Annotated in this window: 48 protein-coding genes and 1 other RNA gene (1 of these 49 running past the window's edge); 31 read left to right on the top strand and 18 right to left on the bottom strand. The window is 42.3% G+C overall.

The genetic code is table 11. From position 1 onward, the window contains the following. On the bottom strand, positions 1-1,241 hold the 5' portion of the coding sequence (locus tag I3257_RS00565; protein WP_238048484.1) for a TonB-dependent receptor. The gene continues 706 nt to the left of window position 1, outside the view; the window shows 1,241 of its 1,947 coding nt (coding positions 1-1,241); the start codon lies at positions 1,239-1,241; its stop codon lies beyond the left edge, outside the window. Positions 1,242-1,662: 421 nt separating this feature from the next. Here I3257_RS00565 and I3257_RS00560 point away from each other — a divergent pair, with 421 nt between their 5' ends. Further along, the gene (locus tag I3257_RS00560) at positions 1,663-3,654 is read left to right on the top strand and encodes a mechanosensitive ion channel domain-containing protein (RefSeq protein WP_238048483.1); all 1,992 of its coding nucleotides are present in this window, start codon (positions 1,663-1,665) and stop codon (positions 3,652-3,654) included. A 160-nt stretch (positions 3,655-3,814) separates the two neighbouring features. On the opposite strand, the gene I3257_RS00555 is transcribed toward I3257_RS00560, so the two are convergent. The 5 genes from I3257_RS00555 to I3257_RS00535 form a co-directional block, all read right to left on the bottom strand. Then, entirely contained in the window at positions 3,815-4,447 is a 633-nt protein-coding gene (locus I3257_RS00555) for a DNA-3-methyladenine glycosylase 2 family protein (protein WP_238048482.1), read from the bottom strand. Between the two features lie 151 nt (positions 4,448-4,598). Next, the gene (locus I3257_RS00550; RefSeq protein ID WP_055124887.1) at positions 4,599-5,330 is read right to left on the bottom strand and encodes a Smr/MutS family protein; all 732 of its coding nucleotides are present in this window, start codon (positions 5,328-5,330) and stop codon (positions 4,599-4,601) included. A 68-nt stretch (positions 5,331-5,398) separates the two neighbouring features. Then, positions 5,399-6,277, bottom strand: a complete 879-nt coding sequence (gene trpC, locus I3257_RS00545; RefSeq protein ID WP_238048481.1) for an indole-3-glycerol phosphate synthase TrpC — start codon at positions 6,275-6,277, stop codon at positions 5,399-5,401. A 70-nt stretch (positions 6,278-6,347) separates the two neighbouring features. After that, positions 6,348-7,469, bottom strand: coding sequence for an anthranilate phosphoribosyltransferase (trpD, locus tag I3257_RS00540; RefSeq protein ID WP_238048480.1), 1,122 nt, complete (start codon positions 7,467-7,469; stop codon positions 6,348-6,350). A gap of 108 nt (positions 7,470-7,577) precedes the next feature. After that, positions 7,578-8,201 (bottom strand): aminodeoxychorismate/anthranilate synthase component II, encoded by a 624-nt coding sequence (locus I3257_RS00535; RefSeq protein WP_087815751.1) that lies wholly within the window; start codon positions 8,199-8,201, stop codon positions 7,578-7,580. A gap of 706 nt (positions 8,202-8,907) precedes the next feature. On the opposite strand from I3257_RS00535, the gene glnA reads away from it, so the two are divergent. Both glnA and I3257_RS00525 read left to right on the top strand, forming a co-directional pair. Beyond that, a complete protein-coding gene (gene glnA, locus I3257_RS00530; RefSeq protein WP_055124883.1) occupies positions 8,908-10,317 on the top strand; it encodes a type I glutamate--ammonia ligase in 1,410 nt (469 codons plus the stop codon). 192 nt (positions 10,318-10,509) lie between these two features. Further along, on the top strand, positions 10,510-11,307 hold the full coding sequence (locus tag I3257_RS00525; protein WP_238048479.1) for a DUF4124 domain-containing protein: 798 nt from the start codon (positions 10,510-10,512) through the stop codon (positions 11,305-11,307). 160 nt (positions 11,308-11,467) lie between these two features. Here the strand turns inward: I3257_RS00525 and I3257_RS00520 are convergent, their stop codons facing one another. Then, a complete protein-coding gene (locus tag I3257_RS00520; protein WP_238048478.1) occupies positions 11,468-12,184 on the bottom strand; it encodes an SIMPL domain-containing protein in 717 nt (238 codons plus the stop codon). 264 nt (positions 12,185-12,448) lie between these two features. On the opposite strand from I3257_RS00520, the gene ffs reads away from it, so the two are divergent. The 12 genes from ffs to msrB all read left to right on the top strand — a co-directional run bounded on the left by ffs (position 12,449) and on the right by msrB (position 28,629). Next, positions 12,449-12,545, top strand: an RNA gene (gene ffs, locus I3257_RS00515) — signal recognition particle sRNA small type. Positions 12,546-12,741: 196 nt separating this feature from the next. Next, positions 12,742-13,338 carry a LemA family protein gene (locus I3257_RS00510; protein ID WP_083475715.1) on the top strand — a complete coding sequence of 199 codons (597 nt, stop codon included), beginning with the start codon at positions 12,742-12,744 and terminating at the stop codon, positions 13,336-13,338. Between the two features lie 58 nt (positions 13,339-13,396). Beyond that, on the top strand, positions 13,397-16,474 hold the full coding sequence (locus I3257_RS00505; RefSeq protein WP_238048477.1) for a M48 family metalloprotease: 3,078 nt from the start codon (positions 13,397-13,399) through the stop codon (positions 16,472-16,474). 135 nt (positions 16,475-16,609) lie between these two features. Next, positions 16,610-17,515, top strand: a complete 906-nt coding sequence (locus I3257_RS00500; RefSeq protein ID WP_238048476.1) for a hypothetical protein — start codon at positions 16,610-16,612, stop codon at positions 17,513-17,515. 107 nt (positions 17,516-17,622) lie between these two features. Next, entirely contained in the window at positions 17,623-18,732 is a 1,110-nt protein-coding gene (gene serC, locus I3257_RS00495) for a 3-phosphoserine/phosphohydroxythreonine transaminase (protein WP_238048475.1), read from the top strand. A gap of 249 nt (positions 18,733-18,981) precedes the next feature. After that, positions 18,982-20,814, top strand: a complete 1,833-nt coding sequence (locus I3257_RS00490; protein WP_238048474.1) for an extracellular solute-binding protein — start codon at positions 18,982-18,984, stop codon at positions 20,812-20,814. Between the two features lie 105 nt (positions 20,815-20,919). Beyond that, positions 20,920-21,699, top strand: a complete 780-nt coding sequence (gloB, locus tag I3257_RS00485) for a hydroxyacylglutathione hydrolase (RefSeq protein ID WP_238048473.1) — start codon at positions 20,920-20,922, stop codon at positions 21,697-21,699. 90 nt (positions 21,700-21,789) lie between these two features. After that, complete coding sequence (gene yejB / locus I3257_RS00480; protein ID WP_201501202.1) at positions 21,790-22,857, top strand: microcin C ABC transporter permease YejB; 1,068 nt, start codon at positions 21,790-21,792, stop codon at positions 22,855-22,857. 50 nt (positions 22,858-22,907) lie between these two features. Further along, positions 22,908-23,939, top strand: a complete 1,032-nt coding sequence (locus I3257_RS00475) for an ABC transporter permease (protein WP_201501610.1) — start codon at positions 22,908-22,910, stop codon at positions 23,937-23,939. 7 nt (positions 23,940-23,946) lie between these two features. After that, a complete protein-coding gene (locus I3257_RS00470) occupies positions 23,947-25,629 on the top strand; it encodes a dipeptide ABC transporter ATP-binding protein (RefSeq protein WP_238048521.1) in 1,683 nt (560 codons plus the stop codon). Positions 25,630-25,851: 222 nt separating this feature from the next. Then, complete coding sequence (locus I3257_RS00465) at positions 25,852-27,156, top strand: iron-containing alcohol dehydrogenase (protein ID WP_238048472.1); 1,305 nt, start codon at positions 25,852-25,854, stop codon at positions 27,154-27,156. 267 nt (positions 27,157-27,423) lie between these two features. Further along, positions 27,424-28,629 (top strand): peptide-methionine (R)-S-oxide reductase MsrB, encoded by a 1,206-nt coding sequence (gene msrB, locus I3257_RS00460; RefSeq protein WP_238048471.1) that lies wholly within the window; start codon positions 27,424-27,426, stop codon positions 28,627-28,629. A 129-nt stretch (positions 28,630-28,758) separates the two neighbouring features. Here msrB and folE read toward each other — a convergent pair whose 3' ends face one another. Then, positions 28,759-29,355 carry a GTP cyclohydrolase I FolE gene (folE, locus tag I3257_RS00455; RefSeq protein WP_227681719.1) on the bottom strand — a complete coding sequence of 199 codons (597 nt, stop codon included), beginning with the start codon at positions 29,353-29,355 and terminating at the stop codon, positions 28,759-28,761. Between the two features lie 353 nt (positions 29,356-29,708). Between folE and I3257_RS00450 the strand changes: the two genes are divergently transcribed. Both I3257_RS00450 and I3257_RS00445 read left to right on the top strand, forming a co-directional pair. After that, entirely contained in the window at positions 29,709-30,515 is an 807-nt protein-coding gene (locus I3257_RS00450) for an enoyl-ACP reductase (RefSeq protein ID WP_238048470.1), read from the top strand. A 110-nt stretch (positions 30,516-30,625) separates the two neighbouring features. Next, positions 30,626-31,321, top strand: a complete 696-nt coding sequence (locus tag I3257_RS00445) for a YoaK family protein (protein ID WP_238048469.1) — start codon at positions 30,626-30,628, stop codon at positions 31,319-31,321. Between the two features lie 48 nt (positions 31,322-31,369). Here I3257_RS00445 and I3257_RS00440 read toward each other — a convergent pair whose 3' ends face one another. Beyond that, positions 31,370-31,528 (bottom strand): hypothetical protein, encoded by a 159-nt coding sequence (locus tag I3257_RS00440; protein WP_167541670.1) that lies wholly within the window; start codon positions 31,526-31,528, stop codon positions 31,370-31,372. A gap of 531 nt (positions 31,529-32,059) precedes the next feature. Here I3257_RS00440 and I3257_RS00435 point away from each other — a divergent pair. Together I3257_RS00435 and I3257_RS00430 are read left to right on the top strand one after the other, a co-directional pair. Beyond that, positions 32,060-33,481 (top strand): DASS family sodium-coupled anion symporter, encoded by a 1,422-nt coding sequence (locus I3257_RS00435; protein WP_060491069.1) that lies wholly within the window; start codon positions 32,060-32,062, stop codon positions 33,479-33,481. Between the two features lie 141 nt (positions 33,482-33,622). Further along, positions 33,623-34,426 carry a metallophosphoesterase family protein gene (locus I3257_RS00430; protein ID WP_238048468.1) on the top strand — a complete coding sequence of 268 codons (804 nt, stop codon included), beginning with the start codon at positions 33,623-33,625 and terminating at the stop codon, positions 34,424-34,426. 40 nt (positions 34,427-34,466) lie between these two features. Here the strand turns inward: I3257_RS00430 and I3257_RS00425 are convergent, their stop codons facing one another. Next, on the bottom strand, positions 34,467-34,970 hold the full coding sequence (locus tag I3257_RS00425; protein WP_238048467.1) for a hypothetical protein: 504 nt from the start codon (positions 34,968-34,970) through the stop codon (positions 34,467-34,469). Between the two features lie 75 nt (positions 34,971-35,045). Here I3257_RS00425 and I3257_RS00420 point away from each other — a divergent pair, with 75 nt between their 5' ends. The 5 genes from I3257_RS00420 (at position 35,046) to I3257_RS00400 (ending at position 41,461) form a co-directional block, all read left to right on the top strand. Then, positions 35,046-35,639: a DUF1543 domain-containing protein gene (locus tag I3257_RS00420; RefSeq protein ID WP_238048466.1), complete on the top strand. Its 594-nt coding sequence runs from the start codon at positions 35,046-35,048 to the stop codon at positions 35,637-35,639. 48 nt (positions 35,640-35,687) lie between these two features. Further along, complete coding sequence (locus I3257_RS00415) at positions 35,688-36,005, top strand: hypothetical protein (RefSeq protein WP_238048465.1); 318 nt, start codon at positions 35,688-35,690, stop codon at positions 36,003-36,005. 139 nt (positions 36,006-36,144) lie between these two features. Continuing rightward, on the top strand, positions 36,145-36,516 hold the full coding sequence (locus tag I3257_RS00410) for a hypothetical protein (protein ID WP_238048464.1): 372 nt from the start codon (positions 36,145-36,147) through the stop codon (positions 36,514-36,516). Positions 36,517-36,729: 213 nt separating this feature from the next. Then, positions 36,730-40,917: an ATP-dependent RNA helicase HrpA gene (gene hrpA / locus I3257_RS00405; RefSeq protein WP_238048520.1), complete on the top strand. Its 4,188-nt coding sequence runs from the start codon at positions 36,730-36,732 to the stop codon at positions 40,915-40,917. A 175-nt stretch (positions 40,918-41,092) separates the two neighbouring features. Next, positions 41,093-41,461 (top strand): hypothetical protein, encoded by a 369-nt coding sequence (locus tag I3257_RS00400; RefSeq protein ID WP_238048463.1) that lies wholly within the window; start codon positions 41,093-41,095, stop codon positions 41,459-41,461. Positions 41,462-41,673: 212 nt separating this feature from the next. On the opposite strand, the gene I3257_RS00395 is transcribed toward I3257_RS00400, so the two are convergent. After that, positions 41,674-42,003, bottom strand: a complete 330-nt coding sequence (locus tag I3257_RS00395) for a hypothetical protein (protein WP_201581360.1) — start codon at positions 42,001-42,003, stop codon at positions 41,674-41,676. Between the two features lie 277 nt (positions 42,004-42,280). After that, entirely contained in the window at positions 42,281-43,138 is an 858-nt protein-coding gene (locus I3257_RS00390) for an AraC family transcriptional regulator (RefSeq protein ID WP_238048462.1), read from the bottom strand. A 185-nt stretch (positions 43,139-43,323) separates the two neighbouring features. Here I3257_RS00390 and I3257_RS00385 point away from each other — a divergent pair, with 185 nt between their 5' ends. Further along, a complete protein-coding gene (locus tag I3257_RS00385) occupies positions 43,324-43,737 on the top strand; it encodes an organic hydroperoxide resistance protein (protein ID WP_238048519.1) in 414 nt (137 codons plus the stop codon). Positions 43,738-44,023: 286 nt separating this feature from the next. On the opposite strand, the gene I3257_RS00380 is transcribed toward I3257_RS00385, so the two are convergent. Further along, positions 44,024-44,395, bottom strand: coding sequence for an MliC family protein (locus tag I3257_RS00380; RefSeq protein ID WP_238048461.1), 372 nt, complete (start codon positions 44,393-44,395; stop codon positions 44,024-44,026). Between the two features lie 169 nt (positions 44,396-44,564). Further along, positions 44,565-45,485 carry a DMT family transporter gene (locus tag I3257_RS00375; RefSeq protein WP_238048460.1) on the bottom strand — a complete coding sequence of 307 codons (921 nt, stop codon included), beginning with the start codon at positions 45,483-45,485 and terminating at the stop codon, positions 44,565-44,567. Between the two features lie 334 nt (positions 45,486-45,819). On the opposite strand from I3257_RS00375, the gene I3257_RS00370 reads away from it, so the two are divergent. Further along, positions 45,820-46,503 (top strand): YetF domain-containing protein, encoded by a 684-nt coding sequence (locus I3257_RS00370; RefSeq protein WP_238048459.1) that lies wholly within the window; start codon positions 45,820-45,822, stop codon positions 46,501-46,503. Between the two features lie 136 nt (positions 46,504-46,639). Here I3257_RS00370 and creD read toward each other — a convergent pair whose 3' ends face one another. The 4 genes from creD to pnuC form a co-directional block, all read right to left on the bottom strand. Beyond that, positions 46,640-48,232 carry a cell envelope integrity protein CreD gene (creD, locus tag I3257_RS00365; RefSeq protein WP_238048458.1) on the bottom strand — a complete coding sequence of 531 codons (1,593 nt, stop codon included), beginning with the start codon at positions 48,230-48,232 and terminating at the stop codon, positions 46,640-46,642. Between the two features lie 161 nt (positions 48,233-48,393). After that, entirely contained in the window at positions 48,394-48,918 is a 525-nt protein-coding gene (locus tag I3257_RS00360; RefSeq protein WP_238048457.1) for a TIGR00645 family protein, read from the bottom strand. Between the two features lie 67 nt (positions 48,919-48,985). Further along, the gene (locus tag I3257_RS00355) at positions 48,986-49,567 is read right to left on the bottom strand and encodes an ATP-binding protein (protein WP_238048456.1); all 582 of its coding nucleotides are present in this window, start codon (positions 49,565-49,567) and stop codon (positions 48,986-48,988) included. Further along, complete coding sequence (gene pnuC / locus I3257_RS00350; protein WP_238048455.1) at positions 49,518-50,279, bottom strand: nicotinamide riboside transporter PnuC; 762 nt, start codon at positions 50,277-50,279, stop codon at positions 49,518-49,520. The genes I3257_RS00355 and pnuC overlap by 50 nt, the downstream gene beginning before the upstream one ends. Before the next feature lie 297 nt (positions 50,280-50,576). On the opposite strand from pnuC, the gene I3257_RS00345 reads away from it, so the two are divergent. The 5 genes from I3257_RS00345 to dnaX all read left to right on the top strand — a co-directional run. After that, on the top strand, positions 50,577-51,722 hold the full coding sequence (locus tag I3257_RS00345; RefSeq protein WP_238048454.1) for a beta-ketoacyl-ACP synthase III: 1,146 nt from the start codon (positions 50,577-50,579) through the stop codon (positions 51,720-51,722). Between the two features lie 254 nt (positions 51,723-51,976). Beyond that, positions 51,977-53,068 (top strand): peptide chain release factor 1, encoded by a 1,092-nt coding sequence (gene prfA, locus I3257_RS00340; protein ID WP_060491084.1) that lies wholly within the window; start codon positions 51,977-51,979, stop codon positions 53,066-53,068. Between the two features lie 201 nt (positions 53,069-53,269). Beyond that, positions 53,270-54,802, top strand: a complete 1,533-nt coding sequence (lysS, locus tag I3257_RS00335) for a lysine--tRNA ligase (protein WP_238048453.1) — start codon at positions 53,270-53,272, stop codon at positions 54,800-54,802. 114 nt (positions 54,803-54,916) lie between these two features. Next, positions 54,917-56,179: a hypothetical protein gene (locus I3257_RS00330; protein ID WP_238048452.1), complete on the top strand. Its 1,263-nt coding sequence runs from the start codon at positions 54,917-54,919 to the stop codon at positions 56,177-56,179. 69 nt (positions 56,180-56,248) lie between these two features. Then, the coding region (gene dnaX / locus I3257_RS00325; protein WP_238048451.1) for a DNA polymerase III subunit gamma/tau at positions 56,249-57,671 on the top strand (1,423 nt) is incomplete at its 3' end.

Below are 57,671 nucleotides of genomic sequence, written 5' to 3'. Positions count from 1 at the left end.
CCAAGACCAAATGTAGTTTCGTGACCAAATTGTGAGTTATCGTCGAAACGAACATTGGCTTGAAAATCGTAAGCATCCTCATTTACTTGATAACCAGCAAAGCCACTCTTAATATCGCGGTCATTTATTTTATAGCTGTCTTTACCGCCGGCACTAGGAGTGTTATCTGTAAGGTCTACTTCCTGCTGCAACCATTCGGCACCTGCTTGAAATTGTCCTACAGGTAATTCATAAGTGCTTATCAAATTCGCCTGTTTCTGTTTGGTTTCAAAGGCATCGCCCACTTTGTTATCAATCTTATCCAAGCCCTGACCTGCTGATAGTCGTACTGTCAGCTTATCGTTTTCGTACTGTGAAAATGCTGATACGGCACCATTCTCTTGATCAATCTCTGCATTGGGACCTGGTCCAAAACTAAAGTTATCAAACTCTGTCGTTGACTTAGAGAAAAGTCCAGTTGCGCCAACGCTTATATTTTGAGTAATAGGCATACTAGCATTTAAGGCAAAGTTATTGCTCTCAAAGCCATCATCATCTTTATCATTGCCTGTTCGGTTGTCAAGCGCGCTGATACCTTTGGTTTGATTCCGACTAGCGGAAAGACTCAGTTTTGAGCCTTGAGCATTTGCAAACTGCGCTGTTGCACCATAAATATATTGGTCATGTGAGCCAACACCTGCGGTCACAGAAAAATTAGTTTGATCGACGTCACTGCCTTTAGTAAATATTTGAATGACGCCGCCCATAGCATCTGAACCATAAATGCTAGAGCCTGAAGCACCGTATAAAATTTCAATACGATCAATTTGATCGGTCGGTAATAAGGCTAAAGCGGGCTGACCTGTGGACATTGAGCCATAACGAACACCATCTATTAGCACTAATACACGCTTACTATCATAGCCGCGAAGATAGAAATTACTGCTTTGACCCATACCACCATCTTGTTTAATGCTAAATCCTGGCTGCCGTCTAAGTACTTCTAAAACCGTCTGACCTTGAAAGCGTTTTAAATCTTCTTTATCTACAACCCGAGTTTGCGCAATTACATTGCTGGTTTTAGTGGGGGTACGGGTTGCTGTTACAATGATTTCATCAAGCTCAACTTGTGGTAGCTCGCTATCGTTAATAGTAGCAACGTCAGGTGTCACTGCCATTGCTGTGTTAACCGCAAGTAAACCTAGTGCGCTTAAGATACTCAAACGAAGGTAGGTACGTGAAGATGAACGTGATAAAGACATAGTCAATTCCAAAATAATCATATTAAAAAATGCAGGGAAAAAAGTAACCATATTGACGTTAATATGGCTAAAAATTACAAAAAACAGTGGACAAGCAAAACTGCGTTCATTATCTACAAAATAGAACGCTTTATAAACCACTTTAACCTAATGTTTATTCACGGTAAGCTGAGTAGTTTTCATGATAGATTGCGGTTTATTCATTTAATGATTATCACTCTTATTCATAGTAGACATTGAGAAGGAGTGTCGTGAAAGGTAATAAAAAATTAGAAGTCATAAGCAAAGGCGAGAGTAAATAATTCACATAGATGAGCATAAAAACGTGTAATCAAAAGCACTGCTGTTATAAATAATTGCTATTATAGGGAAGCACTCATTTGTTCTTCGTTGTACCATTCATAATGCTAAGAGGTTTGTTTTGTCTACTAAGTATCGCCTGATTCCTATAATTCCCAGTCCCGAGTTGTCTTCACCATACTCAATCATCAAAATGCCACTAATGGCAATTTTGTTTTTGCTTGTGATGCTGTTGAGTGCGTTGTTGCCCAATAATGCATTTGCTGCTGAAGCCAGCGCATTGGGGATGGGTGGCAGTACCAGTGAGGAGTCGGCGAGTACGCCGATACCAGATTCATTCGGACGCGATACTCCGCGCCATACCGTACAGGGCTTCATCAGTGCGTTAGGTGAAAATGACTATCTGCTGGCGAGTAATTATTTAAACTTATCAAAGTCTGACAATCCAACCACAATCGTTCGTCAATTCAAGCAAGCGCTGGATGCAGGTGGGCGTTTTCAGCCTGATTTGCAGATTAATAATACGCCTGAGGGCAACCTAACTGATCAGCTACCGCCAAGCCAAGAAAACGTCGGTGCGATTAATGTGGGTGAAAAAAGTGTTCCACTGATACTTGAAAGAGTGGTGTCTAAGCAAGGAGAGCAGTACTGGCAGTTTTCTACGGATACGCTTAGCTCAGTACCAGAAGTCATAGAAAATACCGAACCAACGTTAGTGTCTCGCTATACTTTTGATTCATTAGAAGGCAAAAAGCTGTTTGGCTATCAAGTGGCGGATTTAGCCGCAGCGTTAATGATGACTGTCGGCAGCTTTGTATTTACTTATATCATGGTATGGCTGCTGTACCATCTATTACGAATCGTCTATCCTCGTGTGCGCGGCGTACCATTGCCATTACCTGATAAGGTCGTATTGCCACTGGCAGTGGTCATTATGGCGCTGATACTGTCAGAAGTGATGGTATATGCAGGCGTGTCGGTGACGCTACGTGAACCGATCAATCGTTTTACCGAGATTGCATCTTGGCTTGCATTAACTTGGTTGCTGTTACGAGTCATCGATGCCATATTCACTCGTGCGGTAAATTTAAGTTATAAGAAAAATTATACTGAACGTGTCTCTATCTTGGGGCTGCTACGCAAAGTGGTCAAAGCGTTGCTGCTGATCTTTGCCGTGATTGTTATCTTCGGTAATTTGGGTTTTGATTTGACCACTGGTATTGCCGCCTTGGGTGTGGGTGGTTTGGCATTAGCACTGGGTGCGCAAAAAACCATCGAAAACCTTGTTGGTAGTGTCGTGGTCGTGGCGGATTCGCCCGTACGTATTGGTGATTATTGTAAGTTTGGCACTTATGAAGGCACAGTCATTGATATTGGTATTCGCTCATCACGTGTGCGCACCTTGACGCGCACTGTTGTGACTGTACCAAATGGTGATTTCTCATCGATGCAGATTGAAAACTTTACGTCCCGCGATATGTTTCGCTTCTTCCATCAGTTATATATTAAACGCACTGCTGATATTGATGTGGTCTTTAAGATGGTCAAAGACTTGGATGAGTTTATAGATGAGCATTATTTGACCAACCAAGAATGGAATCAGGTCAATATTTTAGAGCTACGTCAAGACTGCTATATCATTCAATTACAGGCGTATGTTAATGCTAATGGCGTGACTGAGTTCTATGACAAACAGAACGTTTTGTTTGTTGATTTACTGAACCAAGTGGCGAAATATGATGTCGAGCATGCTTTGCCAACGCAGCAGCTTATTGTCAATCAAACTGAGCTTGAGCATCACATAGAAAACGAAATTGAAGATAAGAATAAGGAAGGTAACGTCGCGGAAACGACAAAAGACATGTCAAACGATGACCATGCTGATGATGCTAGCGACAATAAGGATAACAGCAACGATGATAAGCAGGCCGTGGACTTGAGTAAAGATAATGTCAAGACAGATGAAGAAGGCAGTCAGCGAACCTCTAAATCAGTCGAGAGTAAAAAAGACAATGCGTTAAAGGCATTGAGAAATAAAAGCCGTATGATAAAGAAAATCAAGTTCAAGTACGCAAAAAGAAAATCTGGCTTTTCTATATGGAATCAGCCATAAAATTATGGATTAAAAAATGTATAAGATAAGCACTTGAGGTAAGTATCAAGCGTTTATCTTATACGATCCACAAAAATTAGAACAGCAAAGAAAACGAGTGCTAGACTAAGCTTAAGCTAAGCGAGTTTGATAAGGTGAATCATCACTTGAGTATTTGGTATTATAAAGGAACAGCGGTTTGATTACGTAATAAGCCGTAGTATGACCATAGCAATAGACTGGCAGCGCTGCGATGTGGCGACCAATCTTGTGTTAGATTCTTTAACTGTTTTGGCGTTGGGCGTTCCGTTAAGCCTAATAACGCCATCGCCGCTACTTTAATTGCTAGATCATCGACCGCAAGTACGTCTGCACGTTTCAGTGAGAATAATAAATACATTTCAGCCGTCCAGATGCCAATACCAGTAACGGCCGTCAGCACTTCTATTGCTTCTTCATCAGGCATAATTTCTAACGCAGCAAAGTCTATATCATGATCGACTAATGAGCGAATATAACGGGTTTTTTGTTTAGATAACCCTTGCGCTCTTAAGTCCTCATCTGTTGCTTTGATAATTGCCTGTGGATTCGTTAAGGCGGCATCAAGTAGTCTTTGCCAAATACTGGCTGCTGCTGCCACAGACAGCTGTTGACCAACCATTGCTCGCATCAACTGCTCAAACCCACCGACATTATGCCGTAGACTGGGAATACCAACTTGTTCATAGATAGGCAAAAATCTTGGCTCGATAACAATCAAAGCCATGATATGTTCATGTAGCTGTTGTGTGTTCTCAATGGTCTGTATGCTCATAAATGCTTATCCTGATTTATGCAAATATCGCTATCGCTAGATGTTAAATGTAGGGGCTATAGTCGATAAAGATTAAATAATGATTTTATGATCATAACAAAAAGGACTGCCAATAAGCAGTCCTTTTGATTCTTCATACTAACCCTAAAAACTATTCACCATCAGCTTTAGATTTTTTGAGCAGTACCAATACTGCACCGTTACCACCATCTTTTGGCGGTGCAGAGCAAAATGCCAATACTTCTGGTAATTGACGTAGCCAACCGTTGACGCAGGTTTTTAAAATGGCCTCAGAGCCTTTACCATGGACGATTTTTACCATGGTCTCATTTTTCTGTTTTGCTTGGCTTAGGAGTTGAGTCATTGCCACGCGCGCTTCTTCGATAGTACAACCATGAATATCTACGGCGTCATACCAACGTAGTTTGCCTTTTTTAAGCTGATCAAAGATTTTATTCTGCAAAGTCGGCTGTTTGTAAGATAAATAGGCTTCAGCAGCGACAGGGTTGAGTAGTGCTTGCATATCTGACAAGCCAGCTCCCAAATCACTCGCTTCACTACCTTGCGCGGCAGCACGTTTAGACAAGGTGGTCGCATCAGGTTTGCCCGCTTTGCTCGCATTGGCAGGTGAGCGTACGTTTTTGTCTTCAAGCTGATTTACGCCATGCATTGCTTGCATAAACAGTACTTTGTCATCGTCAATATGCTCGCTAGCCATTTGCTTGACAGTCTTGTTTACTTGCTTTTGCGTGGGCAATGATACAGGCTCAGTAGGCTTTTGATTTTCATCTTCAGGCGAATTGGTATCACGACCTTTGCTAAGTTGGCCTTTTAGCTCTTTGAGCTGGTCTTGCATTTCTTTTGAAAATAGAGAGTTTGACATAGAATTTAACGTATCGTTGGTTGATGAATGATGGATTGATTTAAACTGTTTAGTAGACTTAAGCCACTTTACCCGTCTGCTGCGACGCCCGCAAGTAAGGATTGTAACGCTTGTCCAGGATGATCAGTCTTCATGAACTGTTCACCGATTAAAAAGTGCTGAATATTGTGCTTCAACATCAAATGAATATCAGAGCTATTATGAATGCCACTTTCGGTGACGATAAGCGGTTTAAGCGTGCTGTCCATATCAGCCGCCAGTGCGTCGATTAAAATATTTTTTAGATCTAGCGTGGTTTGTAAGTCGACATCGAAAGTATTCAAATCACGATTATTAATACCGTAAATATTATGCGCTGAGCGCGGTAGCTGTAGTGCACGTTCAAGTTCGGCTTTAGTATGGACTTCTATCAATACATCCATACCCAATTCGATACTTAGCGCATGCAGCTCTTGTACTTGGGTGTCGTCAAGGCAGGCCATAATGAGTAAAATACAGTCAGCTCCCATCAGATAAGATTGATAGATCTGGTACACATCTATCATAAAATCTTTACGCAGTATCGGTAGGCTTACCGCATTAGCTGCTTGAATAAGATAGCTATCATCACCTTGGAAATAATCGCGATCAGTCAATACAGACAGACAGCTGGCGCCCGCTTGCTCGTACTGCTTGGCAAATAGGGCAGGCGCGAAGTTGTGATTGATAACGCCCTTAGAAGGAGAGGCTTTTTTAATCTCAGCGATGATACCAATACCATGCTCTTTAGTGCTAGCCGCTCGCAGCGCCGCCGCGAAGCCACGACGTGGTTTGTTATCCGCCGCGACTTGCGCTTGTAAATCTTCAAGAGATAATGCCTCGCGTGCGGCATTTATTTCTTCCACTTTAGTGGCGACAATGCGTTGCAATACGGAAGGAACATCTGTCTTGGTTTCTGTATGAGTCATGCTGGTATCCGAATATCGTTAAATGTAAATAGACAAAATAGCTAGAGTGCGCAGTAATGGTGCTTAGCCGTTAAGCAGGAGTCACCAGTTGCTGCGTGTATGTGGCGAGAGACTCAAGCTTGAGTAGAGCATCACCATTCTGAATGACTTTTTGTGCCCGGCTCACACCATTAGCATAGTTGCTGGCAAGTCCTGCGGTATATATGGCCGCCCCTGCATTTAGTGCAATCATATCACGTGCTTTAAGTACAGCACGGTCTTGAGAGTTTTCTCCTGATAGAGCCGCGCGAATCAGCTCAAGACTTTGCGCTGGAGAATCTACATCGAGACCGATAAGGGTTTGTGACTCAATACCTGCATCTTCTGGCATCATCTCATAAACAGATATCTCACCGTCTTTTAATTCAGCGACAGTGGTTGAGGTAGCGAGACTGATTTCATCCAAACCGTCTTTTGCGCCCACAACCATGACATGACGTGCGCCTAAGTTCTTCATGACTTTAGCGATAGGCTCGCACAGCTGAGCGGTAAAGACACCGATTACCAGATTGGGTGTGCCAGCAGGGTTGGTTAATGGCCCTAAAATATTAAAGATGGTACGCGCTTTGAGCTCGCGGCGTACTGGATTGGCATAACGCATCGCACTGTGATGATTGGGCGCAAACAAAAAGCCGATACCTTGGTTTTCGATACATTCTTTAGATTGCTCAGGGGTAAGCGCCAGACTGATACCTGCTTGCTCAAGCAAGTCTGAGCTGCCAGAGTTGGTAGAGACGCCGCGGTTACCATGTTTGGCCACTTGCGCACCAGCGGCGGCGGCAACCAATGCTGATGCAGTAGAAACATTAAATAAATTGGCACCATCACCGCCAGTTCCGACGATATCGACTAAGTAATCACAGTCCCGTGGTTCGATATTGGCTGCTAACGCACGCATCGCACTGGCAGAGGCAGTAATCTCATCGATGGACTCACCTTTCATACGTAGACCAGTCAAAATAGCCCCCATCATGGCGTCGCTACATCTGCCTTGCATGATAATCAGCATCACCTGATACATCTCATCAAAGGTTAAGTCAATGTGCTGAAAAATTCGCCCCAAAGCCGTCGTCAGCAGCGTATGTGTCTCTTCATCAGACAGTTGAGCAATGTTAGTTGGGGTAGGGTTTTTATTTGTTTTTGTTGTACTCATTATGATCTCTCTTAATATTTTTATACGTTAATTTTAAATTATCAATAGAATAGGTTTTATTTTAATTTTGTTATTAACGGCTTTTTTAGGACATGCTTTAATAAACTGTTAGCCGACTTGTGGTAGTTCATCTGAGATTAGTGATGACAAATGATGCGTTTGCAAAAAATTGTTGAGCAGCTGATAGCCTGCTTCGCTTAAGATAGACTCAGGATGGAATTGTACCCCTTCTATCGCAAACGTTTTATGACGGATACCCATGATTTCTTCAATACTGCCATCACTGTTTTGTGTCCATGCAGTCAGCTCAAGACAATCGGGCAGGCTGGTTTTATCAATGACAAGCGAATGATAGCGCGTGACTTGTACGGGATTAGGCAAGCCTACAAAGACACCTTGGTTAGTATGATAGACGGCGGATAAGCGACCGTGCATGACTTCGCCAGCCTTGACCACTTGTCCACCAAATGCCTGTCCAATTGCCTGATGTCCTAGGCAAATACCTAGTATCGGTATCACGCCCTGAAAAGTCTTGATAGCTTCTAGAGAGATACCAGCCTGATCAGGATCGCAGGGACCGGGGCCAATGACGATCGCATCTGGCGCAAGGGTTCTAATATTTTCAATAGTGGTTTGATCGTTACGCCAGACGGTGATGTCCTGCTGTAATTCACCGAAGTACTGTACAATATTGTATGTAAAGCTGTCGTAATTATCGATCATCAGAATCATTAGCGTTCTACTTATTGGGTTCTACTTATGGAGATGGTTATATAACGCCGTTATCTTACCACTATTTTGTAGACTATCAAATGTAGGGTGTAGGCGACCCAAATAAGTGGTGAATAACAATCTATTTTGCTTATTGGATGACATTCGTTAACATCTCAAACGCACTAAAAAAGTACATAATTTTTTATTTATACATTCAATATGCACTAATTTAGTGCAGTCATGCGTTATTAATGACTCTGGATAAATAATTTGTATGACACCACTGACGATAAATCTACGGCTGCAATAGTTTCAAAGATATTATAAGTTGCTGTAATTGTTATTAATAACTATCCTTTTATCCTCTATATTTTCAGGGTTATAAAAAACTGGCATAGCCTTTGCATTATTACTGTTATGATTATCTTTGGTGATAAAGTGGTTCAATAATTATTATTAACAAGTGCCTGAAGAGTTCAGCATAATGAGGGATATGTTGTTAGAATAATATCGAACCAAAACACTGGCGGGTCTTATTAAGCGCATAACTCAGATGACTATCTTGACTAATAATATTGACAGTGCTGAGAATAAGCATAATATTAAACAGGATATTTAGCTCTAAACGCAGCGCTGACTGTTATCAAACCAGAGATTTTTAACCAACAGATTGTACTTATAATTTCAAATCGCAATAACCTAATCAACACAACGGAGACTATTTATGTCGAACAAACTACTAGATCTTATCCAATCCTCTAATGCTAAATGGGTTGATTTTCGCTTCACTGATACACGTGGTAAAGAGCAACATATCAGCTTCCCAGCGCATAGCGTTGACGAAGAAGTGATGGAAGATGGCAAGATGTTTGATGGCTCATCTATCGCTGGTTGGAAAGGTATCGAAGCGTCAGATATGATCTTGCGTCCTGATCCAGAGACGGCTTTTCTTGACCCGTTCTTTGATTCACTTACCGTAGTTGTTACTTGCGATATTATCGAGCCATCAACGCTACAAGGTTATGATCGTGACCCACGTTCTATTGCGCGCCGCGCCGAAGAGTACTTAAAGTCAACGGGCATTGGTGATACTGCTTATTTTGGTCCTGAGCCTGAGTTTTTTATATTTGATGATGTGAAATGGTCAATTGATATGTCTGGCGTTAGTCACAAGATCACGGCCGAAGAAGCGGCATGGTCGACTAACAATGACTATGAGTGGGGCAACATGGGACATCGTCCACGTGTTAAAGGCGCTTACTTCCCAGTACCACCAATCGATAGCTCGCAAGACATGCGCTCTGTTATGTGTGAGCGTTTAGAAGAAATCATCGGTGAAGGCTGTGTCGAAGTTCATCACCATGAAGTTGCGCCTTGCCAGTCAGAAATTGGTGTCGCTTTTAATACGTTAGTCAAAAAAGCCGATGAAGTACAGCAGCTAAAGTATGTTGTGCATAATGTTGCGCATCAGTTTGGCAAAACGGCTACCTTTATGCCAAAACCAATCGTTGGTGACAATGGTTCAGGCATGCACGTGCATATGTCAATCTCCAAAGATGGTGTTAATACTTTCTCAGGTGATGAGTATGCTGGTTTGTCTGAATCTGCACTGTATTTCATCGGTGGTATTATCAAGCATGCGCGTGCGTTGAATGCGATTACCAACCCATCGACTAATAGCTATAAGCGCCTAGTACCGCATTATGAAGCGCCTATCAAACTTGCGTACTCAGCGTCTAACCGCTCAGCGTCTATCCGTATTCCACATGTTAGCAGCCCAAAAGCGGTACGTGTTGAAGCACGTTTTCCTGATCCAGCGGCCAACCCATACTTAACGTTTGCAGCGTTACTAATGGCAGGTCTTGATGGTATTCAAAATAAAATACATCCAGGTGAAGCGGCTGACAAAAACTTGTATGACTTACCACCAGAAGAAGAAGCACTCATCCCAACTGTTGCGGAGAGCTTAGAAGTTGCATTACAAGCCTTGCGTGATGATCATGAGTTCTTATTAAAAGGTGATGTATTCACTGAAGACATGTTAGAGGCGTTCATTGCCTTGAAAGAAGAAGAAGTGCAACGTGTCAATGTAACCGTGCATCCCGTTGAGTTTGACTTATACTACAGCTGCTAATTAATCGCTAAAGCACTCAGTTATTTTGAGTCATAAAAACCAGCTAAGTTATTCTTAGCTGGTTTTTTTACGTCTCAATAATAATTTGCTAAATCAACGGATCTGTCCTCTTTGAAATTATTACTGATTTAACACCCAAAGTATCGCATAATAGATATTCATAATATTAGGTACTCATTAGGTTGACTGACTATGACTTCATTATCAAAACCGGTTTTTTCAAACAGTAAGTTAGGGTTAGTACTGATTGTTGCTACGATGATTGGTATGGCAACTCTCTACGCCCCTTTGGCAGATGCTGCGCCTATTTATAAAGTTATTGACGAAAAAACAGGTCAAGTCACCTTTACCGACCGCCCGCAAAATTATGAGCAGCAGGCAGGTAAAAAAATCAGCCAGACGGGTGTCACGATGAAAGAAAGTCGCGTCAGCTCAAGTAACAGTGATGACATGAGTAGTCAACCTCCTTCTAGTAATGTTAATACGACTACGCAAAATACGGCTGCTAAAAATAGCCCTGTCGCCAAACCAGCCGTCACTTATCAGCTTGCTATTACTGAACCAAGCGCAGAGCGTGCATATCGTCGTCCAGCACAAAGCATTGATATCAATGTGCAAGTGAAGCCGAACTTACAAGCAGGTGATAGTGTCAGTATTTATTTGGATGGTAATGAAGTCGCGCAAGGTCTTAGCGCCTCGATTGCAACGGTAGATGTTTTACCAGGATCGCACAAGATAAAAGCCGTGTTAAAAAATGAGAAAGGTCAAACACTCAAACAAGTAGAGCGTACGGTGTATGTGATTCAAAACAATACAACATTGCAAAATAATAAGAAAATCGCGCAACAGCTTTTAGCTTATCAGAATCTACCTTGGTATCAAAAAGTACTGTTAAAAATGCGTCAAGAGGGCAAACAACCGAATATGCAATCATTTACTAAGCCTATCGTAGACAAACCTATGACGCTTGAGCAACCGGTGATAAATTAACTTGTAGGCAATGTGTCAATCATGGATAAGTATAAGAACCCATACAAAGTAGAGTAACTTTATAAGTTAATTTCTTCTGTATAAACATAAAGGCAAGCGCTGATTGCAGCGCTTGCCTTTATGTTTATCAGGATATTTATTAATTCTATGTATTTACAGCTTATTTAGTCAATTCAATCGTACCATTAGCAGTCACTGAGATAGTGCTATTGCCAGATTCAAAACTTTGGCTAGGTACTGATTCGTCTGCTGCGCCTGCTTTCATACTCATAGCACTATACATCGGACGTGGGTAGTTGCTACCTGTATTTAGATTCACATTGACGACACGATAGCCACGAGCATCCCAAGCGCGTGTTAGGTTTTTAGCTTGTTGCTGAAAAGCACGAGACGCATTGGTCATCAGCTTTTGCTCAAGCGCATCCTTTTTGGTATCTGAGACACCAAAGTTCAGATTGTCCATCACCAACGTTTCTTGTAGGTCAGCGATGAGTTGGCTGGTGGCTGCAAAGTCGGTACTTTTTAAATCGATGTTTGCTTGTCCTGTCCAGCCAATGATTTTGTCATTTTTATCATAGCGAGGGTAGGTGCGCTGTTGTCCGGTGCTTACGGTGACCGTTGGATAGCGCTTAGCAATTTTCATGGCATTATTAATTGAGGTGTTGAGCGTTGTCGCTAGAGTTTTAGAATCCATTGCCTGCGCTTTTTTATATAAGCTGGCTCGTACTTCATCATTCTGGATTTCTTCTTTTACTTCTGTCTGAAAAGTAAGCTGATCGTAGCCTGTTGGTTCTGCATGTGCGCTACCCATCATGGCTGTGAGTAGAAATGCAGTACCAGTCGTTAGAGCGGCTTTATTAAGTAAAGTGGTTTTCACAATGATCTCCTGAGTGAGTTATATCAATAGTATTTAGGTTAGCCATACATAGGTAAGACTCGCCTTTATATGAGAAGCTGTCCATTTTAGTTATTAGTTGATACCGAGTATGCTCAGCTTCCTCAACTAAAATAGCAAAATTTAACAGGCTCGCTGTGAGAATTTTGTCACCTAAGTTACAGGGCGTTTTGAGGTAAAAGAAAGAGTTTTACGATAGGGGTTGTAATATTTAAAAATTCTTGTATAATTTGCAACTGGTGGCTCCATTGGTAGCCTCGCAACATTGTTCTATGAACCCCGCCAGGACCGGAAGGTAGCAACGGTAATAGTCACAGTGTGTGCCGAGGATTTGCTTTTGGAGTCGCTTTTTTTTGTCTAAAATTTGATAACTATTTTAATATTTAATTAGAAATGCTCATTTGATCTATTAAGCCCTTTATTGTAAAGGGCTTTTTTTTGACCTTTTTTTGTCCGATTTTGACCTTTGATTGATTAAGATGGGTTAAAATACAATGTATTAACTTTTATTAACATTCTGGACACTTTAGGGTTTTCTTATGAAGATGTTTGTTTGGTTGTTCATTGCCTTCGTGCTACTAGTGATTGTGTTTGGCGTATCTATATTTAATAAGTTGGTACGCGCTCGCAACCAAGCGAAAAATGGTTTTGCTCAAATAGATGTGCAACTGAAGCGCCGTCATGATTTGATTCCAAATTTAGTCGAAACTGCTAAACGCTATCTGACGCATGAAGAAGAGACGCTGACCCGTGTGATTAGTGCACGTAATCACGCGCAAAGCTTGCAAGACTCCAATACACATCAGCCAGACTCGCTTGAGCATATGGCGCTATTTGCCAAAGCTGAGAGTATGCTGTCTAAAGCGTTAGGGCAGTTTTCAGCGGTTGTGGAAGCTTACCCTGAGCTAAAGGCGGACAGCATGATTAAAGAGTTGATGGATGAGCTGACCAATACTGAGAACCGCATTGGCTTCGCCCGTCAGCACTATAATGACAGCGTGATGTTCTACAACAATGACCGCGAGGTATTTCCCAACAATCTTATTAGTACGACTTTTGGCTTTCGTCCGTTAAGCCCGCTAGTTTTTGAAGACAGAAAGGTGATCGCTCAAGCACCTGTCGTCAATATGGGCTGATATTGAATTATATTCATATGTTCAGATGCGTTTAGCTATTTTTAAGTCAGGCATATAGATGGATTTTTTTGGTGAACAGCGCACCCGTACCCAGCGAAGTCTGTTGCTCTATGGGCTATTTTTTCTCATTGTCTTTGCCCATCTGGCAGTAGCGCTGGGTATCATGGCGCTGCTACTAACGATATTTACTGGTGGCATTTATCATTGGGTGTTGATACTGGTTGCTATCTGGACAATCGGTAGCTTTGTGATCGGTAGTTTTTTAGAGTACAGACGTTTAGAAGCGGGTGGTCGCGCTATTGCTCAGCGTGTGGGCGGGGTTCGGCTGTTTATCGACCACAGCCAAAATGCGTGGGAGCATAGTCAAGGGGTTGCCCATCAGCATGAGCCTATACCAAAGGTTCGTTTCAGCGCCCACCATATCGCCGTGCGTGATGAGCGAGACTTCCCGCCTGTCTACCGTCGTTACTACGAGATTGCCCAGCAGCTAGCCATTGCTTCGGGTGTACGTATGCCGATTCTCTATGTACTGCCTGATGAGCAAGGTATTAACGGCTTTGTCGCTGGTCGTCATAGTCAAGATATGGTGTTGGTCGTCACTCAAGGCGCGCTTGATAAGCTGTCCGATGAGGGGCTGTATGGGCTAATAGGGCATGAATATGGTCATATATTGCATGGTGATGCCACTTTTAACTTACAGCTCATGGTCGTGCTGGCAGGCTTGCAATTACTCTATGACTGGAGTGATTCTATTAATAATTTTGGCGCTGGTAATCAACGCAATCATCAGAATAGCCATCACAATTATTTTGATGATGCGGTCAATCGACGCAATCTCTTGTCACAAAGAGCCGTCGATAGCCATGCGCGTAGCACTGAATCTCAAACAGCAAGCTTTACCACCCATAGTGAATGGGTAAGCTATTGGCAAAGTCAATCACAAAGCCAGCAGTCGTCAGCTAAGAGCCAGTCACGATGGCTACAAAATAATAATAAGTTCGATAGTCAAGCACCGCGCAATATTTGGACGTTGTTGATACATGGATTGAGTTTTTCGAGTATGGCCAGTGCGCAACTGATTAAACACAGCTTTAATCGCCAGCGTGAATTGCTTGCTGATGCCACCAGTGTGCAGCTGACACGCTCACCTGCCATTATGGCAACACTGAAAGCCATTCATCAAGATTCGCTTGGTTCGCGCTTAACCAGTATCGCCGATATCAATGGCCTTAGTCACTTCTTCTTTGCCAGTAGTGGTGCTGATTTGGGTGACGTCTCTTGGTTTGCCACCCATCCTAGCTTGGCTGAGCGAATGAGTGCCATTAATGCCCACGCTTATCATGATTTTGCGGTAAAAGTAGCTAAAGAAAAGCGCATAAATCAACAGAAAATAAAAGAGATATATGAGCAGCGGCGATTAGGGGATTGGGGCGTCATAAAAGCAAATAGCCTAAGCAAAAATAAACAAGAAAAAAATAGCCAATCATCAATATTTGAAACCCAATCAGCGTTAGATAACAATAAAAGCAATAACAATAAAAGCCTTACTAATAACAGCAATGATGTTATAGACAAAGAAATTACTGCTTTTCCTGCAAATGAAATAAAGAATGAGTTGGACGAAGATAAGGGGCTAGAGTTTGTTATCGAGAAAGATGTCGTTGTTGCAGGACGTTTACAGGTTCAAGCGCAAAATACCGGTATTCATCAGTTGCTCAAGCCATGGCAAGCAAAACCTGATAGCGATTTGCCATCGGATACATTGATTGGTATCGACGATAGACAAAAAGTTTCACTGCCGCAGTATATACTCAATCACAGTTATCACCCGCTTGGGGCGCAAGCTTTGATTGAAGCAGTTATGTTGTGCCATCAAGGTCGTATATTATCAACGACTGAGAGTTATGACTTGAGTGATATCTGGCTTGGACTTGCTAACGATAAAACGTCTGCTGCTGAAATCGATAATAACGCTAGCGCTAATATTAGCAGCCACCCCCAATTTTTAGCGCATACGATAGATCATAAATTATTAGCGGCAGTGGCACATCTTGATAGGCGTTTAGACAACGCATTGATTGCATTGGCAATAAAGCAACTGAGTCAGCATGACCTGTCAGAAACTGCTATCAATGAATTACACTTCAGATATGAAGCGAGTCATAGCAATCAAGATCATCAACATTATGTGCAGCAAAAAAAGTGTCGTACAATGCTGATGCGCTATCAACAGGGTATCATTGAGCTATTTGAACACTATCTAACGGCAGATTTAAGTCAACATTTGACTGATAACATAGCCAGTGAAGATGGTGCTATGGATAAAACTAAGCCAGTATCAACGCACTCAGGAAAAATCGACTCTCGGTTGCCATCGATTTTATCATTATGGCAAGCGCTACAGTTGCAGCAACTATTACCGATATTGTCTACTGTATTAAACGAGACACACGTGCATGCTCAGCCTCAGCTATTATGGTTATGGCAGCAAGCATTGCAAGCATTGCAAGCGGGTAGAGATGATATTTATGACCAGTTTGACCCTTCAGGACAGGTGTTTGATGGTCTCGATGTTGCAGCGAGAACCATGCTTGTTTTATTGGCTTATCGCCTATCAAAAGATGTCAAGGGTCAAGTCGTATCAGCACTAGATAACTCAGTACACGTTTCAGCACCTATTTTAGCACTCGGCTATAATAATGACAGTGTTGCTCACTATATCGTGGATTTGCGGCGTCATGCACGTTTGATTGATATTGACTTAGCCGCCGTTAGTGACGCAAATTTGCAATGGCTACTATTGACTGTGCAAAATATAAATAGTATCCAATTATTGGCAGTGATAGAAACGGTGCCTATTTTTATAGCGCCTGCCAGTCAGTCGCCTGCATCAGAAGCCAAACGTAATGATAATTATAGACAGAGGCAACAGGGCGGCGATCAAATAGATTATAATACTCATAGACAAGACGTCAACGCAGGCAATGACAGTCATTCTTATGCTTATCATACTTACCGGCAATGGCTGAGCACATTGCATACGGTGATGTTACACGATACGATAGTCAGTCAAGATGAGTATGATTGCTTGTCCATGTTAGCCAATCATTGGTTAGGCGTTCGGCAGCTTTTTTGAGCAATTTAGTTGATGGTACTTAAGTAATTGTTTTGCTGGCAAGAAACGATATGTTCTTGACCTTTTCTTAATAGCATTTCTTTTGATAGTAAAAGCTTGTAAATTCATTTTAGATAAGTAGGATAGTAAATAAGCATGAGTGATATCCAAGACCCGCTATTGCAGCATCGTATGCAGCAGCGCCAGATTTTAGCGATGATGGGTATCACTCAGTGGGTGCAGCCAAGCTCTGAGACCATAAATATCGCAGATATTTCTGCGCCTACTCTGCCTGATCCGGCTACCACTCACTCGACTATCGTTAATACCAGCACGGCCTCTACTTTTGCTGCTGCTGCGATCACTGAACAGCCAACTATTGAATCTCCCAATGGTGATAATGTAAGCGTTAGGATGTCGCATTCAGCATCTGCTGATTCGCTATCAGGTATAGTGGATGATGAGTCTACTAATCACTATTATGATGATGCTAATGAGATAGGTTTACACCATTCTGACCAGCAAAGCCCTGTTACTTATAGTTTTGACTCGACTACTCCTGACATCTCTAAGCCCGCCGTTACTTCCCTTGTAAATACTGTCGTTCAGCAAACTTCTATTGCTGATATAAATGACGCTTCGAGCTTTGGAAATGGCAGTTTTAAAGAAGAGGGCTTTCAAGAGGAAAGCTTTACAAAGGTAGCACCCTTTGATTTACAAGGTGGTCGCTATGGCGATTGTGTGATTTTGGTGGACATCCAAGCACTTAATCATGACAGCCAAAAACTGTGGCAAAATATCACCCAAGCCTTATCCATCAGTTGTGAGACGACATCGTTCCCTATTTGTGAAGGTATGGATACGGCTGAGCTTGCTAATGCCAGCCTTGCTGGATATGTCTTTAAAATTGGTCGCAGCGAAGAGATAAAAATTGCCGCATTGACAGTGTTGCCTGACGGTCTTGAACATCCTAGCGTGACTACTGTGCCCACACTCGATGAGATGCTTGCTGATAGTAGCCTTAAACGTCAGCTTTGGGAGCAGTTATCGAGTCACAGTTAAAGGCTTACCACTTACTATGATAGAGATTAAAAAATAACGATAAAATTCACCTTCAACATTCAACCTTTAATAACCACGATGACTTCATCATATTTAGGATATTGATTATGACCACTAAAGCCGCTCCTAACCGCGTACCCAATTTTTCAGCGGGACCTGCTACTATACCAACGGCCGTATTATCACGCGCTCAAGAAGAGTTGCTTGATTGGCAGGGACGCGGCATGTCGGTCATGGAAGTGAGTCACCGTAGTAAAGAATACATCGCGATTACCGAAAAAGCCGAAGCCAAATTGCGCTCGTTGATGGAGATTCCAGATAACTATAAAGTGCTGTTTTTACAAGGTGGCGCTAGCTTACAGTTTTCAGCGATTCCATTAAACTTGCTAAATAGTGGGCGCGCAGACTATCTAACGACGGGTGCATGGTCTGGTAAAGCGGTCAAAGAAGCACAGCGCTATGAAAAGCTTGGTCTTGGTGAAGTGAATCAGGTCGCAACGGGTAAAGACAGTAGCTTTACTGACGTACCAGCCCAAAGCGAATGGAACCTGAGCGAAGATGCCGCCTATTTCCATTACTGCGCTAACGAAACCATTCATGGTTTGCAAATATTTGAGCCGCCACAAGTCGATGCACCAATTGTCGTCGATATGTCTTCTTGTATTTTGTCACAGCCCATTGATGTCTCTAAATTTGGCATGATTTACGCAGGTGCGCAAAAAAATATCGGGCCAGCAGGTCTGATTATCGTGATTATCCGTGAAGACCTATTGGGTCAAGCGAGTGAATGGTGCCCACTGCTGATGAACTATGAGCACCAAGCTGAAAAAGAATCCATGTCAAACACACCAGCGACGTATTCTTGGTATTTAGCAGGACTAGTGTTTGATTGGTTAGAGGAGCAGGGCGGCGTTGCTGCTATTGGCAAAATCAACCAACAAAAAGCTGATTTACTCTATAAAACGATTGATGGTAGCAGCTTTTATAGCAATCCAGTTGATCCCAAATATCGCTCTATCATGAATGTGCCTTTTACCTTAGCCGACAGCAGCCTTGATAAAGTATTCTTAGAAGAGTCGGAAGCGGCAGGCTTGATGAATCTAAAAGGTCACCGCGATGTGGGCGGTATGCGTGCCAGCATTTACAATGCAGTGTCATTAGATTGGGTGCAGCAGTTGGTTGACTTTATGATTGCGTTTGAGAAAAAACACGCATAAATTAGCATGGATTTTAAAACAAAAGACGCAGCTTATAAAAGTTGCGTCTTTTTTTATACGCGTTAGTATTCTTTTAAGATAAATGATGCATCATGTAGCAACTCTAACGCTGCAAATCATTAGGTTAAAAAACCTAAGTTTGTTATGATAAAATTCTGCAGCACTCACTCTTTTTAATTATATGGTAGCACTTAAGTAAAATTTCATCATATTCATTGGGCTCGCACAAGGGTTTGTTATAACTTTATTATGATAAAAAATACCATGCTAAAAGCCGTCTTACTTGCCATGACTGTAAGCTGGATACCTGCCAGTATCGCGGTGCCAATCACTACTACTGCGCTTGGTCATAATAGTACCACTGAGTATATTGACGTGCCCTTTATGCCTTATGCCAACCCAAAGGCACCGACAGGCGGTACATTATCACTTGAGGCGCGTGGTACTTTTAACGCGGCCAATAAATGGATGACCACAGGTGTGGCGATGGTTGGCACCGATTATCTCTATGACACCTTGATGACTGGCTCATTAAATGAAGCCTTTACCATGTATCCGCAGCTGGCAACCAAAGTAACTTATGATCCCGACGATACTAGTTGGATTATTTACCATATTAATCCTGCTGCGCGCTTTTGGGATGGCAAGCCGGTCACCAGCAGTGACGTCAAAGCGACTTATGATGCACTGTTAAATAAAGGTCCGATGTATATTCGCAGCTATTTGGGTGATATTAAAAATATTGAAATTATTAATAAGCAACAAGTAAAATTCATCTTTAACTCTGATGACAATAAAGAGATTTTATTAACCGTCGGACAGTTTCCTATTTTTGCTAAGTCCTCTATCGATACGGATTTTGAAAAAATAACGTTGACGCCATTGATGGGCAGTGGACCTTATAAGTTAGGACGTGTCGATGCAGGGCGCTCGGTCAGCTATGTACGTGATCCCAATTATTGGGGTCGTGATTTGATGGTCAATCGCGGTCGTTATAACTTTGATATGATTAAGTTTGTTTATTATCAAAGCGATGAGATTGCCTTTGAAGGTTTTAAGTCTGGTCAATATCGTTTTCGCCCTGAGAATAAAGCGTCGAACTGGGCAACGGGTTATAACTTTCCTGCAGTCAAGGCAGGTCTTATCAATAAAGAAACCATAAGCAGCGAAAACCCAGTACCAATGCAAGGTCTGGTCATGAATATGCGACGTCCCATCTTTCAAGATATTCGCGTTCGCCAAGCACTGAGCAAGGCTTATGACTTTGAGTGGATGAATAAGACCTTGTTTCATGGGCAGTATGAACGTTTGCAAAGTTTCTTTCATGGCTCCGAGCTTGCTGCAACAGGGATGCCATCTGCTGAAGAGATGCAGGTGCTTACGCCTTTATTATCTAAGCTTGAACCGCTGCAACGTCAAGCCGTATTAATGGAGTGGCAATTGCCGACCAGTGACGGTAGTGGCTTTAACCGTAAAGAGTTACTAGAAGCGCGGCAGCTGTTGCTAGATGCTGGATTTTATTATAACGATATGAAGCTATATCAGCCCAATGGACAACTTGCTCAGATTGAGATATTGATGACAGGCGATACCATGGGTCGGGTGCTGCTGCCATATATTCGAAATTTAAAGCGCTTAGGATTTGATGCCACGTTACGTCAAGTCGACGGACCACAATATTATGAGCGGGTACGCCGTTTTGACTACGACATGATAGTTGATAAATTTGCTCAGAGTTTATCACCTGGTGCGGAACAAGTTGGTTTTTGGGGTAGCTCAGCGGCCGATCAATCGGGTAATAGAAATACTATCGGCATCAAAAACCCAGAGATTGACGCGGTGATAGAGCAGCTTGGCAATGCTAAAACTCGCGACGATACTGTATTATATACTCAGGTGCTCGATCGTCTACTACGTGCTGGTCATTATTTAGTGCCTTTATACGGCAAATCAGCGACCAATGTCGCCTATTGGGATCAATATCGTCATACTGAAAAACTGCCCTCTAATGCCATCGGTATTGACTACTGGTGGACGGATAAAGAAGCAGAAGCACGTGTTAACCAATACTTGAAGCAATAATTTAGAACAATAAGGGAAATAACGCTTCATCTTAAAATTTTATTTCGTTTAAAAAAATCAATAAAAGACATCAGCAATAAAGATAACTACTGGTAAGGATTTAATATGACCATCCGCATTCACCCAATCAAAGCGTTCAATGATAATTATATTTGGACATTGATTAATGAAAATAATAAACAGGCGATCGTTATTGATCCTGGTCAAGCTGAGCCTGTCATGAGTTATTTGGAAGAAAATAAATTAGAGCTGACGTCTATCTGGACGACTCATCATCATCATGACCATATCGGCGGTGTCGCAGAACTGCAAGAGTCTTATCCGATGACGCATCTGGTTGCGCATACTGAGCATAATGTCGATGAAGATCAAACCATCAAAGATGGCAGTACCGTCAGTGCTTGGGGCTGCGCTGCGCAAGTATGGGATGTGTCCGGTCATACCGCAAGCCATGTAGCTTATATTTTGGATATTGACGGGCTTAAACATTGCTTTTGTGGAGATACTTTATTTAGTGCTGGATGCGGACGGGTCTTTACCGGCACGATTGAGCAATTACACAACAGCTTTAAGCGTTTAAATGGTTTGCCAGCTGACACGCTGCTATATCCTGCGCATGAATACACTGCCAGTAATCTGCGCTTTGGACTATCTATTGAACCTACTAATGAAGCAATGCAGCAAGCACTGATTCAAGCAGAAGAAAAAACCACCCAAGGTATTCCGACGTTGCCAGTCACTCTAGAACATGAGCGCGCAGTCAATGTGTTTTTACGGACGCAAGAGCCGAGTGTGATAGCAGGGGTGAAGTCTAAAGCAACTATCGATGATGATAAATCTTTGGCTGTATTTGCTGCGTTACGTGAGCTTAAAAATAACTTTTAAACCATGACGGGCGCTTCGACTGACGTTTTTATAGTTATTAGCTGCGTATTCTTTCTGTCGTCATATTTATTATCTTAGGAAGCCGTCGTTATGGGTCGTTATATCTTGAAAAGGTTACTGCTGATATTACCGACGCTTTTTTTGATATTGTTGGCGAATTTTGTCATTGTACAAGCAGCGCCTGGTGGTCCTGTCGAGCAGCAGCTGGCGCTTATCGAGCAAGGGGCAAAAGACAATGCGCTTGGCGGTAATATTGGCGCGGGTAGTGCGGGAAATAACAGTACCTATCAAGGTACGCGTGGCTTATCTGAGGAAATGGTTGCAGCGATTAATGCCCAATACGGCTTTGATAAATCGGCACCTGAGCGCTTTTGGCTCATGTTAAAGAATTACGCTCAGCTAGATTTTGGCGAGTCTTTTTTTAAAGGACAGTCGGTAACGGATTTGATTATCGAGAAATTACCCGTTTCTATCTCGCTTGGGCTCTGGAGCACGTTGCTGATTTATATGATAGCGATTCCACTAGGTATCTATAAAGCCATGCATCATGGCTCGGAGATGGATAAATTCACTGCTATGCTGCTTGCTATCGGGCATGCAATACCCGTTTTCGTATTTGCCGTTATATTACTGGTGTTTTTTGCAGGTGGTAGCTACTGGAATATCTTTCCACTGCAAGGCTTGACCTCTGAGAACTTCGATCAATTAAGCGCGCTGGGTAAAATCAAAGATTACTTTTGGCATTTGGCGCTACCACTGCTGGCAAGTACGATTGGCGGTTTTGCGGGTTTGACCTATCTGACCAAGTTTAGCTTTTTAGAAGAGCTGGGTAAGCAATATGTACTTACTGCTCGTGCTAAAGGGCTGGGTGAGCGTCAGGTCCTTTACGGGCATGTGTTTCGTAATGCCATGCTGATTATTATTGCAGGTATTCCAGCGGCTATCGTTGGCATTTTCTTTGCCGGAAACTTCTTAATCGAGATTATTTTTAAACTTGATGGTTTGGGTCTCTTAGGCTTCGAAGCCATTCAACAGCGCGATTATCCTGTGATATTCGGTACGCTATTTATCTTTACTTTACTCGGACTATTATTACAGTTAATCAGTGATTTAAGTTATCACTTAATTGATCCTCGTATCGATTTTGAGGGGCGCTAATGTCAAGTTATCCGTTACCTTCAACGCCTTCATCTGCATCTCCTGTCTCTATGCCAAAAAAACGTCGCCTAAATCCTATCTGGCAGGCGCGACTTAATCGCTTTCGTCAAAATCGTCTTGGCGTCGTATCATTATTCATTTTTGCGCTGATATTCGTCATTTGTATGGCAGCCAATGTGATTGCCAATGACAAGCCGCTACTGGTGCAGTATCAAGGCGATTATTACTTTCCTGTCCTAAAAGCCTATCCTGAAACGGCTTTTGGTGGGGTGTTTGAGACTGAAGCCAATTATAAAGACCCTGCGGTACAGGCGCTGATTGATGAGCAGGGTTTTTACATTATGCCGCCCATTCCATTTGCTGATCAGACACCAAACGTTGAGCTGGGTATTCCATATCCAGCAGCGCCCAATAGCCAGAACTGGCTTGGTACTGATGACTTAGGCCGCGATGTGTTGGCACGGATACTTTATGGCATGCGGGTGTCATTATTGTTCGGTTTAGCATTAACACTTGCTGGGGCAGTGATTGGTATTATCGTCGGTGCAATACAAGGTTATTACGGTGGTTGGATAGATTTGGCAGGGCAGCGCTTCATGGAAGTATGGGGCGGTATGCCGCAGCTGTTTATGATTATTATTTTGGTCAGTTTATTCAGCCCCAGTATCTTTATGCTATTTGCAATGATGTTATTATTTGGTTGGATGGGATTGGTCGGTTTGGTACGGGCGGAGTTTTTGCGCGCGCGTAACTTTGATTATGTCCGTGCGGCGCGTAATCTTGGGGTATCGGACAGTCAAATCATGCTCAGACATATTTTGCCCAATGCCTTAGCATCAAGCTTGTCACAGCTGCCATTTATATTGACCGCTAATATTATCGCTTTAACCGCACTAGATTTTTTAGGTTATGGCTTGCCGCCTGGGTCACCGTCTCTCGGCGAGCTGATGGTACAAGGGAAAAATAATCTCGATGCACCATGGCTTGCGCTATCTGGGTTTTTTAGTTTGACCTTTATCTTATCACTGCTAATATTCGTTGGCGAAGCGCTGCGTGATGCGTTTGATCCGAGGCGCTCTTAAGATGACCATGACTGATACGCACACTGACAGCCTAAACGGCAACCGTAGCAATACACAGCAAAAGCTAATATTGAGTGTCGATAAGCTTAGTATTCTTACCAATAACGGCGTAACGTTAGTCGATAAACTCTCTTATGAGCTGCGGCAAGGACAAACTCTTGCTATCGTAGGTGAATCAGGCTCTGGCAAATCTATTGCAAGTCTCGCGCTATTAGGCTTATTGCCAGACAGTTTGACCGTTAGCGGTGAGGTGAAGCTGGCAGGGTCAGCAGGGTTGACTGTGCTACCGATAGCCAATGCCAATGTTAGTGTTAGTGCTAAGGCACGTAACGCTGCGCTGCGCTCTATTCGTGGGCAGCGCATCGGCATGGTGTTTCAAGAACCGATGACGGCGCTCAATCCACTACATACAGTTGCCAAACAAATTGCTGAATCACTACGTCTAGTTGGTGTGCCCAAGAAACAATGGCAAAGTCAAACAATCGATTTACTAAATGATGTCAATATTACCAATCCGATTGATAAGCTGAACCGCTATCCACATGAGCTATCAGGTGGTCAGCGTCAGCGCGTTATGATTGCCATGGCATTGGCACAGCAGCCTGATATTTTAATCGCTGATGAGCCGACCACCGCGCTTGATGTGACTCTCCAACATGAGATTCTCGCTCTATTAGATGACCTTAAGCGTCAGCATAATATGGCGATGGTGCTTATTAGCCATGACCTCAATCTGGTCAGGCGCTACAGTGATGAAGTAATCGTCATGCACCAAGGTAAAACGATTGAGCAGGGGCAAACCGCAGCGGTGTTTAACCAGCCCAAAGCCGAATATACCCGCTCGCTAATCAAACAAGACTTTGGCCAAGCACTGAACTTCTCTAATGATGATGAAAGTCAGCCACAAACCGTATTGCAAGTCAGCAATTTACAAGTACAGTTTCCCATTGAAAAAAGTCTGTTTGGTAGTACTAAGCGCTGGTTTGATGCAGTAAAAAATGTTGATATGACGCTACAGAAAGGGTGGGCGTTAGGCATTGTAGGTGAGTCAGGCTCTGGAAAAACCACGATAGCGCTTGCATTAAGTCAATTGCTTAGCAATCAAGCGCGTGTGGGTGGCGAAATAATAGTCAATGGACAAGATATTTCAGTATTGTCCAAGGGTGAGCTACGTCAGTTTCGCTCGCAAATTCAAATGGTATTTCAAGACCCATTTGCCAGTATCAATCCACGTATGACAGTGATGCAAATCGTTGAAGAAGGATTGCTCGTACAAGGCGTTGATAAGGCAGCACGGCAGCAGGCAGTGATGGATAGCCTTACTACCGTGCATCTGCCAGCTGAGTTTGCGCATCGTTATCCGCATGAGCTATCAGGTGGTCAGCGTCAGCGTGTCGCACTTGCGCGCGCCCTTATTATGCAGCCGAGTCTATTGATATTAGATGAGCCGACGTCCGCGCTTGATAGTACCACGCAGGTGACCGTCGTTAATTTACTACGTGAAATTCAGGAAAAATTGCAAATCAGTTATGTGTTTATTAGTCATGACTTAAAAGTGGTGCGCGCCTTATGTCAGCATATTATGGTGCTTAAAGATGGCATATGTATTGAGTACGGACGTACTGAAGATGTTTTTAATAGCCCACAGCATCCCTATGCGCAGCAGTTGCTGCAGGCGAGTATGATTTAGCTTAGCCAAAAAGAGTTAAGCAGATATAGCCAAATAAGCAGAACATGGCAGTTCATACTAATTGCGATATCCTAAAAATAGCAGTGATACAATAAGTTAAACAGACGTTCACTTTAGTTGGATGCTTAGATTTGTTTAATTTTTAGTTAAAGAGCCGTTTAAATTGCTGCTTTAAAGGATTGTCATCGCTATTATTACCATCATTAAAAAGGATTTTTACTCATGAAAAAACAAAATAGTATTGTTAAATTAGTAAATAACAAGTTAGTAAATACCAATGGATTGCAGAATGTCGGTTATTTAGCCGTTGCTAAAACACGCGCTAAAGTCTTAAAAGCGTTCGCTTATGTTGTTCCAATTAGAAGACCAATGCTATTTGTTGGTGAGAGCTCTTGTGAAGAGCTATGTGATATGGCTATCAACGAAGGCAGCACCAATGTATTTATCGTCACTGATGCCGTGCTTAATAAGCTAGGTATCCCAGCCAAAGTGACTGATTATCTAGATAGCAAAAATATCAGCTATACCGTTTATGACGGCATTACCCCAGACCCTACTTTTAATGTTGTCGAAAAAGGACTGCGCAAATCTATCGATGCTAAGTGCGATTCAATTATTGCCATCGGTGGTGGTTCGGTCATTGATGCGGCTAAGATGATTGCGATGTCACAAGGCAATAGCTGCAAGCCGCAACAACTTATCGGCATTCTTAAAGCCAGAAAGCCTTCTATGCCGCTCTATTGTATTCCTACCACGGCTGGCACAGGTTCAGAAGCAACCCTTGGTGCAGTAGTATCAGACGATAAAACGCATCAAAAAGCGCTGTCTATTGACCCAAGAATGGTGCCATTAGCAGCGGCTATTGACCCTGTTATTATGGAAGGCATGCCGGCTCATATCACAGCGGATACGGGTATCGATGTTTTAACGCACGCGCTTGAAGCTTGGATGAGTGCTAATGCGAGCGTAGAGACCGATTATTATGCGGCTTCTGCGGTCAAATCTGTGATGCAAAACCTACCGCTGGTTTATAAAGACGGCGGCAATCTTAAAGCCAGAGAAGAGATGGGTATTGCCGCTCATTACGGCGGTATCGCCTTTAATAAAGCGGGTCTTGGTTACGTCCATGCTATCGCCCACCAGTTGGGGGCGTATTATAGTATTCCTCACGGTCGTGCCAATGCCATCGTGCTGCCGTATGTGCTTGATGTCAATCGTCAAGGAAGTAAAAAAAGACTGGCACAGTTGGCTAGAAAAACAGGTATGGTAAAATCGGGACAAGCTAGCAAGAGTGATGCTGAGATTGCCGACCACCTCATCGCGCAAGTACGCGAACTGATTGCTACTTTGAATATAGATCCAACGGTGAAAGGCATGCAAAGCAGTGATTTTGATAAAATTGCCAAAGCAGCAGCAAAAGAAGTCAGTGATACCTATGCCGTACCAACGTATCTATCAGCGTCTGAAATCAAGGCTATTTTAACCAAGATTCAGCAAGCCAGTGATGAGCATACTGCTGGAAAATAAAAGAGTAACTAAGCTACATAAGCTGCCTAAGATATATTGATGTAATATAAAAGAGCACACTACGCTGTCCGTAATGTGCTCTTTTTTTAATTATTGTACTTTGTAGCAAACTTATCTTATTAAGAAATTGGGTATAATTCAGGATTATACTGTTTAATTATATTAAATAATATCTAATTACTGTTAAATTTTTATAACAATGTAGGTATAGTTTAGTGAGGTCAAAGAGTTATCATAGTTATATTATATTACTTTTAGGAGGTATCGATGAATCATAAATTAAAGACGGGCGCTATTTCGATGGCTGTAGCAGCCATCAGTATGGTTTTCGTTGGCTGTGCTGCCACCGAAAATACGCCCGCTGTAAAAAATACTGCCATCGATAATCCTTATGCGCCAACGGATCCAAATCTCGCAGTCGCTACGGTCGCTGGCGGTTGTTTTTGGTGCGTGGAAGCGGGTTATGAAAAGATACCTGGCGTTGTAGAAGTGGTCTCTGGCTATACCGGCGGTCAATCGACCAATCCAACTTATAGCACTGTATCAGCAGGCGGCACAGGGCATACTGAAGCGGCTCAAGTATATTATGACCCGACTAAAATCACCTATAATGGTCTCGTTCAAGCGTTATGGCGCATTGGGGATCCTACCGATGATAAAGGTCAGTTTGTAGATCGTGGTACTCAGTATCGTCCTGCTATTTTTTATAATAATGCACAAGAAAAGCAGATAGCGGAAGCTGCTAAGCAATCACTGCAAGACTCTGGTGTCTATAGCAAACCAGTTGTGATTGAAATTGTTGCTGCTAGCAAGTTTTACCCTGCTGAAGAGTATCATCAAGATTATTATAAGAAAAACCCAATCCGCTATAAGGCTTATACCTTTAATTCTGGTCGTTATCAGTTTATCGAAAGTGTGTATGGTAAAGACTACGAGCTGGATTTTAGCCAGTTTAAACCTACGGCGGCAGGTAGCGTACAGGCAACATCAAACAATGCGTCAGCTACTAAAGCTAGTACAGGATTCAATCCAGATACCTTTGTGAAGCCTGCACAGGATGAGCTAAAGCAGTCGCTAAGTGATATTCAATATAAAGTCACTCAAAAAGACGGCACCGAACGCGCTTTTGATAATGAATATTGGGATAATAAAGCGCCTGGGCTGTATGTCGATGTGATATCGGGGGAGCCACTATATTCCTCTCGTGATCAATACAAATCTGGCACTGGCTGGCCAAGCTTTACCCGTCCATTGAGCACGGATATGGTCGTTGAAAAGGAAGACCGAGGGATATTCGGAAGCCGTACCGAGATTCGTAGTCGCTATGCAGACTCACACGTCGGTCATGTATTTGACGATGGTCCGGCACCGACGGGTAAACGCTACTGTATGAATTCAGCGGCAATGCGTTTTATTCCACTGGCGCAGATGGAAGCAGAAGGTTATGGCAATTGGATTGATGACATAAAATAGGTTAGTTATACCTCGTTATATTGCAATTAATGGTTGATTGCTAATTATTAATGATAGCTATATTGAAAAGTACGCATTAAAAAAGGATACTTAAGTATCCTTTTTTATTATCTATTATTACTTGAAGCGTTAGAATGCAGGTTGACGTCTAGGAATCGCACTCAAAAACTCATTGCGCGCTTGATTGTCATGTACGTACTCACCCAACATCGACATCGTGCGTGTAGTAGAGTGCTGCTTATTTACGCCGCGCATCATCATACACATATGCGCCGCATCCATCACTACTGCTACACCGCGACAGCCAGTGACATCCATGATAGTTTGTGCCACTTGCTCGCTTAAATTTTCTTGAACTTGCAAGCGACGGGCGAACATGTCGACGATACGGGCAAATTTTGATAAGCCCAGTACTTGACCATTGGGTAAATAGCCTACATGAGCGATACCATGAAAAGGCAGCATATGATGTTCGCACAATGAATAAAATTCAATATTTTGTACCAATACCAGCTCGCGATTGCTCGATGGAAACAGGGCGTCGTTGACGACTTCATCCAAGCTTTGATGATAACCTTGGGTTAAATGTGCAAAAGCTTTTGCAGCACGCATCGGCGTCTCTTCAAGACCGGGACGCTGTAAGTCCTCGCCAGTTGAGAGAATAAGTTGACGATAAGACTCAACGCTTTCTTGGTAATTTGATGCTATTGTTGGGGTGTTACTCATAAGTTTGGCAGCCATCCAAAATGTGGGTGTAGCTTAACGCTAAATCCCTAATTACGAACAGTTACAAATAACTGTTGTAAAGGATTTTTATAAAAATTGTGCAAGCTGGGAAGGGCTGTGATTATACTTGAAATCTACTTAACTTCATACTGCTGTGGCGAGCAGTTGGGCGTTTAATCGATATTAGACGACATTATAAGGGAATACAGTTTACGACTGTTTACTTAAATTAATTCGTGTATAATGACTTATTTTATAATTTGTACTTTTTACGCTGTGATATTCACCGTATCTAATCACTCTAAATAACTTAATATGATTAAACAATTTTGATCGACCCAAAAGGAAATATTATGCTACTACAAGGACAACGATTTGTCGTGACAGGCATTGCGAGCAAACTGTCTATCGCTTGGGCTATCGCTGAGGCACTGCACCGTGAAGGTGCCTCATTAATTCTCACTTATCCTAATGATAAGATCAAAAAGCGTGTCGATATGGCAGCGGAGAAATTCGAAGCAGATTTGGTACTTGAGTGTGATGTAGCGTCTGATGACTCTATCGCTGCCTGCTTTGAGCAAGTCACTGCTCATTGGGGTGATGGAATCGATGGTGTGGTACATGCGATTGGCTTTGCGCCGATGGATCAGCTTGATGGTGATTTTGTTAAGGCAACGACCCGTGAGGGTAGTCAAATTGCCCATGATATCTCAAGCTATAGTTTTGTAGCATTAGCCAAAGAAGCTTGTGCTTTATTGGCCATGCGTCACGGTTCGATGCTGACATTGACATATGAAGGTAGTATCTCGGTATTGCCAAACTACAACGTCATGGGTATGGCAAAGGCCAGCCTCGAAGCCAGTGTTCGCTATTTGGCTACTTCGATGGGCGGTGAAGGCATTCGTGTCAATGCGATCTCAGCAGGTCCTATTCGCACGCTTGCTGCCAGTGGCATCAAATCATTCCGTAAAATGCTCGATATCAGCGAAAAAATCGCGCCGCTACAACGTAATATCACACAAACCGAAGTTGGTAATGCGGCGCTTTTCTTGCTATCACCTTGGGCATCTGGTATTACCGGCGAGATTATGTTTGTTGACGCAGGTTTTAATACCGTTGCTATCAGTGAGCAATTAATGATGCTTGATGAGCCGAAATAATCCACTTCAATAGTCGGTTATAGGGCTTTATAGATCAGGAAGGCAGCCAATCGGTTGCCTTTTTTGGTTATAATAGATGCTTTTTGGTGATAAGCCATTAGGCGGCAAATATGATAACCAAATTACCAAAGTGGATATTGTGGGGCGGGGCAGTACTGGCATTCAGTGCTGGCTGTGTTAACACTGCTGCGTTAATGGGGTTTACCAATCTATCGGTTTCTCACGTCACTGGCAACGTAAGCTTATTTGCAGCGGCTATTGCTTACTTGGATGTGCGTAGTATCTTGTATGTCGGTGCGCTGCTATTGTCTTTTTTGGCAGGTGCGATACTGAGTGGTTATGTGATTGGGCAGACATCATTAAAGTTAGGTAGGCGCTATGGTAGTGCGCTATATATCGAGGCGGCACTGTTAATGGCCAGCTACTGGTTGTATCAGCAGCATGATTATTTAGGACAGTTGGCTGCGGCAATGGCATGCGGATTACAGAATGCCATGGTAGCGACTTATAGTGGCGCGGTTATTCGTACCACCCATTTGACAGGTTTGACATCAGATATGGGCGCAGCGATTGGTAACTGGTTGGCAGGTCGATCGATTAGCAAACCGACATTAGGGTTTCAAGCCATTATTTGGTATTGCTTTTGCGGTGGCAGCGCCGTTGGAGCATTTTTATTCGCCAAGGTTGGCTATGAAGCACTATTTGTACCCATTGCTATCGTCTTGACGGCAGCATTTATATATAACTACGCCTCAGATCGCTTGCCAGAAAAAAGAGAGCCAAAACACGAAAGGCGCTCATCATAATGATAAGCACCTTTCGTGTTTTGGCTTGGGTAATCATAAAACGTTGGTTTACTTCTCACCTTCATGGTCTTCATGTTCATGCATGCCCTGCATCATATCGAGTGCAGAGTCATCGGTACGCTGCTGATCTTTTTTAGCCAAACCGTCTTGATTGATGTCTCTTGGTGCCATTTTAGTGGTTGAGTCTGTTTTATTTGCATCTGTCATAAAGTACTCCTATTTATTGTTATTCATTTTCCGATATAAATACTAATAAAAAATAGTTGTTAAGCTATTACTGGTATTAGAAATTTATTTTGACTTATTTAGTATGAGATAGCACCATACGCTTGTACATACTAAGTGTACGCTTGTTTAGTGACGATGTGTAACTGCACCTCACAAGGCTTGCTGTTTAATGAAAAGTAATTACTTGGTTATAAGTTGCTCTCACTCATTCTTGGCGTTCGGTTCAAAAATAAAAAACTCATGAGATAAATGTCATCTCTATAAAGTACCGTTTTAAGGTACCTTTCCTAAAACGCATTAAAGTAATTCTTTACCTGTGAAATAACCATATTTATTGCAAATTTTATAAGGGCTTTTTTATAAAGGCTTTGTTGCATCAGCTTTTTGTTATATATCTGTTATGATAACGGCGTATTTTTTGTGGTTGCTGGTTGAATAGCCGTCAATCGCTAACATGCGTTTTTATTTTAGCGTCTTTTTACACTGTCTTTGGGAAAATAAGGACATTTTATGTCAGAGCAAAAACTAGATAGCCATCTTCCTGATGATGGCAATGAGTATTTATTTACCGATACCTTTCCAAAGGGTACTGGTAAAGGGTTGATAGTGGTCGCTATTGCGGCGGTTATCAGTATGATTATTTATAATGTATTGCCATTCGATATCAATGCCAATAAGGGTCTTGCCTTATTGTTCTTCATCGGCGTATTGTGGCTAACGGAAGCGTTGCACGTCACGATTACGGCACTATTGGTAGTCGTGGTTGGTGCCCTAGTTGGTATACCGGAATTCGATGCCGAAATAGGCTTACAAAGCTTTGCCAATCCGACCATTTATTTGTTTTTTGGTGGTTTTGCTTTAGCGGCAGCCTTGCATGTGCAGCAATTGGATAAAAAAATTGCCCTGAAGATTTTATCGATGTCAGGTGGCAAATTAAGCACGGCGGTATTTTTGATATTTGGCGTGACCGCATTTTTGTCGATGTGGATATCGAATACTGCGACGGCGGCGATGATGTTGCCATTAGCGCTAGGTATTTTAACGCAAGTTGACCGCGAAAAAGACCGAGGCACTTTTGTATTTGTACTATTAGGTATCGCTTACTCAGCAAGCCTTGGTGGTTTAGGTACGATCGTTGGTTCGCCACCAAATGCTATCGCTGCAAAGGCGCTCAATATTGCCTTTGTGGACTGGATGAAGTTTGGTGTGCCGATGATGCTGGTATTATTGCCGCTATTGTTAGGCGCGATGTATGTGTTTTTGAAGCCCAACCTGAACCGTAAAATTGTATTGGTTGAAGATGAGCCTATTGTATGGAATAAACCTCGCGTAGTGACGATTATCGTCTTTATTGTCACCGCGTTGAGCTGGATTTTCTCCAAAAAAATTGGTGCTGCGCTTGATATTACGGATACTGATGCAGTTATTGCCTTATCAGCTGCTGCTGCTGTGGTCAGCTTAGGTTTGGTATCTTGGAAGCAAGTGTCTGATAATACGGATTGGGGTGTGCTCATGCTGTTCGGTGGTGGCATCGCCCTATCGACTATTCTGAAAGTGTCAGGTGCGTCCTTGGTTCTAGGGGAAACGGTCGCTAATGCGTTGTCTTCTGCACCGCTTATCGTGGTGATGATTGCGGTATCAGCATTTATTATTTTCTTAACGGAGTTTGCTTCTAATACCGCTTCTGCCGCACTGCTGGTTCCCGTATTTGCTGCCATTGCAGAGCAGATGGGTTTACCGCACGAAGTGCTGGTATTGGTCATCGGTATTGGCGCATCTTGTGCCTTTATGCTACCCGTTGCGACACCGCCAAATGCGATTGTCTTTGGTACGGGATTGATTAAACAGAGCGAAATGATCCGTACGGGTGTCATTCTTAATATCATTGCTACCTTTGTCGTCGGATTGTGGGCTTATTTCTTCTTAATATAGTTTATCAATCACATTAATCATAATTTATGAAACCCAATGTCTCAATAATCACGAGCCATTGGGTTTTTTTGTTTCTCTTTTCTGTTCCTTTTTATGGTTAGTCGATGTATAACATAGTGATTTGTTAGGAAAATAAATAAGATGGCGCACTCTAACTCCAACTCTAATAACAAGCATTTAAATACTATCGCGGCTATTTCTGATATTCATAGTAATGTCTTCGCGCTTGAAGCTGTGTTGACTGATATTAAACAGCGTAATATTGATCAAATTGTTAATCTGGGCGATATTTTATACGGACTGATTGCCCCTAAAGATACCTATGCGCTCTTAATGGCACAGCAGAACGATATCATTACTATTCGAGGTAATCAGGATAGACAGATTTATGAAGCGACAACGGCGGAGATTGGCAACAACGCAACCATGGCTTTTATCATAGAGGACTTGCCAAAAGCAGCGGTTAATTGGCTACAGAATTTGCCATTTGATTGTCATCTGAGTGAAGATGTTTATCTGTGCCATGGGTCACCAACCGATGACATGGTATATTTGTTAGAAAATATCGAGACGGGTCAGCCGACCTTACGTGATAATCTAGCCATTTTGGCACTGCTTAACGGTATCGATAGCACCGTTATCATATGTGGTCATACTCATATCCCACGTACAGTCACGCTATCGACAGGGCAGATGGTCGTCAATACAGGTAGCGTTGGTTACCCAGCCTATGAAGATGATTTGCCTATTTTGCATAAGATGCAAACCTATTCGCCCCATGCCAGTTACGCGATTATTAAATGTGTTGATACTGAACAGGGCAAATACTGGCAAACTGAGCATATCAAGGTGCCTTATGATTATGAAGCTGCGGCTAAATTGGCTTCAATGAACGGTCGTGAAGACTGGGCGTTTGCACTGAGAACAGGGCGAGTATTGCCTTGATGAGCAATTAAATATATAAGTATCAGGATTTTGCCTATTTTTAGCATGATTTACTAAGTTGCAAGCTATGATATGTATCAATATCTCTATGACCACACCAAGCCTCTTTCAATGCGGGTAGCGCTTGAATATCTATTTGCCTAAAAAAACCGTCTACATTAAGCTGTCGATAATTTGGTCCTCGCTCCATTAGTTGATTAGAAAATAAAGAAAAGCTTGCAACTGGCGTCTCGGAATGGCTATAGATATGAATACTAATAACATTAGCTCCCTCTTTGCCGCCTAGACCTTCACGCCAAAAACCATGGCTTTGACTGTTTATCTCATCGACTATGGCCTGCATTTTTTCAGGCTGATGCTTTGCGTCGTAAGATAGTAGAATAGGGTTTGAATAAGGGTTCTCAATTTCAACTTTGCTGATGTCATGATAAGTAGCTCTTGATGTTGAGCTTGATTCTTTATTTGTACAGGAAGTTAAACACAACACTATTGGCAAAAATATAGTCGCTATAAACGTCAGCTTAATAGCTATCAGAATGCCCATATTGATCCTTTTTATATGATTTATCTAACATCACACATTTTACTCAGAAGTTATTAACGTACAAGGTAATTCTTTATGCCAACACTATTTATGGTGCAGCTTGGTGGTCGCCCCAAAGGTCGTTTGATTGAGCAGCACGATATTTTATTCGGTGTAGCCAATCAGGTAAGCGAGCTAATAGACGATATCAATAATCATTGGCCGGAAGTCAACAATAAATGGCATATTGATTCATACAGAGCGATTACCAAAGTGGGAAACCATACTGTTAAATTGATTGAGTCAGATAACCAAGCCGCGAATGATAACGGTTTAAAACTGTTCTTTATTAATTTAGGCGGCTATCAGCGGGGGAGTTTTGAAGAGTTTCATCATAAGCTACTTATCGTTGCTGATAATCAAAAAGATGCTATTAAACAAGCAAAGCAAAGTGAGTTTTATCAACAACTTACTTTTAAAGATAAAGGCACACCTTTTAATGCCGCATCGCACATTGATGATAAATTTCAGGTAGATATCGATGATATATACGACGTGAACGACCTTGTCTCAAACATACAGATTTTAATTGAGCCTAGGATTCATAATAGTCACGAACTTACAAATGCTGATGAAGATAAAGAGTATGTTGGTTATCTAAGTATCAAGAATTTAAGGAAGTTATTTTAAATTCATTTCATTTTTAATCTCATCATTTAATTAAGGACACACCCTAATATGGCTTTAAATATGTACTATAAAAATGGCATGATTCGCAAATCGCGTTGCCAACTCTCTGATGAGCTATTACCGACCCTTTATCAGATTCATGATAATGCTAAGTTTCCACAACTCACTTGGTTAATTGATAATGTGTATGAAAATCCGCAGATTCAACCTGATGTCGCACAAGCATTAGCTGATGAAATGGTAGCGTTTGAGAGGTTAATACTTTCGCTGCATCTGCCTTTTCCTAGGCTGCCATTGCAAAAGTTGCAGAATTTCTTTACGGGGGCTGCCATTCGTCAACAGATTATTTATACAAGCAGCGTTTGAGCTTACAAATAATTTATTCACAAAAATAAAATAGGGCTGGCAGGTTTGAGAAATTTGATAAAATGTCACTACTAAACCACGAATTTACGAACCTTTTATGATCTATCAATGCATCACAGAAAAGGGTGATCATTTACGTTTGGATGTGATTAATAGCGATATTGGTTATATGCTCAAGTATTATTTTGCCACCCAAGGTAATCCTTTAAGATTAGAGGCGCAGCAAGCGACTGAGGATACCTATTATACGACTCTTTCTAATGGTACTAATCTCGTTATGCGGGATCCGAATAATTACTATGAGCTGACACAATTTGAAGATAGCGATACCTCTTTTTATATTATTAGTGCCATCACTGGTCAGGAGATGAATCATTTTTCTTGTGAGGATAACTCAACTGAAAATGATCAGTATGCTTTGATTGCTCAAATGGAGCCAGAGCATTTTAAATTTAAGCCTATGACTAATAAGCTTAGAAATATTTTGACTGAGCGTTTTGAAAATAGGTAATAGCCTGCATAGTTGCCAAGCAAACACTATAACCGCCTTGAATCACGCCCAAATTACCCTCATAATCTAACCACTTCCAAACAATAAATAGCCTAAGTAAATATGCCGAATACTTCTAAAAAAACCTCAGATATGCCGAATGGAAATAACACCAATGAGCTTAGATTCGATGAATTAAGTAAATTAGCAAACCCAAATAATGATAATTCAAATATGACAGAGAACAGTAATGAAGCGTCTTCACAACCTGATATGGTTGCTGATTTACCAGTACTCGCTAAAGACAGTTATTATTTAAGTCGTCTCGAGCGTGAGCTGGCAAGGGCTGCCGTGGCTAAAAATAAAAAAGTTTCTGACGATAAAGCGGATGATGGGCTAACTAAAAAACGTGCGCAGTATGAAAAAATCAAGACCCGCTCACAGCAAGCGGTGCAGGCACGTATGGATAGTATTCCAGACAAACTGGCAGAAAAACTGAATCTTGATTTGCCCGTGAGTCAACGTGCAGAAGATTTAGTACAGGCAATTATTGATCACCAAGTCATTATTGTTGCAGGGGAGACAGGTTCTGGTAAGACGACGCAATTGCCGAAGCTGGCAATGCTGGCAGGTCGCGGTATCACTGGGCAGATAGGGCATACCCAGCCTCGACGATTGGCCGCGCGCAGTGTGGCAAACCGTATCGCTGAAGAATTGGGCGAGCAGCTCGGTAATACTGTCAGCTTCAAGATTCGCTTTAATGAGCAGGGTACGGCGCAATCTGTTGTTAAGCTGATGACCGATGGTATCTTGCTGGCTGAATTGGGTCACGATAGATTCTTGAGTAAATACGATACCATCATTATTGATGAGGCGCATGAGCGTAGCTTAAACATTGATTTTATTATGGGTTATCTGAAAAAGCTACTGCCCAAACGTCCTGATTTAAAAGTGATTATTACCTCAGCAACACTTGATACCAAACGCTTTAGTGAATATTTTAGTCGTTATGATAATAAGCTAAAACGCAACGTACCTGCGCCTATTTTCAATGTCGAAGGTCGTAGTTTTCCTGTTGAAGTTCGTTACCGTCCGCTGACCGATGAGCCAGTGAACAGCTCGGATGATGACAGCTATGATGACTTTGAAGAAAATCTGCCACGTGCGGTCGTTGCCGCCGTCGAAGAATGCTTTAGCGATGCACAAAATAAAGGTCATGCTGACCAAGCAGATATCTTGATATTTGCCGCCACAGAAGCGGAGATTCGTGAGCTACAAGAGGTGCTTGAGCGTCATGGACCCAAGCACACCGAAGTGCTGCCACTATTTGCACGGCAGACTTATGAAGAGCAGCAGCGTATCTTCCAGCCGTCAGGTCGTGGTCGGCGTATCGTTATCGCGACCAACGTTGCCGAGACGGCGCTGACCGTACCCGGTATTCGCTATGTCATTGATTTGGGTTTTGCGCGGATTTCGCGTTATTCGTATCGCTCACGCGTACAGCGTTTACCGATTGAAGCTATCTCACAAGCCGCTGCCAATCAGCGTAAAGGTCGTTGTGGTCGTGTCGCACCAGGGGTTTGCATTCGTCTGTATAGTGAAGAGGACTTTACTGGTCGTCCAGAATTTACCGAACCTGAAATTTTACGGACCAATCTTGCATCCGTTATTTTACAGATGGCCAATCTGCGCTTAGGTAGTGTTGATGATTTTGCCTTTATCGAGCCACCCGATAGCCGCTTGGTTACTGATGGGCATAAATTGCTCGATGAATTGGGTGCCATTACCTCGAAAAGCGAAGCAACTGCTGCTCATCAAACCAATAAGCCAAAACCCAAAAACAGCCTCGACCATTTAAGCCTGACGCCCACTGGGCAAAAAATGGCGCGTATGCCAATCGATCCAAGGCTAGCACGTATGTTGGTTGCGGGCAGTGATTTTGATTGTATCCGTGAGATGCTGATTGTAGTAGCGGCTCTTGCTGTACAGGATCCACGCGAGCGTCCTGCCAATAAACGTCAGCAAGCCGATCAAAAGCATGCGGAATTTCGTCAAGATGATTCTGACTTTTTATTCTATTTGAGTCTGTGGAAAGCATTGTTTGAAAAAGATGAAGATGGCAATAAGCTGTCTGGCAATCAGCGTAAGAATTTTACCAAGAAAAACTATCTGAGCTTCCCGCGTGTACGTGAGTGGAATCAAACCCATCGTCAGTTAGTACAAATGGTCACAGACCTTAAGCTGACGGATGTTAAAGAGGCAAAAGCTTCCGATAAAGGAACCGATAAAAATACTTCGTTAGAAAACATGACTAGCGATCCTACCGCGATCGAAGATGAAGAACTTAAAGCGGTTAAATATGCCAATTTACACCGCGCATTATTGACAGGTCTATTGTCTACGATTGCGCATAAAACCGAAAATCGCGGTGAATACTTAGCCGCGCGCCAGCAAAAAGCCAAAATATTCCCAGCCAGTACAGTATTTAAACAAGTACCGCCTTGGGTCATGGCTTTTGAAGTGGTCGAAACCTCGCAAGTCTTTATGCGCACTGTTGCCAAAATTGAACCAGAATGGATTATCTCAGCGGCAGGTGACTTATTAAAGTATCACTACTTTGAGCCGCATTGGTCGAAGAAGACTGGACGAGTGAAAGCTTACGCGCAGATTAGCTTATTTGGGCTGATTATTATTAGTAAACAGCTGACTAATTATGAGCAAGTGAACTTAGTTGAGTCACGAGAAATCTTTATCCGTGATGGTCTGGTGACTGGTAATTTGGGGCGTCAAGCGCCATTTTTACAGCATAATATGGATAAAATTGCCGACATTGAACGCATTGAAGATAAGTTACGTCGCCGTGATTTGTTGGTTGACGAAGAAGCACTGTATCAGTTTTATGATAAAAAAATACCTGAGCATATTGCCAGTCGCAAAGCCTTTGAAGATTGGCGTGCCGAGGTCGAAAAAACCGATGCCAAATATCTATTCTTTACCGATGATGACGTGCTCAATAGCCAAGCACCGACCACAGGCGATTTCCCAGAAGTGTGGAAATTGGGTGATTTAAAACTACCGTTACGTTATGTCTTTGATCCGTCCAGCGATGATGATGGCGTGACCATTCGTGTGCCACTTGCCGCGCTACCGCAGCTTGATGCGATCGAACTATTATGGGGCGTACCCGGTTGGCGTTATGAGCTAGTATTGCAATTACTTAAGTCACTACCAAAGGATATTCGCCGTCAAATTGTACCGATTCCTGATACAGCCGACAGCTTGTTTGATGAACTGCAACCCGCTGGTGGACAAGGATTGCTTAAACAGCTTTGCCAAGCGCTCAACCGTCGCGGCGTTATGTCAGTGACGCCTGATAGCTTTAATCCCTCTAGCATTGATCGCTATTTGCAGCCCCAAATCTGTGTGGTCGATGACAAAAACCGTATTATCGAAAAGGGTCGCGACCTGCAAACCCTACAGATTCGCCATGCTCAAGAGACCCGCCAAGCGGTGAATGAGCAGCAAGGTACGCATACTGAATTCCCTGAGCATTTTGCCTTTAGCAAAAATCATCATAGTGCAGGGGTGGTGATGAAACAGTTTGCTGCTTTGGTTGCAGATGCGTCAGGTGAAGCGGTATCTATCCATCAATATACCGATGTCAATGCAGCGTTACAGGCACACCGTATCGGGGTTTTGACCTTGATAAAAGGTAAGCTTGGTGCGAAGAAAAAACAGCTGACCAGCCAAATTGATAAGATATTTAAATTGGCATTCGCGCCACTTGGTGATATGGAGAAGCTAAAAACCATCGTCATCGACGCGGCATTGGACGCGTCGCTTGAAGAGCATTATGTGTTATTTGATCACAGTGCTGATTTGCCTGAAAGCGCTGATGATACTGCCGTAGCGCTTGCTGAAGAATTGCCCTTTACACCAGAAGAGTACGAGAAGACCTTGGAAGTGGTGGCGGGCAACTTCCTATTGACCGGTCAAAGTGTGATAAAAACGCTTAAAAATGTCTATACGCGCTGGCAACGTATTCGCCAAAGCTTACTCATGCTCGATCGAGAAATATTTGGTGAGTCTATCGAAGATATCGAAGACCAGTTAGAAGATTTGCACTTGGCTGATTTTGTTTATCGTATGGATTATAGTCATTGGCAGCAGTATCCACGCTATCTAGAGGCGCTTGAAATTCGTATCGAACGGCTTGAGCACAATCTCGAATCCGATCTCGACGGTGTCTATGCCCTTGATGAGCATATGGAGCGGTTGGCAAATCGTGCCAATGATAAAGCCATTAGTGAGTATCGCTGGATGGTCGAGGAGTATCGTATTCAGCTATTCGCGCAACCGATGAAAACCCGCATGGCGGTGTCACCGAAGCGCCTAAGCAAGATGTGGGATAAAATGAGTTAGGATAGCGTTAGATTTTTAAAACTTGCTAATTGACAGCATATGATAATTGTCTTGTATAGCTCTTTGATTTAGTCGATAATATTTGATTAAATCAAAGAGCTATTATTTTTTATACCAACGTTTTTTGGATGTTACCTAATATATTGATGTAAGTTTTTGAGCAGGATAAAAAATAATGATTAAAGATAGATTGATAATATTAGGATTTGCATCAACTATATTTATGAGTACGGGCTGTGATGAGACACAAGCCAGTAATAATGAAAATGTAAAGGTATTCGCGCCAACAAGCGTAGAAAAAGAAGTGCAGTTACGCGGTAAGTTTAAAAGAAGCTTTGAAGTTCACGAGTTCGTTTCTGATAACATCATTTACTATGTATCAGATCCACAGCAGTTATTGATTGAAAATTCGAAAAGTCTCAAGCAAAAAGGTTATTACAAATATTTCGAAACTTGCGTCATTGGTAGCATTAGCCCCATCGGTCAATATGGGCCTCTAGGCAAGTATCAAAATCAAATAACTATTCGTGAGATTTGCGCGTAGCTTTGATAGCGTAGGTTATCGAATGGATACCCTACTGATTTTAAGTAACCAACCCTCACTCACTATCAATAAAAAGGCTGGGTTAGCAATTGCTAACCCAGCCTTTTGTTTAAGTGCCATTGTTTTTTTGCGACGGACAAATCTTTTATGAAACCAAAAAGCAAAGGTGGCGTCATATGACCTTTGCTCTAAAATTTAGCACCTGAGTAAAATTAGTGGCTGATCTTTTCTGTCAGCACACCCATACTATAAAGCACGAATGCTATAACGGTCAGTGCTACAATAAATGGCGTGAGTATCCAAATCACCACATTGATCAATAATGAGGGCAATAATCCATTAAATAATACCGTGTTTGGTGTAAAAAAGTCCGTCATGACATCGACTGCACGCTTAGCTACGGGGAATAACAAGGTGCTTAGTGCCAGCATATAAATATACTTGCTAAAACCAGGGTCGCTCATGACCACCATAAAATAAAACACCAAAAAGTAAGTGACACCTAATGCCCAGCATTTGAGAGTATAGCTTAAACGAATCATGTTAGTGCCTCCCGAAATATTCTGACGATCACACGTAGAAAAATTATTATAATAGTTGCAAAATTATGAATATATAATATATGTTATAATATGAATATATAGACCAAGTCAACTGTTTTTTTTTAAGTAAGATATTTCGTCGTTTGTTTGGCTGGAAAGAGAGAGGATGTAATTATCTGTTAAACAGATAATTACATTGTGTACGCAGTTAATTATGAAGCTGTCAAGGCGTAGAGGAATTGCCCTAGTCAGAAACCATTATAGTAGGGGCATCATGCTAAATATTTAACTCACTGCTTGGGCTTACTCCAAATAGCCGCTTATATTCACGGCTAAATTGGCTGGGACTTTCATAGCCTACTTGCATGGCGATTTGCGATACTTGTGCCTCGCCGAGTTGAATAAGCTGCCGCGCTTTCATCAATCGTAGACTTTTTTGATATTGAAGCGGGCTTAGTTGAGTGATTTCTTTAAAATGTTGATGAAATCCCGACACACTCATACCGCATCGACTGGCCAAATCTTCTATGATGACGGGCTCTTCTAAATGCGCTTTTAGCCAATCGGTAGCTTGGGCAATACGGTGGGTGTGACTGCCGTTAACCACCAGTTGCCGAAGTTTATGACCTTGCTGTGCTGAGAGCAGCCGATAATAAATTTCTTGCTGAATTAAAGGTGATAAAAACTCTATATCATTTGGATAATTAAGCAAGTCTATCAGCCGTTCGAATGCGGTTAATATGGTGTCTTCTAACGGCCATTTTATACCTTGATGCTCATAATCGGCATTTTTCTGAGGTGGTATTTGTGCCATTACCTCACGAATGAGCGCCAGATTTAATTTCATAGACAATACGATGACAGGCTTCTCTACAGTGGCGTGTTTGATATGCATGCTTATAGGAATATTGACAGGGCAGAACATCAGGCTGCTGTCATCAAATTTTTGGCAATCTGTACCTAAGTAAATTTCACGCGTGCCTTGTAAGACGATACATATACTAGGTTCTTGGATATAGCTGAACGTCTTTCTTGGTCTGTCGGCACAATAAAAAAACAAGCCTGAAATGTCTGATTCGATGGTTTGGTTTTTGGGTAATATACTAAGTAGCTGCTCTACCGTTTTTGTTTTCATGATTTATGCTTACTTTATAATTTGCCTAATGATATAAATATTTATAGTATTAGGCAAGAGTTCTGGAGTAATGCTCTACCAGATTAGCCTGCTCACTTCTATAATGATGGCATCAAAACGCAGCAAGATTGATTTGCAGCGTTTTGCACAATACCAATAACATGCCAATCCATAAGGAGTATATGATGAAGATTTTCTATAAAACGCGCGCAACGGCAACGGGTGGTCGTTCTGGTCATACAGGTCTTGACGATGGTTCGCTAAGTTTTGATCTGGTCTCTTTTCAAGAAACAGGCAAGGAAGGTGTCAATCCAGAGCAGCTTTTTGCAATGGGTTACGCGGCTTGTTTTGATAGTGCTTTAAATCTGACCGCCCAGCAAATGAAACTACCAATCATTGCCTCAAAAACCTCTACTCAAGTGGGTATTGGTATGAAAGCCGATGGTAGCTATAACCTAGATATAGATTTGTATGTTGAAGTGTCGGGCATTGATAAGGCTCAAGCGCAAACACTGGTCGAAACAGCTCATCAAGTTTGCCCATACTCTAATGCTACTCGCGGTAATGTCGATGCACGTTTGCATGTGACCGTGGTTTAACGGTCAGCAGTAGTTAACAACTGATTCAACAGCTGTTCTAATAACTATAAACAAATATAAAAACGACATGACTTTCAACTGCTTGGGTATATAAAGTATTCAGGCAGTTTTTTATTGAGTGATTCAACGTTGATCATTAAGATTAAATTATCAAGCATAAAAAGTTAAGCATAAAAAAGAGCCAGTAGTTTGACTACTGGCTCTTTCGTTTTCAATAGGTGTGAATAAAAACATGGGTTTTATTCAAATAACCACCACGTATTATTTACGCTTGTTTCTAGGGTTATTATAGTTGGCAGTTCACTTGGTATTGTTGACCATTATCTGATTTGATGGTCATGATGCCGTAATCCGCTTTGGTGTGCCAATCGTAAGTGGTTTTAGGGTTAACATTATTGACATAACGAGCGCCAGAACCTGATACCGCTTGCTCCATAGTGATTTTTGCATTGGTCAAGCCAACTTCAGGCAAGGTCACGTTTAGGTTAGCAGTCTGACCATTGGCAGTGTAGGCAGCAGTAAGTTGACCGTTGTCCTCACAAGTGAATGATTGGACTACTGGCTGAGTATTGGTCTCTGGGGTTGTAGTGGTTGGTGCATTAGTGGCGCAGGCAGACAATAATAGAGCAAAAGGTGCTACGGCTAATAATTTTTTCATAATATGCCTCAAAAGTATCGGTAAAAGTAGGTTGTTACTTCAAGCAACATGATACCGTAGAGAATGTAACTTCATGTTGTGTTTGAGAGCTATGGTAGTAATCTTATCTGTCTTTTTTATGACTAAGCCTCTATTAGCCTATTTATTTTAAATAACGAATGAGAATATTTCACGTAGGGGCTTTTTCTCTATTTAAAATAAATACCAATACTGCACCCAAGATAACTGAGCTTGCTATAACGAATGGCAAGGTCAATTGCTCAGATAAAAACACCACGCCTAATATCGCAGCCAGTATAGGTACACACAGTTGTACAACTGCTGCTTGGGTGTTTTTTAACAAAGGCATGGCCATATACCAGATGCTATAGCCTATACCGGATGCGATCGCTCCTGACGCAAAGGCCAAAAGTACTCCTTTTATAGTAATATCACCTAAATTGATGTTTTCCAAGCCTATATTTTCTAGATAAGTCATGCCTATCACTAACAGTATGGGCGCTGCTATCAGACTCCGAATGAAATTAAAACCTGTGGCTCGCAGCGGTGACACGCATGATTTGCCGCGTATGCTATATATGCCCCAAGCAGCACCACTGATTGCCATAAGCACCGCCGCCAGTAACGAAGGCACCGCTGCTGACGGTAGCATCAAATAGACAAACCCTGATACCGCTACGATAAATGCCAGCCATTGTAAGCCGCTCAATTGCTCTTTTTTATAGATGCCCCAACCAATCATCGTCAGCTGAACCGCTGAAAATAGAATCAGCGCTCCTGTACCAGTATCCAACTCTACATAAGCAATCGAAAAGCATAGCGCATAAATCACTAAGCTCAGGCTACTTAACCAGCTACCTTTGTCGTTTAAAATAGCAGCGTGAGCAATGCTGTCAGGCTCTCGCACATGCTGTCGTAACCGATAAGCATGAATGGTCATGATAATACCTAGGCAGACAGCAGCGCTCAGCAGGCGCAGAATGGTAAAGCTCCAAGCATCTATATGACCCTCTGCTAACGCCATACGGCAAAAGAGAGAGTTTGCAGCAAAGGCGATTAATGCAATAACGGTGTACAAGGTGGCTTTCAAAAATAATTCCTACAATAAAGAAGTTGGTTTTTAAATAAAATAGGCAAATCTGATTTTTAGGGATGTTGTTAACGCCGTTTTTTACCAGCAAAAATAATGGCTGAAGTGTGAAAACTGAGTTGCTAGCTGCTAGTTGCCAATTGAGAGGTTTCTCACAACAGACCATATTTTATTGCACTCGCAGGCGAAAGTGTTTTTTAAATTGGACTGATGATAGTTGAATTAACAATAAAGACCGACTGCAAGGGTGGTGGCAGGTCAAGCGCATATTCAGAACGATTGCTGAAGTTAATCGTCATAAATCAAATAAAAACAATAGATAGGAAAAAGTAATATGGATTGGGCAAGTATTTTTATTCATGACACCACTTGGGCATTTGCGCTTGAGATATTGGTGCGTGTCAGCGTCATGTTTGTGCTAATTATCTCGTTTTTGCGTTTGACGGGCAAACGCGGCGTCCGTCAGCTGTCAATCTTTGAGTTGACCATTATTTTATCATTGGGTTCTATCGCAGGTGACCCTATGTTTAACGAGGATTTGCCGATTATTCAGGCGGTGCTGGTCATGAGCGCCGTTATCCTGCTTTATCGATTGTGCACGTGGATCATGATGGAATTCCAACCTTTTGAAGATCTGTTAGAAGGGAAATCGCTCTATATTGTAGAAGACGGGATGCTAGTACTCGATAAGATTAAAAAGGGTAAAATGTCTCATGATGAGTTTTTTACTGAAATGCGCCAACAAGGGGTTGAGCATTTAGGTCAAGTGCGTACAGGCTTGCTAGAGACAGACGGTAATTTTAGTATATTGTTATATCCGCCTGAAAACACTGGCTATGGTATGCCGCTTTTCCCTAAGCAGTATCAACCTGTCGAAGAGATAGAGTCAGAAACATATTACGCATGTATGCATTGCGGCTATGTCGATCATATATCTGACCCCAATCAGCTCTGTGAACGCTGTGAGAATGGATGTCGAGACTGGGCGAAGGCCTTGAATAGTGAGATCGTTAGATAATAATAAATGAGATGATAGCTATATTAAATTATCTATTAGTAGATCGAGCTGTCTTATGTTGGCAGGCTTAATAATAGCCAATTCTACCAACGTAAGACAGCCCTAGACTAAACGCTTTTGACATGCCCTATCTGAATTAGGCAATTTTATACCAATCAATTTTACGGGTCATGACCATCACGCAAGCGAGTAGCACAAAACAGAAGACAGCACCAAGCAATAAATTCATATCTTCGGTGGTTAATATACCGAAAAACGCCGCATACAATCCTGCCAATGTGACAGTAAAAATCGCCGCTCGCTTGACGCCGCCCAGTACATAATAAGTATACCAACCAATGAGTCCAACACAGGCGCTGGCAGCAATGGCATACGCTTTCCAAAAGACAATTTGCTCAGCAAGTGGTAATAGTAAGACATAAAACACAAACAGCGCGCAACCGACCAACAGATATTGAATAGGGTGAATACGGCTGGATTTGATCACTTCAAATAAGAAGAAAGTGCCGAATGATACTAAGATTAATAATAAGGCATATTTCATCGTTCGTTCAGTTCGTAAATACACATCATTAGGCTCAGCAAAACTCACACCAAAGCTGTTCAGGCGCACGTTTCGATAGCTATCAGGTATGTCAGTAGCTTCTGCTGTAGCAGCGCCTTCCATTGCCATAAGCGCATCACCAGAAGCCATTGACTGGCTGTTGTTATCAAGAGTGGCTTGACTGGTGACGACACATCGGTTGTTAGCGATGCTGACACATTGCGACAAATCTTGATTGTTGGCTATTGTTAAATACTGATTTTGCCAACTGGCTTCAAAACCTTTAGCGGTAAGTTTTTTGGCATTGGGGAGCGCCTTACCAATAAAGTTTGGCGCATGCCAATTACTGCGCATCGTTAAGTTAAAGTTTTGTCCCGTCGGTACAGTGTTTACATTGCTAATACCAGCTAACGGTAAATCAGTGACGATTTCTGTAGTGGTCAATGACTCGCTAGCATCGTTCGTAGCAAGAGCGTTATTGCCATTCTGCTGGCTCGTTATATTTTTTACTGAACGCTGTAATATATCTTGCGGAATAGCTACTTCTACATAGGTCAGGTTTTTCAGCAGCGCTGTCTGAGGGTAGGTCGCTTTTATCGGTTTTTTATCAATGGTTACCGTTGGTAGCGTCGCAACGCCGCGCAGATCTGATACTGGAATAATCAATTTTGCTGCATTCCAGTGGATAATGGTTTTTTCGGGCTGGGTGTTATTTTTATTGGTGGGTGTGTTGATGGAGCCTTGTGCGTCACTAGTTTTGCTCGTAGTGTCATATAAGCTGCTGATGGCTTGATCAAATGTATAGCGTTGGTCAAATGTCAACGCACCATCATAACTGGTCGCATGATAGATGCCACGTTTGTAGGTATCAGTGCTGACTTCAAGATCTTGTAGAGCTTGGGTCTGACTGGCAAAGACAATTTCATTTTTTAAATAGGATGGTGCACATTTATTGGTTGTTTCAGGTGCTGTAATCTGACATTCAGGCGTAATCGTGGTAGGGATGATAATAAATGGGGTGATGACTTCTTGCGGATTGACGTGCTGCTGGGCAATTTCTTTGACCACCGACGCGGCATAATTTTGTCGTTCGTAGATGACCGAGCCAATCATACCGAGACCGATGGCAAAAATAATACAAAGCCCAGCGATGATGGACAATTTCGTCAATAGTGTTTTTTGCATGAAAGCTCCTCATATGAATCTTTAGTCCAAAACTGTACATATAACAGTCAATAGGTTCAAAGAAGATCATAGAGGAGAGATGAAGAAAAAATATGTAAGAACGATGGAGAGTATGTGGAAAAATAAGCCTTAGTATTTTCTGATATCAGTATCTTCTGGCATCAGTGTTTTTTAGTATCACCAACCACTTTATCCATAATAGCAAATAATAAACCAGACAACACAAAAGTCATATGAATGATGACTTTCCACATGAGTTTGTCCGCTTCACCCTCACTCAATTCATTAGGAATATCCATAAATGACTTTAATAGATCAATCGCAGAAATAGCGACGATGGCACCGATGACTTTTAGTTTTAGACCAGAAAAATCTACTTTGCCCATCCAACTAGGTCGATCAACGTGATCACCAGTATCAATTTTTGAGACAAATATTTCATAGCCACTAAATATGATGATTAATAATAAACTGGCTACTAAAGAGAGGTCGACCAACACTAATATATTAACGATTACATCTGATACAGAAGCGCTAAATACAGTATTGAACATCATGGCTGTTTTTTGAATGAATTTTATAAATAATAAAACAATCCCTAAGACCAGCCCTAAATAAAAAGGCGCTAATATCCAGCGGCTGTTAAAGATGGTTTTTTCTAGGTATCGTTCAATGTTTTTTAGCATGGACATCTCTTAATGCTCTTAAAGGTAAGGTTGTAGGTCATTTACTGATAACGTGGTATAGATGGATTTAAGAAAGCCATTCGAGCACTTGTTGTACCCGCTCATCTCTATCACCACCTATGCGATGAAAGGGCTTTTGGTGACGGGTCAGCTGACTTTCAAAATAAGCACTGATTTCATCACGTTGATGGGGGCTATCACGCAAATCATCGGCGACCCACGGAATATCAACTTCGGTTAATAAAATCAAGTCATAATGATGTGTTAACGCCGCTTGGGTAAGTGCATCAGGGCAATCACCATAATACCAATTAGAATAAACCATTAGCTCAAATAAACTGGTGTCACAAAACAAGTAGCTGCTATCGGAATTTTGCGCGGCTTGTGCGGCGAGCTTATTTTCTAACTCAATTTGACCTTGTGCAATAGGGAGTAAATCCTCCCAAGTGCAAGTTAAGTGTTCCTTATCCCATTTCGCTTGTAGATAGGTGCGCATGTATTCTGGCACCCAAGGGCAGCCAAAATGCGCTGCCAAGTCGCGACATAGCGTGGTCTTACCAGTGCTCTCTGCCCCTAGGATAGCGACATTGATGACCGATTTAGGCGTATGCTGCTTTAGGTTGCAAGCGGTAACGTCGTTGCCATTCATAGTAAGCCCAAATTGCGATAAGAGTGAAGACTACGTATTGTAGCGCAGTAAAAGTGAGACCTTTATAAAAGTATAGCGGGACTGAAATAGCATCGGCGATTATCCAGAGTATCCAATGCTCAATTTTGCGCCGCGCCATCAGCCACATCGCCATCAAAAACAGCGCGGTGGTCAGCATATCGGTGTAATCGACCCACGTAAATAAATGCAAACCTAATACCGCGCCATCAAAGCTAAAGTTATTATTGATGACTGGTCTGAAGTAATACACCAACGCGACAAAGGCAATAGTTGCCGAGGCTAGTAAGGCGAGTATTGGCACATCTTTTTTATCGAGATGTTCTACTTGAATAGCATTCTGGGCGTTAGTCCTTGCTAACGACTCATTTTGCTGCTGACCAGTAGGGTTGATATAATCTTGCTGTTTTTTTATGGCTGTGTTTTTCTTACTCTGTGTCCAATTGATCCAGCCATAGAGACTCATCACCGTATAATAGGCATTGATAAACATATCGCCAAATAACTGCCATTTCCACAACAGATAGACAAATATAGCGGTGCTGACGAGACCTATCGGAAATACCAAAATATTGGTTCTGCTGGCGAGTAAGACACTTGCTACCCCAAATATGACAGCAATCAATTCCAGAGAAATAAAGACAGTGGGATAGTCAGCGTATTGTCCAAATAACCAGTTAAAAATTTCTACCATGAGTATTCCCAAATATGAGCGGGTTTATGTCTCGCAGTTTTATGCGCTCGAACTGTAAACGTGTCGCTAGCAAAGTGCGCCAATTATAGCGTAGCTGCTCCAAAATGAAGTCAGGACTTTACTTATTTTTCGCAACAAACAGATTATTTGTAACAAAGTATTAGAAAAATAATTATATTCAGGCATAATAAAGGCTCTGATTTTAAGTTTACAGTTATTCACTGAAATCAAACGACTGTTATTTTTCCACTTTTATGCTTATCCCAAGCCCTATAGTAGTAGACAAGGAAGCTTATCATGACGACTTGTATCACAGGCACTGGCCTGTATATTCCGCCTTATAGCATCAGTAATGAAGAGCTAGTAGATTCATTTAATAAGTATGTTGAGAATTATAATGCAAAGCATGCTGACGAGATAGCAGCAGGAACTTTGACTGCCCTAGAGCCTTCTTCAGCAGCCTTTATCGAAAAAGTATCTGGTATCAAATCACGTTATGTGATGGAAAAGGATGGTATTTTAGATCCTGAAATCATGGCACCAGTGATTCCTTATCGTCATTTAGGTGAAGAGCTGTCTATCATGGCAGAAATGGGTACTGCGGCTTTGAAAGACGCGCTAGCAGATGCAGGTCTTGAGGCGAATGACCTAGATGGTATCATTCTTGCCTGTTCAAACTTTCAGCGTACTTATCCTGCAGTCGCTATCGAGATTCAAAATGCAATTGGTATGATTGGTGGTTTTGCTTATGATATGAACGTTGCTTGTAGCGCCGCGACTTTTGGTCTGTCGCAAGCACACGGTTCTATCGTTTCTGGTCTGGCTAAGCGCATCGCTGTGGTCAACGTTGAGATTACCTCAGCGCATCTAAACTGGCGTAACCGTGACAGCCACTTTATCTTTGGTGATGTCGCAACAGCATCTATCGTCGAAGAGCTAGACACGCCAAAAGGTTATGAGATTCTTAACTCTAAGCTATTCACCCAGTTTTCGACCAATATCAAAAACGAATACGGCTTTATGGATCGCTCAGAGTTCTTAGCGGCACAGACTGAGATGTATCCAGACATTAAAGAGCCTGTTACCGACAAGCTATTCTTACAAAATGGTCGAAAAGTGTTCCGTGAAGTCTGTCCAAAGGTTTCAGAGGTCATCACTGAGCATTTGCAAGAAAACGATATCGCAACGTCTGACGTTAAAATGATGTGGCTGCACCAAGCCAACGCCAATATGTTGGATTTAATCCTACGTACGGTCATCGGTAAAGAAGCAGATAAAGCGATTGTGCCAAGTGTCATTGCTGAATTTGCTAACACCAGTTCAGCCAGTCCGATGATTGTTTTCCATCGCTATAAAGATGAGCTGGCATCAGGTGATTTGGGTGTTATCTGTTCATTTGGTGCTGGTTACTCTATCGGTTCAGTGTTGGTGAGTAAGGTTTAATTTTTAAAGTAAAATCTGTTACTAATAAAAAATAGCTAAGAGCAACCTTAGCTATTTTTTTTGTCTGTTATTTTTGTTATGAGCATTTAATCACATTATTTAAGCAATATATTATTCAAGAATGAGGCGCTATTTGAGAATATAACGGGAAGAATGCTTAGAATATCGACAAGAATGCTTAGAGGTTTTAATTTACCCCGAAAAATTTGCTATAATCACGGTCTTATTCCTCTCATCCAATTAAAAGTCCTTTTATGAAAGAATCCTTACGCCTGCGTTTAGACCAGATGGTAGACCGTTATGAAGAGGTCACCGCCTTATTATCAGATCCTAGTATCATCAGCGATAATAATAAATTCCGTGAATTGTCTGTCGAGCACAGCGACTTGATGGATATCACCACTTTATGGCAGAACTATGTGCGTGCAGAAACGGATCAGGCTGATGCAGAGGCTATGCTGGCTGATGCATCAGATCCTGACATGAAAGAGATGATGATCGATGAGATTGATAACGCCCGCGAGACCATCGTAGAGATGGAAGAGGCGCTCAATGTCATGATGCTACCAAAAGATCCGAATGATAAAGTGCCTGCTTTCTTGGAAATTCGTGCGGGTACAGGTGGTGATGAAGCCGCGATTTTCTCTGGTGACTTGTTCCGAATGTACCAAAAATACGCGCAGACACAAGGCTGGACAGTGGAAGTATTGTCGGCAAGTGAAGGCGAGCATGGCGGTTATAAAGAAATCATCACTCGCGTATCAGGCAACAGCGTGTATGGTCGCTTAAAGTTTGAATCTGGCGTACACCGTGTGCAGCGTGTGCCTGAAACCGAAAGCCAAGGTCGCGTGCATACCTCAGCTTGTACCGTGGCGGTGATGCCTGAGGTTGAGATTGATGATACAGTGGATCTGAACCCAGCCGATATCCGCTTTGACACTTTCCGTTCAAGCGGTGCGGGTGGTCAGCACGTTAACACCACTGACTCAGCCGTACGTTTGACCCACATTCCAACGGGTACCGTGGTAGAGTGTCAACAAGAGCGTAGCCAGCACAAAAACCGTGCGCAAGCGATGAAAATGCTGATTTCAAAGATTCAGCAAGTCAAAGTACAGGCTCAAGTTGATGCCGCAGACACCATCCGTCGTGATTTGGTCGGTAGTGGCGATCGCTCAGAACGCATTCGCACTTATAATTTCCCACAAGGTCGCATGACTGATCACCGTATTAACCTGACGTTATACAAGCTTGATGCCATCATGGAAGGCGACTTGGATGAGATTCTTGATGCACTGTTGCGTGAGCATCAGGCTGATTTGATGGCCAGTATCGGCGGTGGTGATTAGTAACCATCAGGATATTAATGACTAGAGGCTCAATAGCTGGTCGTGATTCCATTAATTCGTAAAAGCGTGACACTGTCTAGATGACAGTGTCTGTTTGTTTATAGCTGTTTTTTTACGGCTATCGACTATGATAATAAGTATAGATTTAATTTTGCAGTTTTCGTTTATTCCATTTAATTACCTAATAATATTGAGAGTGTTATGTCAAAGCACAACAATCAGAATCAAGAGCAAGCCCCAGAAGACGCTAACGAGCTAATTGCTCAGCTGCAAGCTAAGCTAGACGATATCACTGCTTCAGGCAAGCAGCCTTATCCAAATACGTTCAAACGCACCGATTATGCGCAAGATTTGCAAACAGCCTTTGACGGCATCTCAAAACAAGAAATTGAAGAAAAAGCGGCGAATGGCGAAAAAACACAGGTCAACGTGGCAGGTCGCGTCATGCTGAACCGTGGTGCCTTTATTGTTATTCAAGACATGACGGGTCGCATTCAGTTATATGTTGCACGCAAAGAGTTGGATCCAGAGACGTTAGCGACCATTAAATCATTAGATTTGGGTGATATTGTTGGCGTATCAGGCTATATCGGTCGCTCAGGCAAGGGCGATTTATATGTGCATATCGAAGAGTTTCAGTTATTGACTAAAGCGTTACGTCCAATGCCAAACAAGTTCCATGGTTTAGCTGATGTCGAAGCTCGCTATCGTAATCGTCATCTTGATTTGATGACCAATGAGACGACTCGTGATACCTTTATGATTCGCAGTCAAGTCATTAGCGGCATTCGCAAGTTTATGTTAAATGAGCGTTTCATGGAAGTTGAGACGCCGATGATGCATCCTATCCCAGGTGGTGCGGTGGCGCGTCCGTTTGTGACGCATCATAACGCTCTAGATATGCCTTTATATCTGCGTATCGCGCCTGAGCTTTACTTGAAGCGCTTAGTCGTTGGTGGTTTTGAAAGAGTGTTCGAGATTAACCGCAGCTTCCGTAACGAAGGTGTATCAACTCGCCATAATCCTGAATTTACCATGATTGAATTTTATCAAGCGTATGCTGATTATCATGACTTGATGGATTTGACCGAACGCTTATTTAATGAATTGGCGATGGATATTTTGGGCACGACTGAGATTACTTATCAAGAAGAAGCCATCAGTCTAAAAGCGCCATTTATACGTTTATCTATGTCTGATGCAATTGCAAAATATGCTGAAAACTTCGATATGGCACGTATCAATGACCGTGAATATCTGGCAGAGTACGCCTCGACAACGCTTAAACAGCAAGTGAAAGAGGTGTTTGGTGTGGGCAAACTACAGACCATTATCTTTGAAGAAACCGCTGAACATCAATTGCGTCAGCCAACGTTCATCACTGAATATCCAGCGGAAACGTCACCACTGGCACGCCGTAGTGATGACAATCCTGAAATCACCGATCGTTTTGAGCTATTCATTGGTGGTCGTGAACTGGCCAATGGCTTTAGCGAGCTTAATGATCCTGCTGATCAGGCAGAACGCTTCCGTGGACAAGTCGCTGAAAAAGACGCTGGTGATGATGAAGCGATGCATTTTGATGAAGAATACATCGAAGCGCTGTCTTATGGCTTACCACCAACCGCAGGCGAAGGTATCGGCATTGACCGTTTAGTGATGTTGTTTACCGATTCTGCCAGTATTCGTGATGTGATTTTATTTCCGCATATGCGTCGCAAATTAGAAAGCTAGAACTGGTTTACTTGCCATAAATCCATGCTGGGACTAAACTGAACATAAGAAAGCTCTTTTGCTTTCAATGGAATGGTCCCAGATTCTTTATGAGACCTCATTTATAGGGATATCATGGATACTCAGCACGCGTCACCCTCACTTTGGCAACAAATGATTCAACAAAGTTTCTTATCTTTGTATGAGTTACCAGCAGATAAAACAACCAATCCTAAGCAGTTTCAAGGTTATGATTTTGTTTTTGAGTTTTCTAGCGCTATCATTTATTTGATCGTCAATGATGTAGTGATGCGAGCGAGTAGGCAAAAAGTAGACAGCGCTCAAGTTCGTGAGTGGAGAAAAGAAGTCGTCAACCAACTAATTAAGCGTCACGCTCAGCTTTATCTAAAAAACGATAAGTCGATGGCAGAAAGTAATACCTCGACAGCTGGTAAGGATGTTTATTTCATTGGTTTGACGTCACTGTCTGTCATGCATCAAGATAATAAACCACAAGCATCCTCGCATACGGTTGATTATGAATATGGTAGTCAGTTTTTTGCTGAAGACTGTGTTTTAGATCTGGATGATGAGCAGAGTGTCTTACAGGTATTTAGCCATCAAAACTTTGTCGATATCATCAGCCAATTGGTTACGCCAAGCGATTTGTCCGCATTTTTAGACTTTCATCGCAGCCAGCTGACAGGGTTTGAGTCATTCCAAGACGAATCGACATTACTTACCCAGTTTTTACAGTCGCCTGACTTTCATCAAAGAGCGATTAGGGTGCAAGAGCAATTGATTGATAATCAGTTGATCGATCAGATTGAGCAACGCTTGCTCAAAGCTACAGAACCAGATCAGGCAGTCTTTGCCAAAGCACTCATGGCTGAGATTCAGAAAAATACTCGGATGTGGTACAAGCTGTTTAATAGTTTGATCAAAAATTATTATGAGGCAGGTCAACCCCTACCAAAAGAGCCAGTCGATATTTTGGTCGATGAGTCAATGTACACTTACGCTTGTTTGGTTGAAAAAATCTTAGCCTACAAAACGATGGATCAAGACTCTCGCTGGAATGGCTATGTTTGTCATGAGCACTCTTATCACGTGTTTGGACGCCATTATCTGATGGTTTTCTATGCGCAAGATGATAATAGTTCGCTGAGTGCTGATAAGGTTCGCACGTCTCAACAAGATTTGTTGTTGGAGCTCAATGCTCAAATGCAGGATCCAGTGATGGATGATTTGTTTTTGATTGGCGTAGAGTTTAGACCTTGTGATGATAGCGTCAATACAGAGGTGCATTTGGATGCCTTTTATCAAAAAGGCTCAGTGATTGACGCCAATACTCAGCGCTTATATGAACGTTTAGCACAACTTCAAGCGCAGTTATAATCTAAACCTAATATAGCTTACTGGTTTGACACTCCATCTATATTTGTATTATTCACATTGGCATTTATTATGACGCAGCAATATCAAGTTTTAGCGCGCAAATACCGTCCCAAAAACTTTCACGAGTTGATTGGGCAAACGCATGTTTCTCAAGCATTGATTAATGCGATTGATTATAACCGTTTGCATCATGCTTACCTCTTTACGGGCACACGCGGTGTGGGTAAGACCACGATTGCGCGTATCCTATCTAAATGTTTGAACTGCGATACGGGTATCACTAGTACCCCTTGCGGTGTGTGTGATAACTGCGTGGCAATCGATCAAGGGCGATTTATCGATCTTATCGAGATTGATGCGGCATCCCGTACCAAAGTAGAAGACACACGTGAGTTGCTGGATAATGTACCGTATGCGCCAAGTCAGGGGCGTTATAAAGTATACCTGATTGATGAAGTACATATGTTGTCCACACACAGTTTTAATGCGCTTCTTAAAACTTTGGAAGAACCCCCTGAGCATGTAAAATTCTTACTTGCCACGACTGATCCGCAAAAGTTGCCGATTACCATTATTTCGCGTTGTTTGCAGTTTGTACTACGTCCGCTACCGCAAACGTTACTCAGCGAGCATTTGGCAAATGTTCTTACCCAAGAGCAGGTAGGTTATACGCAGCCTGCGCTCTGGCAATTGGCCAGTGCCGCCAAAGGCTCGGTACGTGATGCGTTGTCATTGACCGATCAGGCCATTGCTTTTGGTCAAGGTGCGCTCGATGATGTCACTGTAAACGCCATGCTTGGTTTAATTGATGCGGCTGATCTGGTCAGTTTAATTACTGATATCTATAACCATGACAAATCTGCTGTCGCGGCTCACATAGAACAAATGCGCGCGCAAATGGTTGATGCGACGAGTATGTTTGATGGTCTTACTGAATTACTGCATCAATTAGCGTTGACTCAGCTGTTGCCTGAAGTGGCATTAAATGTGAATGAGGCACAGGCGCAAGATATTAACACGCTTGCGCAGCATATGAGTCCAGACGTTCTGCAACTGTATTATGAGATTGTCGTGCAAGCACGTGAAGGTATTAAGCTTGCGAGCACACCAATGCAAGCGCTGGAAATGTGCATTTTACGTCTGCTAGCATTTCGTCCGTTGCCAGTCGATGAGATATTAAATCATACTTATGCTGGCTCTGTATCATCTGAAATGCCAGCTATAGAAGATGGAACATCTACACGTTCTACACAGTTATCAAATAGCCACTCGGCTTCTGCACCGCCATTACAGTCTTATGGCGTTGATTATCAAGCACGAGATAATGATGATTTGCAAGTCGAGACCTATGACAATATTGAGCCAAGTTTGGCTCAAAATTCTGAGCAAAATCATGATGTATTAGTTACTAACCCTGAACCCGTTGTTGAGCCTGAACTCGTTGTTGAGCCTGAACTCGTTGTTGAGCCTGAACTCGTTGTTGAGCCTGAAC

Origin of the sequence: Psychrobacter sp. Ps7, from assembly GCF_022129225.1 — a bacterium.
In the GTDB taxonomy this organism is placed as follows: domain Bacteria; phylum Pseudomonadota; class Gammaproteobacteria; order Pseudomonadales; family Moraxellaceae; genus Psychrobacter; species Psychrobacter immobilis_A.
The sequence above is the reverse complement of the archived record's forward strand: the minus strand, read 5'-3'. Positions and strand labels throughout refer to the sequence as shown.

What these genes read in the sequence shown, in the direction of transcription:
- lysS (WP_238048453.1), top strand. Translation starts at nt 53,270, where the DNA reads ATGTCAAAGCACAACAATCAGAATCAAGAGCAAGCCCCAGAAGACGCT.
- I3257_RS00470 (WP_238048521.1), top strand. Translation starts at nt 23,947, where the DNA reads ATGACTGATACGCACACTGACAGCCTAAACGGCAACCGTAGCAATACA.
- yejB (WP_201501202.1), top strand. Translation starts at nt 21,790, where the DNA reads ATGGGTCGTTATATCTTGAAAAGGTTACTGCTGATATTACCGACGCTT.
- I3257_RS00445 (WP_238048469.1), top strand. Translation starts at nt 30,626, where the DNA reads ATGATAACCAAATTACCAAAGTGGATATTGTGGGGCGGGGCAGTACTG.
- serC (WP_238048475.1), top strand. Translation starts at nt 17,623, where the DNA reads ATGACCACTAAAGCCGCTCCTAACCGCGTACCCAATTTTTCAGCGGGA.
- I3257_RS00425 (WP_238048467.1), bottom strand. Translation starts at nt 34,970, where the DNA reads ATGGGCATTCTGATAGCTATTAAGCTGACGTTTATAGCGACTATATTT.
- I3257_RS00500 (WP_238048476.1), top strand. Translation starts at nt 16,610, where the DNA reads ATGAGTGATATCCAAGACCCGCTATTGCAGCATCGTATGCAGCAGCGC.
- I3257_RS00370 (WP_238048459.1), top strand. Translation starts at nt 45,820, where the DNA reads ATGGATTGGGCAAGTATTTTTATTCATGACACCACTTGGGCATTTGCG.
- I3257_RS00360 (WP_238048457.1), bottom strand. Translation starts at nt 48,918, where the DNA reads ATGCTAAAAAACATTGAACGATACCTAGAAAAAACCATCTTTAACAGC.
- I3257_RS00390 (WP_238048462.1), bottom strand. Translation starts at nt 43,138, where the DNA reads ATGAAAACAAAAACGGTAGAGCAGCTACTTAGTATATTACCCAAAAAC.
- I3257_RS00345 (WP_238048454.1), top strand. Translation starts at nt 50,577, where the DNA reads ATGACGACTTGTATCACAGGCACTGGCCTGTATATTCCGCCTTATAGC.
- I3257_RS00465 (WP_238048472.1), top strand. Translation starts at nt 25,852, where the DNA reads ATGAAAAAACAAAATAGTATTGTTAAATTAGTAAATAACAAGTTAGTA.
- I3257_RS00430 (WP_238048468.1), top strand. Translation starts at nt 33,623, where the DNA reads ATGGCGCACTCTAACTCCAACTCTAATAACAAGCATTTAAATACTATC.
- I3257_RS00400 (WP_238048463.1), top strand. Translation starts at nt 41,093, where the DNA reads ATGATTAAAGATAGATTGATAATATTAGGATTTGCATCAACTATATTT.
- I3257_RS00475 (WP_201501610.1), top strand. Translation starts at nt 22,908, where the DNA reads ATGCCAAAAAAACGTCGCCTAAATCCTATCTGGCAGGCGCGACTTAAT.
- I3257_RS00380 (WP_238048461.1), bottom strand. Translation starts at nt 44,395, where the DNA reads ATGAAAAAATTATTAGCCGTAGCACCTTTTGCTCTATTATTGTCTGCC.
- prfA (WP_060491084.1), top strand. Translation starts at nt 51,977, where the DNA reads ATGAAAGAATCCTTACGCCTGCGTTTAGACCAGATGGTAGACCGTTAT.
- I3257_RS00555 (WP_238048482.1), bottom strand. Translation starts at nt 4,447, where the DNA reads ATGAGCATACAGACCATTGAGAACACACAACAGCTACATGAACATATC.
- I3257_RS00525 (WP_238048479.1), top strand. Translation starts at nt 10,510, where the DNA reads ATGACTTCATTATCAAAACCGGTTTTTTCAAACAGTAAGTTAGGGTTA.
- I3257_RS00510 (WP_083475715.1), top strand. Translation starts at nt 12,742, where the DNA reads ATGAAGATGTTTGTTTGGTTGTTCATTGCCTTCGTGCTACTAGTGATT.
- trpC (WP_238048481.1), bottom strand. Translation starts at nt 6,277, where the DNA reads ATGACTCATACAGAAACCAAGACAGATGTTCCTTCCGTATTGCAACGC.
- I3257_RS00505 (WP_238048477.1), top strand. Translation starts at nt 13,397, where the DNA reads ATGGATTTTTTTGGTGAACAGCGCACCCGTACCCAGCGAAGTCTGTTG.
- I3257_RS00420 (WP_238048466.1), top strand. Translation starts at nt 35,046, where the DNA reads ATGCCAACACTATTTATGGTGCAGCTTGGTGGTCGCCCCAAAGGTCGT.
- gloB (WP_238048473.1), top strand. Translation starts at nt 20,920, where the DNA reads ATGACCATCCGCATTCACCCAATCAAAGCGTTCAATGATAATTATATT.
- I3257_RS00385 (WP_238048519.1), top strand. Translation starts at nt 43,324, where the DNA reads ATGAAGATTTTCTATAAAACGCGCGCAACGGCAACGGGTGGTCGTTCT.
- I3257_RS00330 (WP_238048452.1), top strand. Translation starts at nt 54,917, where the DNA reads ATGGATACTCAGCACGCGTCACCCTCACTTTGGCAACAAATGATTCAA.
- I3257_RS00355 (WP_238048456.1), bottom strand. Translation starts at nt 49,567, where the DNA reads ATGAATGGCAACGACGTTACCGCTTGCAACCTAAAGCAGCATACGCCT.
- I3257_RS00490 (WP_238048474.1), top strand. Translation starts at nt 18,982, where the DNA reads ATGATAAAAAATACCATGCTAAAAGCCGTCTTACTTGCCATGACTGTA.
- trpD (WP_238048480.1), bottom strand. Translation starts at nt 7,469, where the DNA reads ATGAGTACAACAAAAACAAATAAAAACCCTACCCCAACTAACATTGCT.
- hrpA (WP_238048520.1), top strand. Translation starts at nt 36,730, where the DNA reads ATGACAGAGAACAGTAATGAAGCGTCTTCACAACCTGATATGGTTGCT.
- I3257_RS00440 (WP_167541670.1), bottom strand. Translation starts at nt 31,528, where the DNA reads ATGACAGATGCAAATAAAACAGACTCAACCACTAAAATGGCACCAAGA.
- glnA (WP_055124883.1), top strand. Translation starts at nt 8,908, where the DNA reads ATGTCGAACAAACTACTAGATCTTATCCAATCCTCTAATGCTAAATGG.
- pnuC (WP_238048455.1), bottom strand. Translation starts at nt 50,279, where the DNA reads ATGGTAGAAATTTTTAACTGGTTATTTGGACAATACGCTGACTATCCC.
- folE (WP_227681719.1), bottom strand. Translation starts at nt 29,355, where the DNA reads ATGAGTAACACCCCAACAATAGCATCAAATTACCAAGAAAGCGTTGAG.
- I3257_RS00395 (WP_201581360.1), bottom strand. Translation starts at nt 42,003, where the DNA reads ATGATTCGTTTAAGCTATACTCTCAAATGCTGGGCATTAGGTGTCACT.
- creD (WP_238048458.1), bottom strand. Translation starts at nt 48,232, where the DNA reads ATGCAAAAAACACTATTGACGAAATTGTCCATCATCGCTGGGCTTTGT.
- msrB (WP_238048471.1), top strand. Translation starts at nt 27,424, where the DNA reads ATGAATCATAAATTAAAGACGGGCGCTATTTCGATGGCTGTAGCAGCC.
- I3257_RS00535 (WP_087815751.1), bottom strand. Translation starts at nt 8,201, where the DNA reads ATGATTCTGATGATCGATAATTACGACAGCTTTACATACAATATTGTA.
- I3257_RS00550 (WP_055124887.1), bottom strand. Translation starts at nt 5,330, where the DNA reads ATGTCAAACTCTCTATTTTCAAAAGAAATGCAAGACCAGCTCAAAGAG.
- I3257_RS00435 (WP_060491069.1), top strand. Translation starts at nt 32,060, where the DNA reads ATGTCAGAGCAAAAACTAGATAGCCATCTTCCTGATGATGGCAATGAG.
- I3257_RS00415 (WP_238048465.1), top strand. Translation starts at nt 35,688, where the DNA reads ATGGCTTTAAATATGTACTATAAAAATGGCATGATTCGCAAATCGCGT.
- I3257_RS00450 (WP_238048470.1), top strand. Translation starts at nt 29,709, where the DNA reads ATGCTACTACAAGGACAACGATTTGTCGTGACAGGCATTGCGAGCAAA.